Origin of the sequence: Hymenobacter amundsenii, from assembly GCF_002204745.1 — a bacterium.
GTDB lineage: Bacteria > Bacteroidota > Bacteroidia > Cytophagales > Hymenobacteraceae > Hymenobacter > Hymenobacter amundsenii.
On record NZ_NIRR01000026.1, the window covers coordinates 1 to 57105 of the forward strand.

Annotated in this window: 51 protein-coding genes (1 of these 51 only partly in view); 30 read left to right on the forward strand and 21 right to left on the reverse strand. The window is 60.2% G+C overall.

Annotated elements, in window-relative coordinates:
* Positions 1-287: 287 nt before the first annotated feature.
* Positions 288-1190 (forward strand): site-specific tyrosine recombinase XerD, encoded by a 903-nt coding sequence (gene xerD / locus CDA63_RS14330; protein WP_088465149.1) that lies wholly within the window; start codon positions 288-290, stop codon positions 1188-1190.
* An 11-nt stretch (positions 1191-1201) separates the two neighbouring features.
* On the opposite strand, the gene CDA63_RS14335 is transcribed toward xerD, so the two are convergent.
* Positions 1202-1645: a hypothetical protein gene (locus CDA63_RS14335; RefSeq protein ID WP_088465150.1), complete on the reverse strand. Its 444-nt coding sequence runs from the start codon at positions 1643-1645 to the stop codon at positions 1202-1204.
* Between the two features lie 183 nt (positions 1646-1828).
* Here CDA63_RS14335 and CDA63_RS14340 point away from each other — a divergent pair, with 183 nt between their 5' ends.
* Together CDA63_RS14340 and CDA63_RS14345 are read left to right on the forward strand one after the other, a co-directional pair.
* On the forward strand, positions 1829-4777 hold the full coding sequence (locus CDA63_RS14340) for a DNA translocase FtsK 4TM domain-containing protein (RefSeq protein ID WP_088465151.1): 2949 nt from the start codon (positions 1829-1831) through the stop codon (positions 4775-4777).
* A gap of 131 nt (positions 4778-4908) precedes the next feature.
* Positions 4909-5553 (forward strand): LolA family protein, encoded by a 645-nt coding sequence (locus CDA63_RS14345; protein WP_088465152.1) that lies wholly within the window; start codon positions 4909-4911, stop codon positions 5551-5553.
* A 61-nt stretch (positions 5554-5614) separates the two neighbouring features.
* Here CDA63_RS14345 and CDA63_RS14350 read toward each other — a convergent pair whose 3' ends face one another.
* Positions 5615-6532: a tetratricopeptide repeat protein gene (locus CDA63_RS14350; protein WP_165768306.1), complete on the reverse strand. Its 918-nt coding sequence runs from the start codon at positions 6530-6532 to the stop codon at positions 5615-5617.
* Here CDA63_RS14350 and CDA63_RS14355 point away from each other — a divergent pair.
* From CDA63_RS14355 to CDA63_RS14375, 5 genes are all read left to right on the forward strand, one after another.
* The gene (locus CDA63_RS14355) at positions 6512-7798 is read left to right on the forward strand and encodes a DUF2851 family protein (RefSeq protein ID WP_088465154.1); all 1287 of its coding nucleotides are present in this window, start codon (positions 6512-6514) and stop codon (positions 7796-7798) included. The two genes, CDA63_RS14350 and CDA63_RS14355, sit on opposite strands and share 21 nt — an antisense overlap.
* Before the next feature lie 95 nt (positions 7799-7893).
* Positions 7894-9153 carry a hypothetical protein gene (locus CDA63_RS14360; protein WP_088465155.1) on the forward strand — a complete coding sequence of 420 codons (1260 nt, stop codon included), beginning with the start codon at positions 7894-7896 and terminating at the stop codon, positions 9151-9153.
* 150 nt (positions 9154-9303) lie between these two features.
* On the forward strand, positions 9304-9939 hold the full coding sequence (locus CDA63_RS14365) for a NeuD/PglB/VioB family sugar acetyltransferase (protein ID WP_088465156.1): 636 nt from the start codon (positions 9304-9306) through the stop codon (positions 9937-9939).
* Positions 9940-10023: 84 nt separating this feature from the next.
* Entirely contained in the window at positions 10024-10977 is a 954-nt protein-coding gene (trhO, locus tag CDA63_RS14370) for an oxygen-dependent tRNA uridine(34) hydroxylase TrhO (RefSeq protein WP_088465157.1), read from the forward strand.
* Positions 10978-11065: 88 nt separating this feature from the next.
* Positions 11066-11938 (forward strand): nucleoside phosphorylase, encoded by an 873-nt coding sequence (locus CDA63_RS14375; RefSeq protein ID WP_088465158.1) that lies wholly within the window; start codon positions 11066-11068, stop codon positions 11936-11938.
* A gap of 315 nt (positions 11939-12253) precedes the next feature.
* Here CDA63_RS14375 and CDA63_RS14380 read toward each other — a convergent pair whose 3' ends face one another.
* Together CDA63_RS14380 and CDA63_RS14385 are read right to left on the reverse strand one after the other, a co-directional pair.
* On the reverse strand, positions 12254-12553 hold the full coding sequence (locus CDA63_RS14380; protein WP_088465159.1) for a hypothetical protein: 300 nt from the start codon (positions 12551-12553) through the stop codon (positions 12254-12256).
* 135 nt (positions 12554-12688) lie between these two features.
* The gene (locus CDA63_RS14385) at positions 12689-13720 is read right to left on the reverse strand and encodes an acyl-CoA reductase (RefSeq protein ID WP_317044054.1); all 1032 of its coding nucleotides are present in this window, start codon (positions 13718-13720) and stop codon (positions 12689-12691) included.
* A gap of 175 nt (positions 13721-13895) precedes the next feature.
* On the opposite strand from CDA63_RS14385, the gene CDA63_RS14390 reads away from it, so the two are divergent.
* The gene (locus CDA63_RS14390) at positions 13896-14246 is read left to right on the forward strand and encodes a 4Fe-4S dicluster domain-containing protein (protein WP_088465161.1); all 351 of its coding nucleotides are present in this window, start codon (positions 13896-13898) and stop codon (positions 14244-14246) included.
* A gap of 78 nt (positions 14247-14324) precedes the next feature.
* Here the strand turns inward: CDA63_RS14390 and CDA63_RS14395 are convergent, their stop codons facing one another.
* Both CDA63_RS14395 and CDA63_RS14400 read right to left on the reverse strand, forming a co-directional pair.
* On the reverse strand, positions 14325-15488 hold the full coding sequence (locus CDA63_RS14395; RefSeq protein ID WP_088465162.1) for an N-acetyl sugar amidotransferase: 1164 nt from the start codon (positions 15486-15488) through the stop codon (positions 14325-14327).
* A gap of 77 nt (positions 15489-15565) precedes the next feature.
* Entirely contained in the window at positions 15566-16525 is a 960-nt protein-coding gene (locus CDA63_RS14400; protein ID WP_088465163.1) for a carbon-nitrogen hydrolase family protein, read from the reverse strand.
* Positions 16526-16771: 246 nt separating this feature from the next.
* Here CDA63_RS14400 and CDA63_RS14405 point away from each other — a divergent pair, with 246 nt between their 5' ends.
* Positions 16772-19468 (forward strand): valine--tRNA ligase, encoded by a 2697-nt coding sequence (locus CDA63_RS14405; RefSeq protein ID WP_088465164.1) that lies wholly within the window; start codon positions 16772-16774, stop codon positions 19466-19468.
* A gap of 245 nt (positions 19469-19713) precedes the next feature.
* Here the strand turns inward: CDA63_RS14405 and CDA63_RS14410 are convergent, their stop codons facing one another.
* Entirely contained in the window at positions 19714-20532 is an 819-nt protein-coding gene (locus CDA63_RS14410) for an MBL fold metallo-hydrolase (RefSeq protein ID WP_088465165.1), read from the reverse strand.
* 511 nt (positions 20533-21043) lie between these two features.
* On the opposite strand from CDA63_RS14410, the gene CDA63_RS14415 reads away from it, so the two are divergent.
* Entirely contained in the window at positions 21044-23098 is a 2055-nt protein-coding gene (locus tag CDA63_RS14415) for a S9 family peptidase (RefSeq protein ID WP_088465194.1), read from the forward strand.
* A 336-nt stretch (positions 23099-23434) separates the two neighbouring features.
* The gene (locus CDA63_RS14420; protein WP_088465166.1) at positions 23435-26014 is read left to right on the forward strand and encodes a TonB-dependent receptor domain-containing protein; all 2580 of its coding nucleotides are present in this window, start codon (positions 23435-23437) and stop codon (positions 26012-26014) included.
* A gap of 153 nt (positions 26015-26167) precedes the next feature.
* On the opposite strand, the gene CDA63_RS14425 is transcribed toward CDA63_RS14420, so the two are convergent.
* The 3 genes from CDA63_RS14425 to CDA63_RS14435 all read right to left on the reverse strand — a co-directional run bounded on the left by CDA63_RS14425 (position 26168) and on the right by CDA63_RS14435 (position 29433).
* The gene (locus tag CDA63_RS14425; RefSeq protein WP_088465167.1) at positions 26168-26371 is read right to left on the reverse strand and encodes a hypothetical protein; all 204 of its coding nucleotides are present in this window, start codon (positions 26369-26371) and stop codon (positions 26168-26170) included.
* Between the two features lie 158 nt (positions 26372-26529).
* Entirely contained in the window at positions 26530-27906 is a 1377-nt protein-coding gene (locus CDA63_RS14430; protein ID WP_088465168.1) for a dihydrolipoamide acetyltransferase family protein, read from the reverse strand.
* A gap of 270 nt (positions 27907-28176) precedes the next feature.
* Positions 28177-29433, reverse strand: a complete 1257-nt coding sequence (locus tag CDA63_RS14435; RefSeq protein WP_088465169.1) for a competence/damage-inducible protein A — start codon at positions 29431-29433, stop codon at positions 28177-28179.
* Between the two features lie 101 nt (positions 29434-29534).
* Between CDA63_RS14435 and CDA63_RS14440 the strand changes: the two genes are divergently transcribed.
* Together CDA63_RS14440 and CDA63_RS14445 are read left to right on the forward strand one after the other, a co-directional pair.
* Positions 29535-30338, forward strand: a complete 804-nt coding sequence (locus CDA63_RS14440) for a DUF4197 domain-containing protein (RefSeq protein WP_088465170.1) — start codon at positions 29535-29537, stop codon at positions 30336-30338.
* Between the two features lie 133 nt (positions 30339-30471).
* Entirely contained in the window at positions 30472-31233 is a 762-nt protein-coding gene (locus CDA63_RS14445) for a DUF4197 domain-containing protein (protein WP_088465171.1), read from the forward strand.
* A 162-nt stretch (positions 31234-31395) separates the two neighbouring features.
* Here CDA63_RS14445 and CDA63_RS14450 read toward each other — a convergent pair whose 3' ends face one another.
* From CDA63_RS14450 to CDA63_RS14475, 6 genes are all read right to left on the reverse strand, one after another.
* The gene (locus CDA63_RS14450) at positions 31396-31755 is read right to left on the reverse strand and encodes a hypothetical protein (protein ID WP_088465172.1); all 360 of its coding nucleotides are present in this window, start codon (positions 31753-31755) and stop codon (positions 31396-31398) included.
* Positions 31756-32037: 282 nt separating this feature from the next.
* Positions 32038-32670 carry an ABC transporter ATP-binding protein gene (locus CDA63_RS14455; protein WP_088465173.1) on the reverse strand — a complete coding sequence of 211 codons (633 nt, stop codon included), beginning with the start codon at positions 32668-32670 and terminating at the stop codon, positions 32038-32040.
* A gap of 221 nt (positions 32671-32891) precedes the next feature.
* Positions 32892-33692, reverse strand: coding sequence for an acyl-ACP--UDP-N-acetylglucosamine O-acyltransferase (gene lpxA / locus CDA63_RS14460; RefSeq protein ID WP_088465174.1), 801 nt, complete (start codon positions 33690-33692; stop codon positions 32892-32894).
* A 94-nt stretch (positions 33693-33786) separates the two neighbouring features.
* The gene (locus tag CDA63_RS14465; protein WP_088465175.1) at positions 33787-35178 is read right to left on the reverse strand and encodes a bifunctional UDP-3-O-[3-hydroxymyristoyl] N-acetylglucosamine deacetylase/3-hydroxyacyl-ACP dehydratase; all 1392 of its coding nucleotides are present in this window, start codon (positions 35176-35178) and stop codon (positions 33787-33789) included.
* Positions 35179-35292: 114 nt separating this feature from the next.
* Positions 35293-36333 (reverse strand): UDP-3-O-(3-hydroxymyristoyl)glucosamine N-acyltransferase, encoded by a 1041-nt coding sequence (lpxD, locus tag CDA63_RS14470; protein ID WP_088465176.1) that lies wholly within the window; start codon positions 36331-36333, stop codon positions 35293-35295.
* A gap of 164 nt (positions 36334-36497) precedes the next feature.
* Entirely contained in the window at positions 36498-37727 is a 1230-nt protein-coding gene (locus CDA63_RS14475) for an HD domain-containing protein (protein WP_088465177.1), read from the reverse strand.
* A gap of 316 nt (positions 37728-38043) precedes the next feature.
* Between CDA63_RS14475 and porX the strand changes: the two genes are divergently transcribed.
* A complete protein-coding gene (gene porX, locus CDA63_RS14480; RefSeq protein ID WP_088465178.1) occupies positions 38044-39609 on the forward strand; it encodes a T9SS response regulator signal transducer PorX in 1566 nt (521 codons plus the stop codon).
* Between the two features lie 877 nt (positions 39610-40486).
* On the opposite strand, the gene CDA63_RS20540 is transcribed toward porX, so the two are convergent.
* Positions 40487-40828, reverse strand: a complete 342-nt coding sequence (locus CDA63_RS20540) for a TonB-dependent receptor plug domain-containing protein (protein ID WP_126546881.1) — start codon at positions 40826-40828, stop codon at positions 40487-40489.
* 217 nt (positions 40829-41045) lie between these two features.
* Between CDA63_RS20540 and CDA63_RS21620 the strand changes: the two genes are divergently transcribed.
* From CDA63_RS21620 to CDA63_RS21780, 3 genes are read left to right on the forward strand one after another with little or no spacing between them, the layout of a single operon-like run.
* The gene (locus CDA63_RS21620; protein ID WP_262490664.1) at positions 41046-41171 is read left to right on the forward strand and encodes a hypothetical protein; all 126 of its coding nucleotides are present in this window, start codon (positions 41046-41048) and stop codon (positions 41169-41171) included.
* Between the two features lie 5 nt (positions 41172-41176).
* Positions 41177-41356 (forward strand): hypothetical protein, encoded by a 180-nt coding sequence (locus CDA63_RS21775; protein WP_199797537.1) that lies wholly within the window; start codon positions 41177-41179, stop codon positions 41354-41356.
* A gap of 18 nt (positions 41357-41374) precedes the next feature.
* Positions 41375-41692 (forward strand): cysteine hydrolase, encoded by a 318-nt coding sequence (locus tag CDA63_RS21780; protein ID WP_199797538.1) that lies wholly within the window; start codon positions 41375-41377, stop codon positions 41690-41692.
* Positions 41693-41767: 75 nt separating this feature from the next.
* Here CDA63_RS21780 and CDA63_RS14490 read toward each other — a convergent pair whose 3' ends face one another.
* Positions 41768-43024: a pyridoxal phosphate-dependent aminotransferase gene (locus CDA63_RS14490; protein WP_088465179.1), complete on the reverse strand. Its 1257-nt coding sequence runs from the start codon at positions 43022-43024 to the stop codon at positions 41768-41770.
* Positions 43025-43371: 347 nt separating this feature from the next.
* On the opposite strand from CDA63_RS14490, the gene tsaE reads away from it, so the two are divergent.
* The 3 genes from tsaE to CDA63_RS14505 all read left to right on the forward strand — a co-directional run bounded on the left by tsaE (position 43372) and on the right by CDA63_RS14505 (position 46394).
* Positions 43372-43803: a tRNA (adenosine(37)-N6)-threonylcarbamoyltransferase complex ATPase subunit type 1 TsaE gene (tsaE, locus tag CDA63_RS14495; protein WP_088465180.1), complete on the forward strand. Its 432-nt coding sequence runs from the start codon at positions 43372-43374 to the stop codon at positions 43801-43803.
* Positions 43804-43892: 89 nt separating this feature from the next.
* Entirely contained in the window at positions 43893-45128 is a 1236-nt protein-coding gene (locus CDA63_RS14500; protein WP_088465181.1) for an alanine dehydrogenase, read from the forward strand.
* A 312-nt stretch (positions 45129-45440) separates the two neighbouring features.
* The gene (locus CDA63_RS14505; protein WP_088465182.1) at positions 45441-46394 is read left to right on the forward strand and encodes a hypothetical protein; all 954 of its coding nucleotides are present in this window, start codon (positions 45441-45443) and stop codon (positions 46392-46394) included.
* A gap of 69 nt (positions 46395-46463) precedes the next feature.
* On the opposite strand, the gene CDA63_RS14510 is transcribed toward CDA63_RS14505, so the two are convergent.
* On the reverse strand, positions 46464-46865 hold the full coding sequence (locus CDA63_RS14510) for a sugar 3,4-ketoisomerase (protein WP_088465183.1): 402 nt from the start codon (positions 46863-46865) through the stop codon (positions 46464-46466).
* An 84-nt stretch (positions 46866-46949) separates the two neighbouring features.
* Entirely contained in the window at positions 46950-47861 is a 912-nt protein-coding gene (locus CDA63_RS14515; RefSeq protein WP_088465184.1) for a flavin reductase family protein, read from the reverse strand.
* A gap of 101 nt (positions 47862-47962) precedes the next feature.
* On the opposite strand from CDA63_RS14515, the gene CDA63_RS14520 reads away from it, so the two are divergent.
* A complete protein-coding gene (locus CDA63_RS14520; RefSeq protein WP_088465185.1) occupies positions 47963-48871 on the forward strand; it encodes a M28 family peptidase in 909 nt (302 codons plus the stop codon).
* On the opposite strand, the gene CDA63_RS14525 is transcribed toward CDA63_RS14520, so the two are convergent.
* Positions 48860-49471: a hypothetical protein gene (locus CDA63_RS14525; protein WP_088465186.1), complete on the reverse strand. Its 612-nt coding sequence runs from the start codon at positions 49469-49471 to the stop codon at positions 48860-48862. The two genes, CDA63_RS14520 and CDA63_RS14525, sit on opposite strands and share 12 nt — an antisense overlap.
* 104 nt (positions 49472-49575) lie before the next feature.
* Here CDA63_RS14525 and CDA63_RS14530 point away from each other — a divergent pair, with 104 nt between their 5' ends.
* From CDA63_RS14530 to CDA63_RS14560, 8 genes are all read left to right on the forward strand, one after another.
* Entirely contained in the window at positions 49576-49998 is a 423-nt protein-coding gene (locus CDA63_RS14530) for an IS1/IS1595 family N-terminal zinc-binding domain-containing protein (RefSeq protein ID WP_088465187.1), read from the forward strand.
* A 170-nt stretch (positions 49999-50168) separates the two neighbouring features.
* Positions 50169-51614, forward strand: coding sequence for a hypothetical protein (locus CDA63_RS14535; RefSeq protein WP_242434678.1), 1446 nt, complete (start codon positions 50169-50171; stop codon positions 51612-51614).
* A gap of 180 nt (positions 51615-51794) precedes the next feature.
* Positions 51795-53258, forward strand: a complete 1464-nt coding sequence (locus CDA63_RS14540; RefSeq protein ID WP_242434679.1) for an MFS transporter — start codon at positions 51795-51797, stop codon at positions 53256-53258.
* Between the two features lie 96 nt (positions 53259-53354).
* Positions 53355-53606: a hypothetical protein gene (locus tag CDA63_RS14545; RefSeq protein ID WP_242434680.1), complete on the forward strand. Its 252-nt coding sequence runs from the start codon at positions 53355-53357 to the stop codon at positions 53604-53606.
* A gap of 108 nt (positions 53607-53714) precedes the next feature.
* Positions 53715-55532, forward strand: a complete 1818-nt coding sequence (locus CDA63_RS21400) for an SLC5/6 family protein (RefSeq protein ID WP_242434681.1) — start codon at positions 53715-53717, stop codon at positions 55530-55532.
* On the forward strand, positions 55529-56539 hold the full coding sequence (locus CDA63_RS21405) for a sensor histidine kinase (protein WP_242434682.1): 1011 nt from the start codon (positions 55529-55531) through the stop codon (positions 56537-56539). Before CDA63_RS21400 ends, CDA63_RS21405 begins: the two co-directional genes overlap by 4 nt.
* A 119-nt stretch (positions 56540-56658) precedes the next feature.
* Complete coding sequence (locus tag CDA63_RS14555; RefSeq protein ID WP_088465189.1) at positions 56659-57039, forward strand: response regulator transcription factor; 381 nt, start codon at positions 56659-56661, stop codon at positions 57037-57039.
* A 12-nt stretch (positions 57040-57051) separates the two neighbouring features.
* On the forward strand, positions 57052-57105 hold the 5' portion of the coding sequence (locus tag CDA63_RS14560) for an AMP-binding protein (protein WP_088465190.1). The gene runs 1932 nt beyond the window's last position; only the first 54 of its 1986 coding nucleotides appear in the window; the start codon lies at positions 57052-57054; the stop codon falls past the right edge of the window.

Genomic DNA, 57105 nt, shown 5'->3' on the forward strand with positions numbered 1-57105 from the left:
ATGATCCGCCGGTTAGCGTAAGCATTCCAATATTCATGACTGGATTCTGATTGAATACGCCCGTTATAGGGCCAAAACATCCAGTTATGTAGGCTGAGCAGCAGCAGCGGCGCCCCGATGGTGAGGTTGTAGGTGGCAATCTGGTGGGCGACGGCGGCCAAGAATCTCGCGTGCTGATGTCTGGTTACTATGGCAACGTCAGCACGCGAGATTCTTCGCTCCGCTCAGAATGACGTTCCTTTGCCCAAATCCCCCAGTTTCTCAAGTTCCCCACCAACCCGCCTCCCATGTCCACCTGGTCCGTTGCCATCCGGCAGTTTGAAGGCTATTTGCAGCTCGAAAAATCGTTGTCGGCCAACTCGGTGGAAGCCTACGCCCGCGATGTGGATAAGTTGCGCCAGTACCTGGAGCTGGAAAAGCTGCCCGCCTCGCCCCAGCAGGTAACCACCCGCATCCTGCGCGACTTTTTGGCTTGGCTGGGCGGGTTGGGCCTGGAGGCCACCTCGCAGGCCCGCACGCTCTCGGGCATCAAAGCTTTCTACCGCTTCCTGATTATGGAAGATCTGCTCACGCTCGACCCCACCGACACGCTCGAAGCGCCCAAAACCGGCCGCAAGCTGCCCGATACGCTCAGCTACCCCGAAATTGAGCAGCTGCTGGGCGGCATCGACCTGAGCACGCCCGAGGGCACCCGCAACCGGGCCATTCTGGAAGTGCTGTACAGTTCGGGCCTGCGGGTGAGCGAGCTGACCGGCCTGCGCCTCTCCAACCTCTACGCCGACCAGGGTTTCGTGCGCGTGACGGGCAAGGGCAACAAGGAGCGGCTCGTGCCCATCGGCCGCGACGCGCTGAAGCACCTGGGCTTCTACCTGCAAGGCATCCGGGCCCACCTCGACATCAAGCCCGGCCACGAAGACACCGTGTTTCTCAACAAGCGCGGCGCGGGCCTCTCGCGGGTCATGATCTTTCACATCATTAAGGCCGCGGCCGAAAAAGCCGGCATCCGCAAAAGCATCAGCCCCCACACGTTTCGCCATAGCTTTGCCACGCACCTAATTGAAGGCGGGGCCGATTTGCGGGCCGTGCAGGAAATGCTGGGCCACGAAAGCATCACGACCACCGAAATCTACACCCATCTCGACCGCGACTATCTACGCCAGGTAATCACCGAGTTTCATCCGCGCAGCTAATTGCCGCGTGGCTATTTGATTTGTGGACTGGCGGGTGCCGGCAAAAAGGCGCAACCCAATAGCCATTCGTTGGCTTCGGCCAGCGAATCGAAAATCTGAATCTCAAACTGGGTGAACAGTTGGTGAGCAGGGCTGGCGATGAACGTAGTGGCCAGCGTGCCGGCCCGCACCACATGGGCCACGTAGCGCAGGCCGGCAGTAGCGGCAGCCGGGGCCCACTGCTGGGCCACCCACAGCAGCGAGTCGAACCAGGGCCCGCGCAGATGGGTGTTGTCGTTGAGCAGGCAGCGGCAAGCATGCTGCTGCACGGTTTCGAGGCTGGCCCGCGCCCCTTCCTGGGCCCGGGCACCGTCGATGTAGCCCAGCCAGCTCACCGACAGCTGCTGCCGGGCGGGGTAGTAGCGCAGCCGACAGAACTCGGCACCATCAGAATCAAGCAGCGGGCGTTCGGACATGAGAATAGCGTAATGGGCTTCGGCTTTAACGCGGAAACTGCCCGTCAGGATGTCGGCCCCCCCAGAGCTTCTGCTTTTATGCCACCTGCACCTACGGAACCCGCGCATTCACCGGCTCCATCGTTCCCGGCGTCACCGTTTCACCGCTTTTATGCCTAGATTTGGTTTCTGGCGTACATTCTGATGGCGAAAAATACCTACAAGCAACCTTCTGCTTCCGACAACGGGCGCACCAACGAGCCCCGCCCGGCCACGCCGCGTCCGGCCCGCAACCAGCCCCGGGCCACCCCCGAAGCCTCTCCGAAGGAGGGGCGTCGCAACGAGCCCAAAGCTCCGGCAGCGGCTAAAAAAGCCCGTAACCCCATCAAGATGCCCAGTTGGCAGCTGGGCAGCGTATTCGGGTTTCTGCGCGACCGGCGGTTCCAACTCTTTCTGGGTTTCTTCCTGCTCTTCGGCTCGATTTACCTCACCATCGCTTTCGTTTCGTTCCTATTCACGGGCCACGCCGATCAGAGCGTGACCGAAAGTGTGGGCCGCACCGACCTACGTGCCGCGGGCCAGGAAACGGGTAACTGGCTGGGGCTGGTGGGGGCGCTGCTGGCCGAATGGCTGATTCAGGATGGTTTCGGCATAGCCGCGTTTGCCCTGATTCCAGTGATTTTCTTTCTGGGCTACAAAGTCGTGTTTCGCCGGGCCGGCGTGTCCGTTACCTATGTGCTGGCGTTGTGCCTCTTCGCTACGCTCTGGTTGAGTGTGCTGCTGGGCTACGTGGTGCTCTCGCTGCAAAGCCCCGACATCGACCCCGCCCTGGCCCACAGCCTCGATTTCCTGTGCGGGGGCGTGGGCTACGAAACGGCCTTCTGGCTCGACAGCCTCATCGGCTGGGGCACGGTGCTGCTGCTGGCCTTCCTACTGATTTCGTTCGTGGTCTTCTTCTTCAACGTCACGAGCCTGAACCTGGGTGGGCTGGATGCTGAGACTGTGGACGAAACCCCAGCCCCCGGCAACCGCCCCGCCACCAACGAGCCCGCCCCCTGGGCCATCGATGAGCCCGGCACCGCCGCTAACGATAATCCCCTGGGCATTACTATGCGCGACACCCGCGGCCCCATTGCTGCCCCGGAACCTATCGAGCCCGAAGCAGCTCCGCTGCGCACTGGCGCCGTGGCCTCACCTGCCCTGGCAGCCGCTTCGGTCGCAACCTTGGCAGCCAGCACGGCGGCCACTGCTGCAATGGGAGGACTGGCTGCCGGGGCCGCCGCATTGCCCATGAGCGTGGGACCGGGGGCAGCGCCGGTGCCCGCTATTAAACCTGCCAGCGGCCCCAGTTTCTCCATTGAGGTGCCCGAGCAGGAGCCCGTGCGCCCGCCCGCGCCGCCGCTGGTTTCGAGCGTGCCCACGCCCTTGTCGCTGGCCGATTTGGCCGACGACGATGTGCCGCTGCCGGCTTCGTTGCCGGTTTCTGCTCCGCCAGCACTGGCCAAAACCGGGCTTTCGTTTGAAGTCGAAGATTCAACCACCAAACCCGAGGCCAAGCCCGAACTCGACCCTTCAGCCGGGCCCGATATGGCCGTTATTTCGGAGGAAGACGAGGACGCGGAAGTCATGCCGACCGGCGAGTACGACCCGACTCTGGATTTGCCCCGCTACCAGTACCCGACCCTGGAGCTGCTCAACGACTACGGCCAGGCCAAAGCCCAGGTAACCAAGGAGGAGCTCGAAGCCAACAAAGACCGCATTGTCGAAACGCTGGGCCACTACGGCATCAATATCGCCAGCATCAAGGCCACCATCGGCCCCACCGTCACGCTCTACGAAATTGTGCCCGACGCCGGGGTGCGCATCAGCAAAATCAAGAGCCTGGAAGACGATATTGCCCTAAGCCTCGCGGCGCTGGGTATTCGGATCATCGCGCCTATTCCGGGTAAGGGCACCATCGGCATCGAGGTGCCGAACGCTAAGAAGGAGATGGTGAGCATCCGCTCGGTGTTTAACACCGACAAGTTCATCACCTCCGAAATGGACCTGCCCATCGCCTTTGGGCGCACCATTACCAACGAGGTATTCGTGGTGGACTTGGCCAAGATGCCCCACCTGCTGATGGCTGGCGCCACGGGCCAGGGCAAGTCGGTGGGTTTGAACGTGATTCTGGCTTCGCTGATTTACAAGCGCCATCCCAGCCAGCTCAAGTTCGTGCTCGTCGACCCCAAAAAGGTGGAACTGAGTATTTTCAACAAGATTGAGCGCCACTTCCTGGCCAAGCTGCCCGACACTGAGGAGCCCATCATCACCGATACCAAGAAGGTGGTGAACACGCTTAACTCGCTGTGCATGGAGATGGACAAGCGCTACGACCTGCTCAAGGATGCCGGCTGCCGCAACCTGAAAGAGTACAACCGCAAGTTCGTGGAGCGCCGCCTGAACCCCAAAAAGGGCCACCGTTACATGCCCTTCATTGTGCTAGTGATTGACGAGCTGGCCGACCTGATGATGACGGCGGGCAAGGAGGTGGAAACGCCCATTGCGCGACTGGCCCAGCTGGCCCGCGCCATCGGTATCCACCTGATTGTGGCCACCCAACGCCCTTCAGTGAACGTGATTACCGGTATTATCAAGGCCAACTTCCCCTGCCGGATTTCCTTTAAGGTGACCAGTAAAATCGACTCGCGCACCATCCTCGATGCCGGTGGGGCCGACCAGCTCATCGGCCAGGGCGACATGCTGATTTCCCAGGGCTCCGACATCATCCGCGTGCAGTGCGCGTTTATTGATACGCCCGAAGTAGACCGCCTTTGCGACTTCGTGGGCGGGCAGCAAGGCTACCCCGATGCCTACCACCTGCCCGAAGTGGTGGGCGAGGACGGCGGCGGCAACGGTAACAGCGACGATTTCGACCCCGCCGACCGCGATAACATGTTCGAGGAAGCCGCCCGCGTGATTGTGACGCACCAGCAGGGCAGCACCTCGCTGCTCCAGCGCCGCCTCAAGCTCGGCTACAACCGCGCCGGCCGCCTGATCGACCAGTTGGAGCATGCCGGTATCGTGGGGCCATTTGAGGGCAGCAAGGCCCGGGAGGTATTAATTCCCGACGAATACAGTTTGGAACAGTTGTTGAATACACTGCCCAAGTAGAGAGGTGAGTACGGAGAGGCAGCCGAAGCGAAAAGCTTAAATGAAAAAGCTTCTTGTGTTGTTAAACTGAACAAAGTATCCCATCTCACGTCTCTGTACTCACTTCTTAGCTTACCCCTTTCCCTTTTGCAATGAAAAAGTACCTCGCTCTGCTCGCTTTGTCCGTTTCGGTTACCTCCGTGGCTTCGGCCCAGCAGGACCCCAAGGCGGGCAAGATTCTGGACCAGATGAGCGCGAAATACCAGGCCATGAAGGCCTTTAAAGCTACGTTCACCCAAACCCTCGAAAACGACGCGGCCAAGGTGAAGGAGAATTTGACCGGTGACATCACCGTGAGCGGCCAGAAGTTCCGGCTGAAAATGAGTGGCCAGGAGGTCATCAACAACGGCCAGACCATGTGGACCTACATGAAGTCGGAAAACGAAGTGAACGTGTCCGATTACGAGCCTGATGAGGAAGAAGTGTCTCCTTCCCAGATATATACACTCTACAAAAAAGGCTACAAGTACACCTATGCCGGTGAAGCCAAAGAAGGCGGCCAGACGGTGGATATCATTGAGTTGGCCCCTGAAGACCGCAGCAACCCCGTGTATAAGGTGCGCCTGAAAGTAGACCGCAACGATAAGACGGTAAAAAGCTGGCAGATGTATAAGAAGAACGGCAACCGCTACACTTACCGAATCAGCAAGTTCCAGCCCAACGCCCCAGTCGATGCCACCACCTTCAACTTCGACAAGTCGAAGTACAAAGGGGTAAAGGTGATTGACCTGCGCTAGTCGCGCTACTCAGCTAACCCAACCGGCCCGTCCTTGCTTTAGCAGGGGCGGGCCGGTTTTTTTAGAATGATTCGCCCGTGAGCAAGGCTAATTCTATAGCCGCTCTTGGATGACCAAATTTTGCTGCCCACTGAAAATACTCTTTCGCTTCTGTAGAGCGGCCCGGGATGTGCTGACCTAGCAGAGCCGCTTTTCCAAGTTGGTATAGCGCCCTCGCGCTTTCCTGTTGCGGACCTTGCTCTACAGCGCGTTCATACCAGGTAAGTGCTTGCTTCCAGTTTGGGGGAGATAAGAGCGTAAAATAATTTCCTAGCGCCACGGTAGCCATTACTTCGCCTGCCGTTTGAGCAGCTTCGAGCCACCGCTTGGCGGCGGGCATCCTTACAGGGCCCCCAATGCCACGCATATAGCAGCGTCCAAGGTCATATGTGGCAACGGTATGACCGGCAATGGCTGCTTTTTTATACCAATAGCGGGCCCTTACGTAGTTTTTCTCGGTTCCTGTGCCTTGCTCGTACATAGAGCCAAGTGGGTGCATGGCAACAACGTAACTCAGATTCGCAGCCTCTAGGAATAGCTGGAAAGCTTTGTAGTGACTTTTGTCAACCCCCAATCCATTATCATAAGCGACGGCCAGATTATAGATTGCTAAAGGGTGACGGGCCGCCGCCGCTTTTTGCAGCCAGAAAACAGCTTGGGTATAATCTTTAGCCACGCCCCAACCATCACCATATAGCAAACCCAAAAAGTTCATGGCACTAATATTACCTAACTCAGCTGCCTGATGAAGTAATATTGAAGCCCGCTTGATATATTTAGAAGAGTAGTTGCGCGTCCAGCGCGAGCGATAGAAGACAACCAGAGCCCGGCGGGTATTATCAGCCGCAATAGTATAATCGAATGGAAGTGGCAATTGATAAATGAGTTGAATGAAACCGATAGAATGAGCGTGTAAATTATGCAGGAAGATTTTCTCCACTATATCTGGCAGCATCAGTACTTCGATAAAACGGACCTGACTACCGACGATGGCCAGCTGATAACTGTACTGCGGCCCGGCCACCGCAACCCCGACGCGGGCCCCGATTTTCTCAATGCCCGCCTCCAAGTGGGGGAGGTGGAGTGGAGTGGGGCCGTGGAAATCCATCTGCGGGCCTCCGACTGGCACCGCCACCACCACCAGACCGACCCCAAGTACGACCAGGTAGTGCTGCACGTGGTGCACGCGGCCGATGCCGAAGTGCAACGCACCAATGGCTCCGTTATTCCGGTGCTGGAACTGGCAGCACGGCTGCCGGCTGGGGCGCTGGCGGCCTATGAGCAGTTACAGCGCCAGCCGCCCGAAGCGCTGCTGCCCTGCGCCGCGCTGCTGCCCCAGGTACCGGAACTAACGCGCACCATGATGCTGGGCCGGACGCTGCTGGAACGCATGGAACAGAAGGCCGACCGCGTAACCGAGCTGCACGAACGGCTGGGCCAGGACTGGGAAGCCACCGCCTGGCACGCGCTGGCGGCGGCTTTCGGCTTCCAGAAAAACAATGAGCCGCTGAGCCGCCTGGCCAAAGCACTGCCGCTGGCGCTGCTGCGCCGCTACCGCGCCGATGCCCGACAACTGGCCGCGCTGATGTTCGGGCAGGCTGGTTTCCTGGACGACGAGCCGCTGGACGATTTCAGCCGCGACCTGCGGACGGAATATGAGTTTCTGCGTCACAAGCATAACCTGCACGGTACGGCGCTGGCGGTTCACGAGTGGAATTTTCTGCGGTTACGGCCGGCCAATTTTCCCACCGTGCGCCTGGCCCAGCTCACGGCCCTGCTTCATGCCCGGCCCACGCTCTTCGACGCCCTGCTCACGGCCCATGACGTGCGGGCACTGGAGCAGTTTTTCCGGGCTCCGCTGCCCGAATACTGGCAAACCCATACCCGCCCCGGTCGCCCTGGTAAGGTGGCGCCCCTCGGACGCAGCAGCGTAGACCTGCTGATAACCAACACCGTGGTGCCGCTCCGGGTGGCGCATGCCCGTTCAGTGGGCCAGCCCGAGCAGGTCGAAGCCGCGCTGAGTCTGCTCGACCAGCTGCCGCCGGAGCATAATCGCCTCACCGACACCTACGAGGCCGCCGGGTTCCGCCACGCCTGCGCCGCCGACTCCCAAGCCCTGCTGGCGCTGGAGCGCGGCTATTGTGCGCCCCGCCGGTGCGTGCATTGTGGTATCGGCGCGAGCCTGCTCCGCCCACGCAGGCAGTAAGTGTCGGCTGTGGGGACACGCTGCTGTGGAGCGTATAGGTAACCGCTTCTGCTCCGCAGCTTGTAGCTTGCACTTCTCTTAAATCTGCATCGGCCTTGCTGCTCAAACTTCTCCTTGCCCTATTGCTTAATGCTGGCCTGCTGTGGCTGCTGTGGCGGTGGCTGCTCCGGGTGCGGCAACTGCCTGCGGTGGGCCGGTGGGTGCTCCCTACGCTGCTACTCAAGCTGCTGGCCACGGCGCTTTCGGTGTACACGTTGAGCGAAGATGGGAAGTACTTTCTGGTTTGGTCGCGGCGGCTAACGGAGCAGCTCTGGCAAGCCCCCACCGACTGGGCCCGGATGCTGCTGACCGATGAGTTTCACTGGAGCACCTGGAAGCTGGTATACCACGGGCTTTCGAATACGTTTTTCCTGATTAAGCTGCTCTCGGTGCTCAATCTGGCCAGTATGGGCAACGCTTGGCTGAACGCGCTGTACTTGTCGTTGCTGAGCTTTGTGGGCAGTTGGGAGTTGGTGCGGCAGGTGCGGCAGCGGTGGCCCGAATCGGTGCCGGGCGCGGCGGTGGTAGCCTTTCTGCTCTGGCCCACGGTGGTGTACTGGACTTCGGGCCTGACCAAGGAAAGCCTGTTGGTAGGCAGCGGGGCCCTGGTGCTGGCGTTGGTCCTGAGGCTGGCTTACGGTCCGGCTGGCCGACGGGGGGCACTGGTGGCAGGGCTACTGGCAGCGGCCGTGCTGCACTTCAAAATGCGCTATTTCTTTGCCGTGGTGCTGTTCGGGGTACTGGCCGGGCTCGGCCTGATCCGAGCTTTGCAGCAGCTTGGGTTGGTCCGCAGTCGGTTGGCGCAGCTGGTGGTGGTGGTGGCCCTGCTGGGCGGCGGGGCCTGGGCGGCTGGCCAGGTCAGTCCCGTGTTCCGAGCCAACCGCTTCACCTCGCAACTCCAACGCAACTACTCCAGCCTGCTGGCTAGCTCCCGCAACCGCCCGCATCTAAGCTACCCTAACCTGCAACCCACCACCGAAAGTGTGGTGGCCCACGCCCCGCTGGCGGCAGTGAATACGCTGGTCAGGCCCTGGTTTTGGGAGGGAGGGTCGGTGCTTTACGTGGTGGCCGGCCTCGAAAACTTGTTGCTGCTGGCGGTGTTTGGGGTAGCCTTGGTCGCGCTAGCCCGCGGCTGCTCCGGCCGGCTGCCTTTCGCGCTGGTGCTGGTGTTGCTGCTCTACTGCCTGATACTGGCCGCGCTGCTAGGCCTCACCACCCCCAACCTGGGTACCCTCAGCCGCTACCGCACCACGTTCCTGCCTTTCTTGCTGCTGCTACTGCTGCAGAACGGCTACGTTGCCCGCTGGCTGAAATGAGTTGTCGGTTGCCAATGGTAATACGTCGAACAGACTCACCACCGACAACTAACAACTGACAACCAGCAACTGGACACTGAAAACTGAACCCGTATCTTTGCCTTTCTGAATTGAACTCCTCATGGCCGTTTGCGGCCGTTTTTTGCTAGTATGGAAAATCCCGTAATCATTCTGGGCGCGCAAGCCGTTGGTACCGCCGCCCTCGATGCCTTTCAAAGCAACGACGTAGTTGTATACTGCCTGCTCGACGACGATACTGCCCTCCAGGAAACCGAGCTTAACGACGTACCCGTAATGGGTAACACTGACGATAAAGAGCTGCTCAAGCTGCTGGGCAAGAAGTGCGAGGTGTTCGTGGCCACCGAAGATACGGCCAGCCGCCGCAGCCTCACCAACATGTTGCGCGAGGAGTACGCAGTGGCTCCCGTCAACGCCATTCACCAGCGGGCCAGCGTATCGGCTCACGCCTGGCTGGGCCACGGCAACCTGATCGGGGCCAACGCCGTGGTGGCTGGCACCGCCAAACTCGGCGACGGCTGCATTCTGGGGGCCAATTCGGTAGTGGAAGTAAAAGCGGAAGTCGGCGACTACGCCCAACTTGGGGCCGGGGCCATCCTCAACGCCGGGGTGCAGGTGGGCGAGCTGGCCTTCATTGGGGCCGGGGCCATCGTGGTGGCCGGCGTCAAAATCGGCAGCAAAGCCCGCGTTGGGGCTGGTTCGGTCGTGGTGGCTGATGTGCCCGCTGGCCAAACCGTGTTCGGCAACCCAGCGCAAAAGGTTAATTAGCAATTAGCAGTTAAGAATAGGCAGGTGCTCGTCCGGTAAAGCCGTTAATTCTTAATTGCTAATTCTTAATTCTTAATTAAGAAAATGGATTACCTCGTTCTGCTTTACTACTGTTACACGCCGCTGGAAAACCCCGAGCAATTTCGGGAAGAACACCACCGGCTGTGCCTGCACCTGAACCTGCTGGGCCGCATCATCGTGGCGCCCGAAGGCCTCAACGGCACCGTGTCGGGCCGGCGGGCCGATTGTGCGGAGTATATGCGCCTCGTGAAAGCCGACCCGCGTTTTGCGGCGTTGGAGTTTAAAATCGAGGAGGCTGCGGCCCACACGTTTCAAAAGCTGCACGTGCGCGTGAAGGCCGAAATCGTGCATGTGGGCCTGCCCGCCATCAAGCCCTATGAGCGCACTGGCATCCACCTCTCGCCCGAACAGTTTCGCGACCTCAAAGACCAGCCCGATGTAGTCGTGCTCGACGTGCGCTCCGACTACGAGCATCGCCTCGGCCGCTTCAAAAATGCCGTAACGCTCGACATCGAAAACTTCCGCGAGTTCCCGGAGAAAGTAGCCGAGCTGGCCCAGTACAAAGACAAGAAAATCCTGACCTACTGCACCGGCGGTATCAAGTGTGAAAAGGCCAGCGCCTTTCTGCTTGATCAGGGCTTCGACAACGTGTACCAGCTCCACGGCGGCATCATTAAGTACGGACTCGAAGCTGGGGGCGAAGATTTTGAGGGCCAGTGCTACGTGTTCGACGGCCGCGTAGCCGTCGATGTGAATAGGGTTAACCCGTCGGTTATCAGTGAGTGCCACCACTGCCACACGCCCAGCAGCCGCATGGTGAACTGTGCCAATCCGCAGTGTAACGCTCATCTGCCGCTCTGCGAAACCTGCGCTGGCGAATTGGCCGGGGCCTGCTCGCCTACCTGCCAGCAGCACCCCGCCAAGCGCCCCTACGACGGTACCGGCACCTACCCCCGCCTCAGCAACCACTACCGCCCCGAACAAGGGCTGGTTTCGTACCGCGCGCCCGGCGCGTAGCGGTTGCTAAAGCCTGTTGTCCTTCGCTGGCTCAGACTGATAAGTGTGTTTTTATATCATCTCCTTCCCAACCTCTAAACTCCCACCCATGCCCATTGCCGAATCGGAACTCATCCTCAACAAGGATGGCAGCGTGTACCACCTCAACTTGCTGCCCGACCATATTTCTGATACCATTATCACCGTCGGCGACCCCGAGCGGGTGCCCAGCGTAAGCGAGCATTTCGATTCCATCGAAACCAAAATCCACAAGCGCGAATTCGTGACCCACGTGGGGTACTACAAAGGCAAGCGCATTGCCGCCATCAGCACCGGTATGGGCACCGACAACATCGACATTCTCATGAATGAGCTCGATGCCTTGGTAAACGTTGATTTTATGACCCGCGAAGTGCGGCCTCAGGCCGAGCACCTCAACCTGCGTATTGTGCGGGTGGGTACCAGCGGCTCGTTGCAGGCCGATGTGCCGGTGGGCTCGTTGCTGGCCTCCGAGCACGCCGTGGGCCTCGATTCGCTCATGCAGTTCTATCCGCTCGTTGAAACCGGGCTCGAAATTGAGGTGAGCCAGGGCATTCAGCAGGCGCTGCGGCTGCCCTACCGCCCATATTGCGTGCGTGGCTCCGACCTGCTACGCGAGCAGATCGGCTTCGATATGATTATGGGCAACACGCTCACCTGCCCCGGCTTTTACGGCCCCCAGGGACGGGTTTTGCGTCTCGATCTGCGTTTGCCCAACCTCATCGAGGCCTACCAGCAGTTTCGCCACCAGAGCGCCGAGGGTGAATTCCGCCTCACTAACTTTGAGATGGAAACGGCCGGCTATTATGCCCTGGGCCGGATGCTGGGCCACGAGGTGCTCTCGCTCAACGCCATTGTGGCCAACCGCGCCACTGGCGAATTCGCCACCAACGCCGACCAGATCGTGGGCGACCTCATCGCCAAAACCCTGGACCGCCTCTAGGATCACGGATTAGCCCGGATTTTAACGGATTGCACGGATTTCGTGGACTACTACAGGGCGAAGCTATGCTTCGCCCTTTTTTTGGTTTTGGTAGTGGCGGCAAAGTGCTTTAAGGATGTTCAGCTGATTCAGTCAGCTGCGGAAGTATAGCGGTTGCTAGCGTTACTATGTAGCTAGGGTTCAATCGTGGATAAGTGAGGTGTTGATGGTGGAATATTTATATAAGGGTCTTGAAAAGACAGGTCCCGCCTCACCATCGAACGACGAGGCGGTACTTGTTAAGATGAAATTCTGATGAAGATTTCGTGCGGCGACTTAGCAGAAGTCGAAACCCAGTACCGAGCGGAGCGGGAGGGAGGCGCCAGCCTTCAAGGTCAGGAAGTCGGCATCGGTGGCCCATACCGTGGTCTGCACCCGCTTAGCAGCTCCGTCGGCAGTCTGGAAGTAGATATCTACTTTGCCATGGTAGCCATTGCCGAGCGTAGTAGCCCGCTCAGCTGAGTAGCGCCGCACTTGGCGGTCGGCCAGTGAGGATAGCACGTCTTCGGTAGAGAAGCGGTATTCGCGCAAAGATTCTTTGGCGACTGTTTCGGTGTTTTGTGCAATCGAAAACATGGCGTAGGTATTTATTAGGACTGAGGTAAGGTAGTAGGTTGCTTATCAAAATGCAATTGGCCTGCTATCTATTTTCTGCTCGCTTGTCCGTCAAAAGGCGCAGCTCACCGAAAGCCTGTTATCCTGCCCCTCAGATCATCCCAAATCCGCCAGAAAAGCCATCGTGTCCACCCCGTCGGCATAGTCGGCGAGGCCAGGCTCCTGGGCTTTGCCGAAAGCAAAACTACCGGGGTATTGGCCTCCGGCCGACACAATGCATTGAGTTTGGGCCGCCACATCGGTGAGCTGGTCTACCAGGTCTACCTCGCTGGTGTAGGAGCCGTGGTGCAGCACCGAAATGGGCGACACGAGCTGGGCGCTTTCGGTGAGCAGCAAAAAGCCCGAATCGAGGTGTGGTACGCGGTTGACGAGCATAATGCTCTTGTTGTAGTCGTAGTTGTTCTGGTAGCGGTTGTGCTCCAGCACCCGGTGCCAGGGCTGCAAGGCATCGAGCAGCAGCGGAAAATCGTAGCCTGCGGGAGCGTACACCTTGCTCACGTTGCGGCAGCCCAAACCGTAGTAACGGAAAATATCCTCGCCGAGTAAGCCCAGCTCGTGAGGTGTTTCGCGGCCCGTGAGTACGGCCAGGCTGGTGCGGTTGCGCCGAATGATGTGGGGCCGTTTGCCGAAATAGTACTCGAAGTAGCGGGCCGTGTTGTCGGAGCCGGTGGCAATGAAGGCGTCGGCGGCGTTCAAGCGCTCGGCCAGCTGCAGCTGGTTGGCGAAGCGGGGTTCGAGGCGAACCAGCTCGTCGAGAATCCAGCGCATGAGCAGCGTATCGTCGGAGCTGAGCTTGGCCAGCAGGCGGTGGCCGCTCAGCAGAACGCACAGCGCATCGTGGAAGCCAACCAGCGGAATGTTGCCGGCCATTACCACGCCTACCTGCTGGGCATCGGCGGGCTCGGGGCGGTAGCGGGCGGCCCACTGGCGCAATGGCTGTTCGCGGAGCAGGTAGGCTACGCCTTCGAGGGCTGCCCGCACGTTGGGTGCGTCGAACCAGGGGTTGTTGTTGCGGGCGCGGGCCGTGAGTTCGGCCAGCTCATCGGTCTGGGCGGGGTCGAGCAGGAGGGCATTGAGGCGCTGGCCCAGGGCTACGAAGGCAGCGAGGCGGTCGGCGTGGGTCATCATCTGATAGAGCACTGAAAGAGCGAGAAGGAAAGGCGGCGGCCGAAAACAAAACGTCGGATGCGAAATTACATAACCGTGTACGGGTAATCCCTACTTTTACCCCACCGCATCCTGCCCCCGGCAGATTGCGTACCTTCACCAACCGATTTTCTTACCCCTAACGATTCCCGAGGCTATGGCCATCATGATAACCGACGAGTGCATCAACTGTGGTGCCTGCGAACCGGAATGCCCCAACACCGCTATTTACGAAGGTGGCGCCGCCTGGCGCTGGTCCGACGGCACCAGCCTGCAAGAAGTGCAGATTGACGGCGGCCAGACCGTTTCTGGTGTATCCCCCCAAACCCCGATTTCCGACGAGTACTATTATATCGTGTCGGACAAATGTACCGAGTGCGTGGGCTTCCACGAGGAGCCCCAGTGCGCCGCCGTCTGCCCCGTCGACTGCTGCGTAGACGACCCTGACTACCGCGAATCGCAGGAAAAGCTGACCGCCAAGAAGGAGTGGCTCCACCAGGAGGCTTAAGCGCCGCCTACCGTTTCGACCCTGAAAAAGCAATAGCCACCGATCGGGTGGCTATTGCTTTTTCAGGGTCGGCTGTATTTAATCTCCGCAATTGAAATATTTATCGTAGGCTGATTCGGGGATGAGGCGGAACTGGCTGAGGAACTTGATAGGCCAGCGCAGGCGGCGAATGAGGGCGTAGTTATTGGGGTAAGACCGGAACGTGGTGGGCGGAGTGGCCACGATCTGCTCAAACTCTTCGCGGCTTAGGCCCAAGCGTTTGATGCAGAGGTTAATGACTTTCTCATCTTCAATGGAGTTGATATGGCTGACTCGCTCCAAGGCCTCGGGGCGGGTCATCTGGCCCGAGCGCACTAAGGCCGAATAGTTGAACAGCCGCCGGTCGATGTTGAACTTGGTGCGGTTGAGGTAATAGATGACGCTTTGGTAAAGGTCGTCGAAGTAGTGGGCTCCGGGGTTAACCCAGGCCATTTCCCGCTCCAGCAGTTGGTCCACATCGGCCCGCACGTAATCGATGTGGTAGAGTAGCGTGACGGTTTTGATGCGGCGGATGAAGGCGTAGTAGAACATCTCCCGGATGTCGAGGTGGAAGCCCGGGTCGGCGGGTTTCCAGGGGCGCAACGGCACCGTGCCGAACTGTTTGTGCACGGCCTTCAGGTACTTGCCGTCGAGGTAGTTCCAGCTGAGCGGGGCAATGCCCTCGGTGCGGAACGATTGGCCGATGATGATGCGCTGAATACCCTCCTTGGCCGCCACACCGTAGAGGGCCGTGGCAATGCCCACGTCGGTGCCCTGCTCCATATCGGGCACCGATGCCTTCAAAAAGGCTATTTTAAGGTCCTTGGATTCGCGCCAGTCGGAGGTGATGGTGCGTAGTTCCACGCCCAGCTTGCGGCAGGCTTTGAGCATGTTCTCGCCCGCAATTGGGTTGCCAAAACCGTCGTTGAAATGCACGGCCAGCGGGCGCAGACCTAGCTTCACCACGCAGTACCAGAGCGTAAACGACGAGTCGCGGCCCCCGCTCACGCCCAGCACGCAGTCGTAGCGTTTGCCCCGACCGAGGCGCTTCATATCGGCCGCCATTTCCTGCACGTGCCGCTCGCCGGCCTCGCCCAGCGGACAGGCCCGGTCCATTTTATCGTGGAGGGCGCAGAAGTTGCATTCGCCGCGGGTGTCGAAGTTGATACCGGGCACGGTGGTATCCATGATGCAGCGGTGGCATTGCTGGTAAAGTTCGGGCATCTAGTCGAGGTCAGATAGGCAACGGGTAAAAGCGGGAAAGAGAGGCGCGGTATTGATGCGGGAGAACCAAGTAGTCGTTACCGGCCTGCCGGCAGTTCATCTAACCGGAAGCCCTTACGGGCTAGCATCTGCCCGATTTGGGTGCCCTGCTCGGCGCGCACCGGCCGGGGCAGATCGGCTACTACCAGATGGCCGGCAAACTCGTTGAACGCACCTTGGGCCCGGATGCCGCTGGCATCGACGGCCAGCGAGCAGCCAATGCTCTTCTTGCCCTCGTAGGGTCCGCCCACGATGTAGCCCACCGACGTGGTACCCACCACGCTTATGTTATAGAGCTGGGCCAGGATGGAGTAGGGCTTGATCCACTTCTCGCTGTAGGGGTCGTGCTCCTCCGTAATCGAGAAATCCACGGTCCAGGACGAGGGCGAGAGGATGAACTCGGCGCCCATGCGAGCCAGCGTGTGGCCGATGGCTAAGCCATCGAGGAAGTTATCGGCGCAGATATTAACGCCGATTTTGCCCAGCGGCGTATCTACCACGTTCAGGGTCTGGCCCACGGCGTAGTAGGGGAGTTCGACTTCGAGGAGGTTGATTTTGTGGTACTTGCAGATGATGTCGCCGGCGGGGTTGATGAGGATGGCGGCGTTGTAATTGCGGCCGTCGGGGGCGCGTTCGGTCAGGCCGGCACACACGTAGAGGCCGTGCTGGCGGGCGGCCTGGCATAGACGGTCGGCGTAGGGGCCGGGAATGGGATGGGCTTCGAGCAGGGCGCTGGGGTGGGTCCAGGCGAAGTCGAGGGTTTCGGGCAGCAGCACCACGTCGCATTGCTGGGTGGCGGCGTCGGCTATCATGCGCTCGGCCCGGTCGAGGTTGCGCTCAGGCTCTCCGCCTTCCACCAGCAGCTGGCCCATGCCCACCCGGATACTGCCGGCAAATGCGCCGGCCAGCGCCGCCGCGGGCCGCACTGGTGGGTTGGTAGCCGGAGTAGGGGCCGCCGGTGAGGGCGCGGCGGATTTGCGGAAGGGGAAAAGGGCCATAAGCAGGCAGCAGCTATGGGAAAACAGGCAGGTTAGATGGCCGTTAATCTTACCGAAGTGTAGTAAGGCAATACGAAAAGTTCTGTTCCAGCTTCAAAAATAACTAATGGCCGGCTGGGAACTGGCCAGACCGATCATAAAATCTGAAGAAAACCGGTGATGCTGTTTCCCGTGCCCGTGCCCATTTCGGGCCCCGGCCCGAAATACCTACTTTTGTGCCCGTATCCGCCCCCGAATCCCTCCCCGATGTCCATCGCCAAAACCTATACCCCCGCCGACGTAGAAGCCAAATGGTACCAGCGCTGGCAGGAGCAGGGCTTTTTCAAAGCCAAGGCCAACCCCCGCAAGCAGCCCTACTCAGTCGTGATTCCACCGCCCAACGTGACGGGCGTGCTGCACATGGGCCACATGCTCAACAATACCATCCAGGACGTGCTGGTGCGCCGGGCCCGGATGCAGGGCAAGGAAGCCTGCTGGGTGCCCGGCACCGACCACGCTTCCATCGCCACCGAAGCCAAGGTAGTGGCGCTCCTGAAAGAGCAGGGCATCGAGAAGAAGGACCTGACCCGGGAGCAGTTTCTGGAGCACGCATTTGCCTGGAAGGAAAAGTATGGCGGCATCATTCTCGAGCAGCTCAAGCAGCTCGGCGCCTCCTGCGACTGGGACCGGACCCGCTTCACGATGGAGCCCGCCCTGACCGACGCCGTACTGCGCGTATTCGTGGATTTGCACCAAAAAGGCCTCATCTACCGCGGCGTGCGCATGGTGAATTGGGACCCGCTCGGCCAAACCGCTTTGTCCGACGAGGAGGTAATCCCGAAGGATGTGATGGCCAAGATGTATTATTTGAAGTACGAGCTTTCAGCTGATAGCTTAGAGCTGTTAGCTAATAGCTCTCCGTCGGACGAAGCTAACAGCCAACAGCTATCAGCTATCAGCTTGGTTATAGCTACTTCCCGGCCGGAAACCATCATGGCCGACGTGGCGGTGGCGGTGAACCCCAACGACCCGCGCTACACGCACTTGCACGGGGCCAAGCTGCAGATTCCGCTGCTGGGCCGCGAGATTCCAGTGATTCTGGACGAGTACGTGAGCATCGACTTTGGCACGGGTGCGTTGAAGGTGACGCCGGCCCACGATTTGAACGACTACGAACTGGGCGTGAAGCACAAGCTGCCCGTTATCGACATTCTGAATAACGACGGCACGCTCAACGAAAAAGCGCAGCTCTACGTGGGCCAGGACCGGTTTGCGGCCCGCCGCAACATCGTGAAGGACCTCGACGACGCCGGCTATTTGGTAAAAATAGAGGAGTACGCCAGCATCGTGCAGACCTCGGAGCGCACCAAGGCCGTGATTGAGCCGCGGCTGAGTTTGCAGTGGTTTATGAAAATGGAGCACCTGGCCAAGCCCGCGCTGGCGGTGGTCGAAAACGACACCGTGCAGCTGCACCCGGCCAAGTTCAAGAACACCTACCGGGTCTGGATGGAGAACGTGCGCGACTGGTGCATCTCGCGCCAGCTCTGGTGGGGCCAGCAGATTCCGGCCTACTACCTGCCCGACGGCACCTACGTGGTGGCCCTCACGCCCGACGAGGCGCTGGCCCAGGCCCGCACCCAGACCGGCAACGAGGCGCTGCAACTCACCGATTTGCGCCAGGATGAGGACGTGCTCGACACCTGGTTTTCATCGTGGCTGTGGCCGATTTCGGTGTTCGATGGTTTCCAGGACCCCGACAACGCAGACATCAACTATTTCTACCCCACCAACGACCTCGTAACCGGTCCCGATATCCTGTTTTTCTGGGTGGCCCGCATGATTATGGCCGGGCTCGAATTTCGCAAGGAAGTGCCCTTCCGCCACGTGTACCTAACGGGCATCGTGCGCGACGGCCAGGGCCGCAAAATGAGCAAACAGCTCGGTAACTCGCCCGACCCGCTCGACCTGATTGCCCAGTTTGGGGCCGACGGCGTACGAACCGGCATGCTGTTCTCAGCCCCAGCCGGCAACGATTTGCTGTATGATGAGAAGCTGGTGGAGCAGGGTCGCAACTTCGCCAACAAGCTCTGGAACGCCTTTCGCCTTAGCCAGGGCTGGGAAGTAGACGCTGCCTTGCCCTTCCCCAACGAGAAGGCCGTGGAGTGGTTCGGGGCCCGTTTGCAGGCTGCCATTGCCGAGATGGACGAGCACTTCGAGAAGTTCCGCATCTCGGATGCGCTGATGACGGTGTACAAGCTGGTCTGGGACGACTACTGCTCGGTGTACCTGGAGATGGTAAAGCCCGCCTACCAGGCCCCCATCGACCCCGAAACCCTGCGTCACACCACCGGCTTCCTCGAAACACTGCTGCGCCTGCTGCACCCGTTCATGCCCTTCATCACGGAGGAAATATGGCACGAGCTGAAGGAGCGCGGCCCCAAGGAGTACGCCTGCGTGGCCGCCTGGCCCAAGCCCAAGCCCGTGGCCGATGCGTCCGCGCTGCTCGCCCGCATGGCCCAGGCCCTGGAGGTCGTGGGTGGCGTGCGCACCATCCGCAACCAGAAGGGCCTGGGCCCCAACAAGCCCCTCACGTTGGCCGCCAAAACCGCCGACTCCACGCTGCAGGCCCTGCTAACGGACTACGACGGTATCATCCGCAAGCTGGCGTCGCTCACCGCTATTTCGGTGGTGGCGGCCGCCCCGGCGGCGGCCGTGGGTTTCGTGGCCGGTGGGGCCGAGTTCTTTGTGCCCCTCGAAGGCCAGATTGACCTCGGGGCCGAAAAGGAGCGCCTGACCAAGGAAATCGACTACGCCCGCGGCTTCCGCGATTCGGTGAACAAAAAGCTCAGCAACGAGAAGTTCGTGGCCAACGCCAAACCCGAGTTGGTGGAGCGCGAGCGGCAGAAGCTAGCCGACGCCGAAGCCCAAATTGCCGCTCTGGAGCAGCAGCTAGCGGGCTTGTAGTTGAAGACCGGCTCCTCAGTTGGTGCTTGATAGGTTCGAGCACCGGGAAACAGGCTGGGAAGCTCTCTTCTCCTGACTGAAGTCTGGCCCGCTGTGGTCACCGCAGTCCACCGATTCAGGTAGTTTGCGGTGACCACAGTAGGCCAGATTTTATAGGGAAAATGGGCTGGAAAGTGGCCGCCTGCGGCGCCGCTGCTCAGTACTGACTCAGTAGGCCGCTACGCCGCAACAGCATGCCAGCACGTCTACTTGGCGGCCGGGTACCAGTTGCGCAGCCGGACGTCAATCTTTTTATTGGCCGCATTTACGGTTTGCTTGAAGCTGGCCACGTCGCTCGGGCCGTCCTGGCCGCGGTAGTGGTAGGGGTACACGATGCCGGGCTTAAAGGCCAGCACGCCCTGCGCGGCCTGCTGCACATCCATGGTGTAGGGCAGGTTCATGCATACAAAGGCCACATCGATGTTCTGGAGCGCCCGCATTTCAGCAATGTCCTCGGTGTCGCCGGAGAGGTAAATGTGCTTGTCGCCCAGGTGCAGGATGTAGCCGTTGCCGCGGCCTTTGGGGTGGCGGGAATCGGCCGTTTCGGGCAGGTTGTACATCGGGATGGCCGCTACTTTCAGGCCCAGCGTGTCGAGCTGCCGGCCGTTGCCCAGTACGCGGACCTGCGCCTGGTAGCGGGCCGGCAGCTTGTCGGCCACCGCCTGGGGCACCACAAATAGGGCCTTATCCAGGGGAAGACCCGCCAGTGTCTGCTCGTCGAGGTGGTCGCCGTGGATGTCGGTGATCAGGACCATATCGGGCGCAGCCAGCCCGGCGTACGCCGGCACCCCACCGTAGGGGTCGACGTAAATGGTTTTGCCGTTCCAGCTTAACACCACGCTGCCGTGGGTGATGGGCTGCACCGTCAGCGGGCCTTGCTTGGTGGCAATCTGGTCGGGAGCCGCGCGCAGGGCCGGGCCTGGGGTACTTGGAGTAGCTGTGGCGGTGGTTTGGGTTGGTGGCTGCACGGTGCAGGCCGCCAGGGTGGCCACGAGGAGCGGGGTGAGCAGGAGGGTGGATTTCATCGGGGTGAGTGGGTTGTTTTAAGAGCGGAGGCTGACCGCCACGGCGCGGGCAGGGTGCCCGACCGGAGTGTAAACGCCTAGCTGCGTCGGTTCGTTGGCTGAAGCTGCGCAAATAGTGGTTCCAGCAAGCATACCTGTATTTCAGGCAAAATCTACGGGCTCACAGTCGGTTACTACCTCAATACCGAGTTGTTGTGCCAAATGCAGCAGCAGTGCGTGGCCCCCTTCGCGGCGGCTACCACTAGTAGGGCCTGCGAGCCCAACGAGAGTCGGGTTTGCTAATTGCGCTGGCGGCCCTGCCGGTGCGCCTGATGCCCTTACCGGCCCAACACCTGCTGCACCGGACGATTTGCGCTAGCTATTGCCCCAGGGGCGCAGTTTCTGCCGTCGTCTTCTCGACAAGACGAATAGGTGCAGTGGCCGGGATTTCGCGAATACCGACGGAAAATCGGGTGTAATAGCGGTTCTTTGGGGCCCAGATGCTTTCTGGCTCTTTCCTTTAAAAATGCCCATGCTCCAACCTACGCCACCCGTTGCCGCCGGCCGGCCCAAGCTGCTCGTTTCGCCCTTCGGCACCCGCACCGATGATTATTACTGGCTCCAGGAGCGCGACAACCTCGAGGTGTTAGCTTATCTGGAAGCTGAAAACGCCTATTTCGAGGCCCAAATGGCTCCGGTGCAGGACTTGCAGGCCGCGCTGGTGCGCGAAATCCGGGGCCGGATGCAGGAGCAGGACGAGTCGGTGCCCTACCTCGATAACGGGTACTACTACTATGTGCGCTACGAAACCGGGGCCGAATACCCAATTTACTGCCGTAAGCTGGGCAGCCTGGAGGCCCCCGAACAGGTGCTGCTCGACGCCAACGCGCTGGCTGTGGGCCACGATTATTACCACCTCGGCGGCCTCGAAGTCAGCAACGACAACCAGGTGCTGGCCTACGCCGACGACACAGTAAGCCGCCGCCTCTACACGCTGCGCTTCCGCAACCTGACCACCGGCCAAGAGTATCCCGAAGCCATTGCCAACACCAGCGGCAACGCCGTGTGGGCCACCGATAACCAGACCGTTTTCTACACCAAAAAGGACGAAAACACGCTGCTCGACTACCAGGTGTACCGCCACATGCTGGGCTCTGATCCGGCCACCGACGTGCTGGTGTATGAGGAAACCGACAACACGTTCTACACCGCCGTGACGCGCTCCAAGTCGCGGGAGTATATCCTCATTCAGCTAACCAGCACGATGGCGGCCGAAACCTGGTTTCTGCCCGCCGCCGCCCCTACGCAGCCCCTGCAACTGGTGCAGGCCCGCGAGGACGACCACCTCTACGAAGTGGAGCACTTCGGCCCCGACTTCTACATCCTATCCAACGACGGCGCGCCCAATTTTCGGCTGCTGAAAACGCCCGTGACGGCTCCGGGCAAGGAAAACTGGCAGGAGGTAATCGGGCACCGCGACGACGTATTTCTGGAAAACATGGAGCTGCTGCGCGACTACCTGGTGCTGGGCGAGCGGCACGAGGGGCTACTGAAGCTGCGCGTGCGGCCCTGGCACAACCCAACCCAGGAGCACTACCTGCCGTTTGGCGAGCCCACCTACACGGCCGCCATCGGTATCAACCCCGAGTTCGATACCACCGTGCTGCGCTACGTGTATTCCTCGCTCACGACGCCCACGTCCACCTTCGACTACGACCTGGCCACCCGCCACAGCACCTTGCGCAAGGAGCAGCCGGTGCTGGGCGGCTTCCGCAAGCAAGACTACGCGACGGAGCGCCTCTATGCCCCGGCCGCCGACGGCACCCGCATTCCGCTATCGGTGGTGTACAAAAAGGGCTTTAAGCTCGATGGCTCGGCCCCGCTGCTGCAGTACGCCTACGGCTCCTACGGTCTTTCTATGGATGCCACCTTCAGCGCCGCCCGCCTGAGTTTGCTGGATCGGGGCTTCGTCTACGTTATCTGCCACATCCGGGGTGGGCAGGAGCTGGGCCGGCAGTGGTACGAAAACGGCAAGAAGCTGCGCAAGAAGAACACCTTCACCGATTTTACCGACTGCTCGAAATACCTGATTACCCAGCAGTACACGGCGGCCGACCGCCTGTTTGCCATGGGTGGCTCGGCCGGCGGGCTGCTGATGGGGGCCATCATCAACCTGCACCCCGAGCTGTACCGGGGTGTAGTGGCGGCCGTGCCCTTCGTGGACGTGGTGACGACCATGCTCGACGACACCATTCCGCTCACGACCGGCGAGTACGACGAGTGGGGCAACCCCAACCAGCAGGAGTTTTACGACTACATGCTTTCGTACTCGCCCTACGACAACGTGCAAGCCCAGGCCTACCCCAACATGCTCGTCACGACCGGTCTGCACGACTCGCAGGTGCAGTATTTCGAGCCCGCTAAGTGGGTGGCCAAGCTGCGGGCCCTGAAGACGGACAGCAACCTGCTGTTGCTCCACACCGACCTAGCCGCCGGCCACGGCGGGGCCTCGGGCCGCTTCAAATCCATCCACGACGTGGCCCGGCAGTTTGCCTTTATGCTGCTGCTACTCGGCGTACGGGAGTAGGGGTGTAGCACGGACTTCAGTCCGTGGCCCAACGATTAGAACTGCCGATAGGCCTTACGCAAAAGGGGATGTAGCGCGAACCGCAGGACGGTGAAGCGGGCGCTTGGCTTCGCCGTCCTGCGGTTCGCGCTACATCCCGAAGGCTATTAGGCGGGCTGCGGGCTGAAGTCCGTACCAGAATCCTTCATCCTGCCCACAAATATTCCGGGGCCTTCGTGCCACCCAGGGGAAAAAGTTGCGTCTGTAGCGCACATCCGCTGGCTTTCTCTGGGGGAGCCGGCCAACAGTGGGCGGGTATTTGCCGGGGAGGATTGGGGCGTTTTTTGGTTACTGAGAATGAAGAAGCAAGTACTCCTGCTGCTGCTGGCAGCCCCCACCACCCTGGCTCTGGCCCAAACGCCGAGCGGCAGTGGTCGGCCCACCGGAGCCCCCAATGGCGCTGGCCGACCCGCCGGCCTATCGGCTCCGCAGCCCCAGTCGGGCACCGGCCGCGTAACGGGCACCGTGGTAGATGCCGCCACCAAGCAGCCCGTGCCCTACGCCACAGTGGTGCTGCTGAGCCCCGCCACCGGCAAACCCGTGGATGGCACCTCGGCCGACGACAGCGGGAAATTCTCGATTCCGCGGGTGGCCGCCGGCACCTACACGCTGCAGGTGAGCTTTATCGGCTACAAGAACGTGGACAAGCCCGGCCTCGTGATTACCGACGATGGCAACACCATCAACCTGGGCAGCGTTAGTGTGGAGAGTACGGCCCAGGCCCTGAAGGAAGTGGTAGTGGAAGGCCAGCGCGCCCTGATTGAGGAGAAGGTGGACCGCACGGTGTACAATGCCGAAAAGGACGAAACCACCCGTGGCGGCGACGCCACCGACGTGCTCCGGCGCGTGCCCATGCTCTCGGTCGACCTTGACGGCAACGTGAGCCTGCGCGGCTCCAGCAACATCCGGGTACTCATCAACAACCGCCCATCCACCATCTCGGCCAACAGCATTGCCGACGCGCTCAAGCAGATTCCGGCCGACCAGATCAAGAGCGTGGAAGTGATTACCTCGCCCTCGGCCAAGTACGATGCCGAAGGTTCGGGCGGCATCATTAACATCGTGACCAAGCAAAACAACCTGCACGGCTTCACGCTCGATACCCGTTTAAGTGGCGGGCTGCGCAGCGCCAACCTGGGCCTGAACGCGGCGTACCGCACCGGCAAAATGGGCTTTTCGCTCAGCGGTGGGGGCCGGGCCCAGTACAACACGCCCGGGCGCTTCGAGAACGAGCAGCTCAGCTACCGCCTGCTCAACAACGACCCCACCAACCGCGAAGCCATCAGCCGCTCGTCGCAACAGGCCGATACGCGTCAGAACAACGTATTTGGGCGCTACTCGCTGGGCTGGGACTACGACATCAACAAGTACAACTTCCTGGCCGCCTCGGTCCAGATTGGCCAGCGCAACGGCACCAGCTACCAGGACGACCTGCGTTCGGCAACCACCTTTTTCGGCGACCCCGCCACCGGCACGGCCGATACATTTACCAGCAGCAGCCGCGACGTGAAGGTGCTCGATAACTCGACCACCCTCGATGCCACGCTGAGCTACACGCGCACCTTCCAGAAGCCGCGCCAGGAGTTCAGCGTGCTGGGCCAGTACAGCCGCAACGTGCGCACCAACAACTTCACCAACGCCATCCGCGAGGGGCAGGGCTCGGGCGATTTCCTGCGCAACATCAACGACAGCTACAACGAGGAGTACACGCTGCAGGCCGATTACATCACGCCCATCAAGGAAAACCAAATTCTGGAGTTTGGCGCCAAGGACATCGTGCGGCGCGTGAACAGCGACTATACCACGCTGCTCAATGGCCAGCCCCAGGAAGGCCGGGGCCTGTCCAACATCTTCACCTACGACCAGAATGTGGCCGCTGCCTACGCCGCCTACACGCTCACGCTGCTCAAGAACTACACCCTCAAGCCCGGCCTCCGCTACGAGTACACCTCCATCAACGCCGATTTTAAAAACGAGCAGCGGGTAGACCCCATTCCCTCGTACGCGGTGCTGGTACCCAGCGTGAACCTCTCGCGCAAGCTCACCAACGGCAACCTGGTAAAAGCGGCCTACAACCGCCGAATTCAGCGGCCCTCGCTACAGTTCCTCAACCCCAACCGCCAGGCCTCCAACCCGCTCCTCGTTACTGTCGGCAACCCGACGCTAAAGCCCGAGTACACCAACAACTACGAGCTGGCCTACAATACCTTTGTTAAGCAGACGTCGCTCAACTTCTCGGCCTTCGTGCGCAACACTACCGGCTCCATTCAGTCGGTGCGTACTACCAGCCTCGACACCATTATAACCCGTTTCCGCAATATCGGCACCGAAAACGCCTACGGTGGCAGCCTGAGCGCCAACGTCAACATCAACAAGAAATTCACCCTCAGCGGCGGCACCGATGTATTCTATGCCGTGCTCGACAACAACTCCTCCGACCCCGCCTTCGCGGCCCGCAACACGGGCGTGGTGATGAGTGGCCGTCTAATTGCCAGCTACACGTTCGAAAATGGCTGGGGCTTCCAGAGCTTCGCCTTCTACCGTGGCCGGCAGGTGCAGCTGCAGGGCTACCAGGGCGGTTTCGGCATTTATAGCCTGAGTTTGAAGAAGGATTTCGCCGAGAAGCGGGGTTCGTTCGGCCTCGGCGCCGACAACTTCTTCACCCCCGAGTTCAAAATCCGCAGCCGTATCGAGTCGCCGTTGCTCGATCAGAACAGCGTGAACGTGCTGCGTCGGGCCGGTTTCCGCGTCAACCTCAGCTACCGCCTCGGCAAGCTCACGACCGAGCAGCGGCCCACTCGCCGCCGCCGTGCCATCAGCAACGACGACTTGAAGGAAGGCGGCAGCAGCACTCCCGACGCCGGCGGCCAGCAGTAAAGAGAGAATGGGCTAATCCAGAACGTTGTCATGCTGAGCGCAGCGGAGCGGAGTCGAAGCATCTCTACCGCAATGGTACATCCAACGTCAGGACTAGCGTTGCAGCTAAGATGCTTCGACTCCGCTCAGCATGACATGCTTTTTCTGCCTGCCTTATCTGTCCCGTAGACTGTCGGGCACCGGCCCCCGCGTAATTTGGCTGAGTTTGTTTTGAAGCTGGAACGTGACCTGCTCGCAGTCGGTAAAGCGTTGCTCGGCGCGTTGCAGGGCGGTTTCGGTGTTGCGCAAGCGCTGGTAGAGGAACAGGATAAGGCCGAGCGCAACCAGCAACGCAACCAGGGAAACAACTTTGTTCATGAGTAGGAAGAAAACGAGTGGCGGGAACCAGGAACCAGTCGGTTGGCTGAGACCCCATAAAGCAACAAACAAATCATAAGTACGGCTTCCCGTGCACAGCAAGGCCCCGCCGTAACCACGGCGGGGCCTTGCTGCATATACACTTTGAGCCTCAAGTGCTAAATGCTTGTACTTGGGTCAAACTGCTCTAAGTAGTCAGCCACGCGGCGCACGAACATGCCGCCGAGCGAGCCATCGACCACGCGGTGGTCGTAGCTGTGGCTCAGGAACATGAAGTGGCGCACGCCGATCAGGTCGCCCTGGGGCGTTTCAATTACGGCAGGCTTCTTCTTGATGGCGCCCACGGCCATGATGGCTACCTGAGGCTGCATGATGATGGGCGTGCCCATCACGTTGCCAAACGAGCCAACGTTGGATACGGTGTAGGTGCCGCCTTCCAGGTCTTCGGGCTTGAGCTTGTTGGTGCGGGCGCGGTTGGCCAGATCGTTCAACTTCTTGCTCAGGCCATTCAGGTTGAGCTGGTCGGCGTTGTGAATCACCGGTACAATGAGGTTGCCCGAGGGCAGGGCCACGGCCACGCCAATGTTAATGTCGCGCTTCTTGATGATGTAGTCGCCATCAATGGAAACGTTGATGAGCGGGTAGTCCTGAATGGCGCGGGCAATGGCTTGGATGAAGATGGGCGTGAAGGTCAGGTTCTCGCCTTCACGCTTCTTGTAGGCATCCTTGTGCTTGTTGCGCCAGTTCACGATGTCGGTCACGTCGGCCTCCACGAAGCTTGTCACGTGGGGCGAAATGCGCTTCGAGTCCACCATGCGCTGGGCAATCATCTTGCGCATGCGGTCCATCTCAATCAGCTCCTGCCCACCACTGATGGAAGGCACCGCCTTGGTAGCGGCAGCAGCAGTCTGGGGCTTGGCAGCGGCCGGAGCCGGAGTTGGTGCGGCGGCTGGCGTAGCGGCCGGAGCGGCAGCAACTGGGGCCGCGGCCTGCGGCGTGAGAGGCTGCTTGCCGCCGGCCACGTAGTCGAGAATGTCCTTTTTGGTGACGCGGCCCTCGTTGCCGGTGCCGGGTAGGTATTCGAGGTCGCTCATGCTGATGCCTTCCTCGCGGGCGATGCTCATGACCAGCGGCGAGTAGAAGCGGCCGGTCTGGGGCTCGGCTGAGCCAGCCGGCGCGGCGGCCGGTACGTGGGGCACCTGGGCGGCTTCGGCGGCGTGGTTGGCGCTGCCATTGGCCGAGGCGGCCGGCGTAGCGGGGGCACTCGCCGGAGCCGATGCGCCGGCGTTGGCAGCATTGGTTTCAATCACGGCGATGGGGGCGCCCACAGCCACTACCTGGCCTTCTTCCACCAGAATTTCCTGCAGCACGCCGGCGTGCAGGGCGGGTACTTCGGTGTCTACTTTGTCGGTGGCCACTTCCAGCACCGATTCGTCCTGCTCGATGGCGTCGCCTACTTGCTTAAGCCATTTGAGAACGGTGCCTTCCATGATGGATTCGCCCATCTTGGGCATCGTCATTTCCATTCGTGCCATGCGGTCGGGATATTAATAGAGGTGGGTGGGGTGGGGTTGGTGGTGCAAAGGTAACCAGAACTGGCAATGCAGGGAAGTGGTGTGTACGTGACCTAGTGAATGAGTAGCTGGTAGGAGGCGGTCATGCTGAGCGAAGGCGCAGCCGTAGCCGAAGTATCTATACCGCTTCGTTGCTACCAGTGGGGTTACTATTGCGACAGAGATACTTCGGCTACGGCTGCGCCTTCGCTCAGCACGACAGGGACTTTATTCACCCATTCACCAACTCGCTCATTCGCCGGCTGGTAAATTCAGGCGCAACAGGTTCAGGGCGGTGGTGGTGGTGAACTCCAGGTTCAGCTGGCGGCCCCGGTCGAAACTGATTTGCTTCGTGACGGTGCGGTGGGCGTCGGCGTAGGCCACGCAGATGGTGCCCACGGGCTTGGTCGGCGTGCCGCCGTCGGGGCCGGCAATGCCGCTGGTTGCCAGGGCCACGTCCACGCCCAGGCGGCGGCGCAGGCCCTCGGCCATTTCGGCTACTACGGCCTCACTCACGGCTCCATGAGCAGCCAGCGTTTCGGCCTTTACGCCTAATTCCTGCATTTTTATCTCGTTGGAGTAGGCCACGATGCTGCCCTGGTAGTAGCGCGAGGCCCCGGGGATGCTGGTGAGGCGGTGGGCCAGCAGGCCCCCGGTGCAGCTCTCGGCCGTGCCTACCGTCAGGTCCCGCGCCAGCAGCAGTTGGCCCACGGCTTCCTCCAGCTTGATTTCGCCTTCGGCAAAAATATGGGTGCCAAGCAGGCGGCGCAATTCGGGCAGCAGGGCTTCCATGCGGGCCCGCAGGTGGGGCTGGCCGTCGTCGTGGCCCGTCAGGCGTAGGCGCACGCCCCCCAACGAGGGCAAATAAGCGAGTTTGATATTCGGGGGCAGCGCCGTTTCCCAGTCCTCAATCTGCTGGGCCAGAAACGATTCGCCCAGGCCCACCGTCTGCACCACCAAGTGCTCGATGGCAGGCGTCTGGAAGTGAGCCCGCAGGCGGGGCAGTACCTCATGGGTCATCAGGTACTTCATTTCGTGGGGCACGCCGGGCATGCTCACGAACACCACGCTACCGTCTTCGAACCACATGCCGGGCGCGGTACCCACGGCGTTGTGCAGTACCTGGCAGTTGGCCGGCACCATTGCCTGCTGGCGGTTTACTTCCAGCATGGGCCGGTTGTAGCGGGCAAAAATGCTTTCCACGTGGCGCAGTACGTTTTCGTCGAGCACCAGCCCGGCCCCGAAATAGCGGGCCAGCACGTGCTTGGTAAGGTCGTCCTTGGTGGGGCCCAGGCCGCCGGTCATCAGCACCACCCGGGCCCGCTGCCGGGCCTGGTCGAGGGTAGCCACGATTTCGTCGGCCCGGTCCGATACGCTTGTAATCTGGCGCACCCGCAGCCCCAGCTTGCCCAACTCCTGGCCCATAAAGGCGGAGTTGGTATCGATGACCTGCCCGTAAAGCAGCTCATCGCCAATAGTCATGATTTCAACGTCGGGAATAGCGGACATGGGGGGAGAGGTTAGGAGGAGCGCCGGATTTGACGCAATATTGGGGCGTCGCCCGCTAACAACGCCATAATGGCCCCCGGGTTTTGCTCTTTTTCTCTTCTATGACTCCCCTCCGTACCCTCATTCTGGCCGGCGCCCTCACCCTGGCCACCGCCCCGCTAGCCCTGGCCCAGACTAAAACCCCAGTTAAAAAAACTACTGCCACCACTAAAAAGACCACCGCCACCAAACCGGCAACCCCGGCTAAACCCGCCACCAAACCCGCTGCTTCTGCCCCCGTCATTCCCATTAAACTGTCCCTGAGCAGCGAGGAAGCCGCCGGTGGTCTGCGCGAAGCCCTCAGCCAGGGCGTAGCGCGGGCCGTGGCCCTGGCCGGGCAGACGGACGGCTTCAATGCCAACGCCGACATCCGCATCCCGTTTCCGCCCGAAGCCGAGCTGGTCGCTGCCACGCTACGCAGACTGCGGGCTGGGGCGCTGGTCGATAATTTTGAGGTGGCCCTGAACCGTGCCGCCGAAACCGCCGCCACCCAGGCCAAACCCATCTTCCTGGGCGCCGTGCAAAACCTGACCCTGCAAGATGCCCTCACGTTGGTCACCAGCAAGGAAAACGATGCCGCTACTACGCTGCTCTACGAAAAAACGGCTTCCGAACTGCGCACGGCCTTCCAACCCACCGTGCAGCAGTCGTTGGAGCAAACCGGCGCCACCCGGCTTTACGCCGAAATGGTGGCCCGCTACAACAAAATTCCCCTCGTAACTCCGCTTACGCCCCAATTGGTACCCTACGCCACCGAGAAAACCGTAGACGGCCTCTTCGCCCTTATTGCCGCCGAAGAAGGCCGCATCCGGGCCAACCCCGCTGCCCAGGGCAGCGCGCTACTGAAGCGGGTATTCGGGAAATAACGAAGGGTTAAAAGCGAAAACGGCCGTTAAGTGATGCCCTGATGGGACGCTCAACGGCCGTTTCTAATGGTTGATTTTCTGTTCTGGTCCGGTTTATGCAAAACCGGGAATAGAACCGTTTACACCTGCTCCTATGAATTTCCGCTCTATCCTCGCGTTGCCCTTGCTCGTAGTGGGCCTGCAACTGCCTGCCGCCGCCCAATTTCGTTTTCCCAAGCTGGGCGAAATCTTCAAAACCCTGCCCGCCCCTACCACCACCCGGACCGGCAGTACCGGTAGCACTGGTAGTATTACCCAGGACGAGGCCGCCCGCGGCCTTAAAGAGGCCCTCACCATGGGCATCAGCAAGGGTGCCGACCAAGCCGCCAAGACCGACGGCTTCTACCTCAATCGTCTTATCCGCATTCCGTTTCCGCCCGACGCCCAGCGCGTAGCTACCACGCTCCGCACCATCGGCCTGGGCAGTCAGGTCGATAAATTCGAACTCACGCTGAACCGCGGAGCTGAAGACGCGGCCAAGAGCGCCAAGCCTATCTTCCTGACCGCCATCAAAAGCCTCACCTTCAAAGACGTCTGGGGAATTCTGACGGGCGAGAAGGACGCCGCCACCAATTACCTCAAGCGCACCACTACCGCGCAGCTTACCACTGCCTTCCAGCCCATCATGGAGCGCAGCCTCGGTCAGGTAGGGGCTACTAAGTACTACACCGACCTGACGAGCCGCTACAACCGCATCCCGCTGGTTACGCCCGTCCAGACCGACCTCAACCAGTACGCCACCGGCAAGGCCATCGACGGCCTGTTCACGCTCGTGGCCCAGGAGGAGGCCAACATCCGCGAAAACCCCGTGGCCCGCACCACCGAAATCCTGCGGCGCGTATTTGGTCGGGGTTAGGGGGGAATGGGTGACTCGGTGAATCTGCTCATCCATCTGCCATCCGGCCTATACAAAGCGAAGGACCTTACTGCGCCAGAACGAGCCGTTGTTACGGCCATGTTCGCGCAGTAAGGTCCTTCGCTTTATATAGGCTGAGAGAACTACTTCACTCATTCACGGCTAGTCGTAGTCGGAGTTGCGGCCGCTGTTACGCGACGAGCCCGAGGAGCCGTACTCGTCGCTTTCGTCGTCGGAGAAGTCGTTGTCGTCCAGTTCGTCGAGGGAGGTGAACTTGCTACCGCTTTCGGGGTCGTTGCCGGCTTCGGCCTCGTCGTACTCGTCCTCGCTCATGTTGGCCAGGTCGAGGGCTTCATCGTGGCTGGAGCCGGTGTCGCGCCACATCAGGTAGTCGGAGTATTTGGCAGTGAGCCGTTCCTCGGCCGAACCATGGGTTTTACTGCCGCCGGTTTTGGCATAGTCGTCCAACAGGTCGTCGTCTTTAAAAAGGTCGTCGTCGGCGAAGTCGTCGTGTTGTGTCATGGCCTTGTCAGGGGCGATAAGAGGTGAAAATTGGCAGAGTAGTAAAGGCGCCCCCCAGCCGCAAAGATACGAACGGAAGGCTGGACCAGGTTACGTTGCGGGGCGTATGCCGTTGAACGCAACGCCGCCGGCCCTGGTAATACTCGCTCCTGAAATCGGCCTGTCGCTCGGCGGCCAGGCAGGCTTCTGGCTTTATTACGGCCGCAAGGTAGAGTTGGAGCAGAGCAGGCATGGCTAACGGATTGTGCTAAAACATACACCTCCCCTCTGCAAAAACAGGCGCTAACGGGCCGCTTGGGCTCCGAAATCGGTAATCAGGAGTTGCGTAGCGCAAAAGTCATACTCCTCGGGCACATTGCTCGACACCAGCACCGTGCGCCCGGCCAGCGTGGCCGCCACGTGCTCCCGGTACCAGGCCACGCCCGCCCGGTCGAGGTTGGTAGTGGGCTCGTCGAGTAGCAGCAGTGGCGCGTCGGCGTAGAGGGCCAGGGCCAGCTTGAGGCGCTGTTTCATGCCGCTCGAAAAGTCTCGAATCAGCTTGTTGCGCGACTTCTCGAGGTACATGAGCCCAATCAGCTCGTCGGCCGTGAGGCCCGGCCGCAGGGGCTTGAAGCGGGTGTGAAACTGGATGAGCTCGGTCAGGCTCAGCTCCTCAATTAGCTCCAGGTAGGGTGCGGCGTAGGCCAGCCGCTGCGGCACATCCTCTACGACCACGATTTGGCCGTTTTCCTGATACTCCACCGTGCCCTGCGTAGGTAGTACCTGCCCCGACAGCGTATTAAGCAGCGTGCTTTTCCCCGAGCCGTTAGGCCCTAGAATGGCAGTAGCCGAACCCGCCACGAACGTATGCGTCAGCTCCCGGAATATCCACTCCCGCGCAAACCGCTTGCTGAGCCCGGTAGCCGTGATTTGCATTGGTAGGGTGGGTCTGGGGAACTGGGGAGCTAGAAGGAAAAAAGAACGTCATGCTGAGCATGTGGCGAATTGAGCCAGGGTGCGCAGCCGCAGTCGAAGCATTTCTACCACTTCATTGCAACGGCCAATCAGCCCTTAGGATTACCATTGCGGTAGAGATGCTTCGACTGCGCCTCCGGCTACGCTCAGCATGACGTTACTTGAGCTAACAGCCAAAAAACCTATTCGCCGCCGCCGTTAGGCATGCGGCCGTAGCCTTTTATCACGCCGCGGCCCGAGTTGCGGATGAAGTTGACCACTTCATCGCGCTCGGGGGAGGGAGCCAGTTCCAACTCAATCTGCTCTAGGGCGGCAGCGTTGTTGAGGCCGCTCATGAACAGCAGGCGGTAGAGCTGCTGAATCTCGGATATCTTCTGATCTGAAAAGCCCCGGCGGCGAAGCCCGATGCTGTTGATGCCGGCGTAGCTCAACGGCTCGCGCCCAGCCTTCACGAAGGGCGGCACGTCTTTCCGAATCAGCGAGCCGCCGGAAATCATGGCGTGCTGGCCTACGCGCACGAACTGGTGGATGGCCGATGAGCCGCCAATAATGGCGTAGTCGCCTACTTCCACGTGCCCGGCCACCTGCACGGTGTTGGCCAGAATGCAGTTGTCGCCGATAATGCAGTCGTGGGCAATGTGCACGTAGGCCATCAGCAGGCAGTTGCTGCCAATCACGGTTTTGAGCCGGTCCACGGTGCCGCGGTTCACCGTCACGCACTCCCGAATTACGGTGTTGTCGCCGATTTGGACCGTCGTTCTTTCGCCCGCGAATTTTAAATCCTGGGGTTGAGCCGCAATAACGGCCCCCGGAAAAATCTTGCAGTTTTTGCCAATCCGAGCCCCAGACATAATCGTGACGTTGGGGCCAATCCAGGTGCCTTCCCCGATTTCAACATCCTTGTCGATGGTCGTGAACGGCTCCACTACCACGTTCTGGGCAATATGGGCCTCGGGGTGAATATAGGCGAGCGGCTGGGTCATTCTTCTTTCAATTAAGAACTAAGAATTAAGAATTAAGAACTAATACGAACAGGCCAAAGGGACAAATTCTTAATTCTTGATTCCTGATTCTTAATTATTGTTTCTTAACAATACTGGCCGACATTTCGGCTTCCATCACTACTTTCCCGCTCACGTAGGCTTTCCCGCTCATCTTGGCGATGCCCCGCTTGATGGGGGCAGTCAGCTCGCACTTGAAAATGATGGTGTCGCCGGGCTTCACCATGCGGCGAAAGCGGCAGTTTTCAATGCCCAGGAAGTAGGTCCAGTAGTTTTCGGGGTCGGGTACGGTATTGAGCACCAGAATGCCGCCGGTTTGGGCCATTGCCTCAATCTGAAGCACGCCGGGCATCACGGGGTTGCCTGGGAAGTGGCCGGCGAAGAACTGCTCGTTGAAGGTCACGTTCTTGACGCCCGTGACGGTGGTGGCGTCCAAGTGAATGATCTTGTCGATCAGCAGGAAAGGGTAGCGGTGGGGCAGGGTGGCGGCAATCTGGTTGATGTCCATCACCGGCTCGCGGCTCGGGTCGTAGGTTGGGATGGGGCTGGTGTGGGCCTCCATCATCTTTTTCTTGATGCGCTTGGCGAAGGCCACGTTGGCCGCGTGCCCGGGCCGGGCGGCCAGAATCTGGCCTTTCAGCGGGCGGCCAACCAGGGCCAGGTCGCCTACCAAATCGAGTAATTTGTGGCGGGCGGGCTCGTTCTTGTAGCGCAGGTCTACGTTGTTGAGAATGCCTTCCTTCTTGACGGCCACTTTGGGCTTGCCCAGCATGGTGGCCAGCTCGTCCAGTTCCTCGTCGCTCACCACGCGGTCAACCACCACAATGGCATTGCTCAAATCGCCACCCTTAATGAGGTTGGATTTGTAGAGCGCCTCCAGCTCGTGCAGAAAGCAGAACGTGCGCGAGGAGCCGATTTCGGCGGCAAACTGGGAAATGTCTGTCAGCGAGGCGTGCTGAGAGCCCAGCACCGGCGAATTGTAGTCTACCATCACCGTGAGGCGGTAGGAGTTGAGTGGCAGGGCCGCTATTTCCACCGAGCGGGCGTTATCCACGTATCGGATTTCGGCCGGTATCTCGTAGTAGTTGCGCAGCGCGTTCTGCTCTTCGAGGCCCACTTCCTGCAGGGGCTTGATGAACTCGTAGCTAGAGCCGTCCATGATGGGTGGTTCGGGGCCGTCGAGCTGGATGAGCACATTATCAATCTGCAGGCCCACGAGGGCGGCCAGCGTATGCTCCACGGTGTTCACGCGGGCCCCGTTCTGCTCGATGGTCGTGCCCCGCGAGAGGTCCACTACGTTGTCCACGTCGGCATCCACAATGGGCTGGCCGGGCAAATCGACGCGCTGAAACTTGTAACCGTGGTTGATGGGGGCCGGGCAGAACGTCATCGTGGCCTGCACGCCGGTATGAAGACCGATGCCACTCACGGTGACGGGGGCCTTGATGGTATGTTGCTTGTCGTTCATTGAGTTAAGCTGCAAGCTTCAAGCCGCAAGCTGCAAGCGAAGAATAGGGTGATGAAAAGGAGCCCAAGACTTGCTGCTTGTAGCTTGCGGCTTGAAGCTTTTCTAAACGCAAAGCTAGGGCTTTTCCGGCGGGCGGGCATTCTGTTCCAGTAGGCGCAGGCGGCGCTCCAGGTCGGGCAAGTGGCGGAAAATAGCGTTGGCGCGCAAACTGTCGCGCAGGCCAAAGGCCGGCGAGCCCTGGAGCAGCACGCCCTCCTGCTTAATAGACTTACCCACTCCCGACTGGGCCGTAACGGTGGTGCGGTTGGCCAGCGTGAGGTGGCCGGCCATGCCCACCTGCCCCGCCAGCACACAGAAATCACCGATTTTGGTGGAGCCCGACACGCCTGTTTGTGAGGCAATTACCGTGTGACGGCCGACTTCCACGTTGTGGGCCAGCTGCACGAGGTTATCGATTTTGGCCCCCTCACGAATAATGGTCGAGCCCATCGTGGCGCAGTCGATGGTGGCGTTGGCCCCGATGCTCACGTTGTCTTCGAGCACCACATTGCCGATTTGCGGAATCGTGCGGTAGGAGCCGTCGGGCTGGGGGGCAAACCCGAAGCCATCGGAGCCGATAACGGCCCCGGCGTGCACCGTGCAGCGCTGGCCAATTACGGTTTCGGCGTATATTTTGGCTCCGGGATACAGAATGGTGCCGTCGCCGATTTTCACCCGGTCGCCGATGAACACGTGCGGGAAAATCACCACGTCGGCCCCGATTTCGCAGTTCTCGCCGATGTAGGAGAAGGCCCCGCGGTAATGGTTTTCGCCGATGCTGGCGCTGGCGGCCATATAGGCCGGCTCCTCCACGCCGCGCTTGCCGGTGCGGCTGGCCTGTTGATAAAATTCGAGCAGGGCCGTGAAGCTAGTGTAGGGGTCGTCGACGCGGATCAGGGCGGCCGTCACGGGCTTTTTCAGTTCCAGCGTCCGGCTCACAATCACCACTGTGGCCTCAGTAGTGTAGAGGTGGGGTTCGTATTTGGGATTGGAAAGAAACGAGAGCGAGCCCGCCCGCGCTTCCTCAATCTTGGCCAGCCGGTTGACTTGCTGGCTACTATCGCCCTCCACGGTGCCCTGCAGCACTTCGGCTATCTGACCTACGGTAAATTCCATGGGGGCAAAAGTAGGAAGCAGTTATTAGTTGTCAGTTGTCAGGGGGGAGTTGTCAGGAAGAACATTATTCAGTAGAATGTCATTCAGGCAGAAGAACGTCATTCAGAGCGCAGCGAAGAATGATGTTCTCCGCAACAACTACCCCCGCCAACTCCCCAACCACCTTACAATATCTCTTTGGGGTAGCAGATATAGTGCTTCTCCACGCGCTGGCCCAAGGCCTTGATGTTGGGCAGGTCGGAGGCTTCGGCTACGTTGACGACCTGGCCGCGCTTAGTGAGTACGTCGATGGTGTCGCGGCCCTCGGCGTCGTAGGCGTTGTTGCTGATGCGGCCGGCAATCATGAGTTGGGCTGCGTCGGTGGGCGAGAGGTTGAAACGGGCCGCAATCAGCTCGATGATGCCGAGCTGGAATTCCTCCTCGAACGGCTCGGCCTGGAGCGTGATTTTGAATAAATGCCGGTCGAGCATGCTCTGGGCCAGGTAGCGCAATACCGTGTCGGGATGGTCGGCCCACAGCTTTACGGCGCCCCATACGTCGGTGTCGTCGAGGCGGGTGAAGCGGCGCAGGATGGTATCGTCGGCCTCGAACTGTGCCTGCGTGACGTTGCGCGAGAGGAAGAAGTGCAGGTTGGGCGACGCGGGAACCTCAGTGCCGGACCGCACCAGGTCGCGGGCCCGCTGCATGATGCGGATGACCATCTGCTCGGCGCTGGTCACGGTTTTGTGCAGGTACACCTGCCAGTACATCAGCCGCCGGCTCACCAGGAAATTCTCGATGCTGTACACGGCCTTTTCCTCCAGTACCAGCCGCTCATCTACTACGGTCAGCATTTTAATCAGGCGGTCGGCACCGGGGCGGCCTTCCTGCACGCCGGTATAAAACGAGTCGCGGTTGAGGTAGTCGAGCCGGTCCATATCAAGCTGGCTGCTGACGAGCTGATGGAAAAATGGCCGCGCGTAAGTGCCCTGGAAAATGGTAATGGCCAGGTCCAGCGCCCCATCGAACTCCGCGTTGAGCTTGCGCATGAGGTGCAGGCTCACGGCCTCGTGGTGCACATCGTCGAAAATGCTGCGCTCCAGGGCGTGGGAGAGGGGGCCGTGGCCAATGTCGTGGAGCAGAATGGCCGCCATGGCCGCCTCGCCCTCCTCGGCCGAAATCTTCACGCCCTTGTCCTTGAGCGTGCGCAACGCCAGCGACATGAGGTGCATGGCCCCCAGGGCGTGGTGGAAACGCGTGTGCAGCGCCCCCGGGTACACGAACATCGTCAGGCCCAGCTGCTGAATCCGGCGCAGCCGCTGGAAATACGTGTGCTCAATCAGGTCGAAAAGCAGTTCGGTCGGGATGGTAACGAAGCCGTAAACCGGGTCGTTGAAGATTTTCTTTTTGTTCATGTGGGGTCCGGGGGAAGGGGCCTGGCAGGGCTTTGGGGGCAGCTAAACAAGCCTCGGCCGACAAGCGCCTGCCCGCAAAGCCAACTTTTTTAGGGTACTTTGCGGTTGTATTAGCGCAGAATATCTGCTTTCTATAATTTTCCGACAACCAAAAGCCAGGGATTGGGAGTAAAGCTACTTACGAAACTTCAGTTGCAACCCACCGTCGCCGGGGCGTCTCTTTGACAAACCTGGTACCGGGTAGCAACGCCCGAAGCTCGTTCAACGGACCGTAGGCGGACGCCTGCGGCTACTGACGCTACTCTCAACCCCCTGTATGCAACAATACAACATCCTCTGGGCCGATGATGAAATCGACCTGCTCAAGCCCCACATCCTCTTCCTCAAAGACAAGGGCTACGACGTAACCGGCGTGAATTCGGGCGCCGATGCGGTAGAAGAAATCCAGGAGAAGAACTACGACATCGTGTTCCTCGACGAGAACATGCCCGGCCTGACGGGCCTCGAAACCCTCACTGAAATCAAGGCTCTGCGCCCCACCGTGCCGGTTATCATGATAACCAAGAGCGAAGAGGAGCACATCATGGAATCAGCCATCGGGGCCAAAATTGCCGACTACCTCATCAAGCCCGTCAACCCAAGCCAGATTCTGCTGGCCGTGAAAAAGGTGCTCGACAACAAGCGCCTCGTCAGCGAGGCCACCAACTCCGGCTACCAGCGCGACTTCCGCCAGCTCGGCATGCAGCTCGGCGACCGGCTCAGCCCGAGCGAGTGGGCCGACGTGTACAAGAAGCTGGTGTACTGGGAGCTCGAAATCAATGAAACCGAGGGCAAGAGTATGGCCGAGGTGTTCAACATGCAGAAGGATGAGGCCAATACCTACTTCGGCCGCTTCATTCAGGAAAACTACGAAGACTGGCTGCATGGCGACGAGGACGCCCCGCTCATGTCGCACCAGCTGTTCCAGAAGCGCGTGTTCCCGCTGCTCAAGGAAACCGGCGACACGTCCGTCTACTTCATGCTCATCGACAACCTACGCTACGACCAGTGGAAGGTGCTCGAACCCATCATCGCGGAGTTGTTCACTGTCGATTCGGAGGAAACCTACTACAGCATTCTGCCTACCACCACGGCCTACGCCCGCAATGCCATCTTCTCGGGCATGATGCCGAGCGAAATCCAGAAGAAATACCCCAACCTCTGGGTTTGGGATGACGACGACGAGGGCAAGAACCTGCACGAGGCCGAGTTCATGGAAATCATGTTCCAGAAGGCCAACCAGAAGCATAAGTTCAGCTACCACAAGGTAACCAACCTGCAGGCCGGCAAGGACTTGCTGGGTAAAATGGCCAACCTGCACAACAACTACAAGTGCAACGTCATCGTCTACAATTTCGTGGACATGCTCAGCCACGCCCGCACCGATATGGCCATGATCCGGGAGCTGGCGGCCGACGAATCGGCCTACCGGAGTCTCACCAAATCGTGGTTCCTGCACTCGCCACTCTATGAGATGTTCCAGCAGATTGCCGAGCGCAAGGGCAAGCTCATCATCACCACCGACCACGGCACGATTCGCGTGAAGCGGCCCTACAAAATCGTGGGCGACCGGAACACGAACACCAACCTGCGCTACAAGCACGGCAAAAACCTGGGCTTCGACGATACCAAGGACGTGTACACCGTGCGCAAGCCGGAAAACATCTTCCTGCCCCGCGAAAACGTGAGCACCGCCTACGTATTCACGGTCGGCGACTTCTTCTTCGCCTACCCCAACAACTACAACTACTACGTGAACTACTACAAGGACACGTTCCAGCACGGCGGCATCTCCCTGGAGGAGTGCATCATCCCGTACGTGACCTTGAGCGCGAAAGGGTAGGGTGTTAGTCTAGCTATTTCTAGTTATAGCGGTTTCGTGAACCGTATATCCATTTTGCAGCGACGCATATTTGCGTCGCTACATCGAACAATGACGTTGCGATGATGCGGACGACAAGACTCAAAGGGTATACTGTTCACGAAACATCTATAGTAATCAATCTGATGACCGGGAAATGCTGAAATTACTACCCTTCTTTGGCTTCGTATGTGTTTTTGCCTATTTCAGTTTGTATCCTCTCAGAAGCAATCATGAAAGCGGAGAGCTTAACAGATTATACGCACAATCATTCGATGGGGAAGTTGTGATGATTTCTCAGGCGCGCGGATTTAAAGTGCGACTTAAGAATTCTCCCGATGAATATAACTTAAGTGGAACAGCTAGCAATAATCACTACCTAGCCGATAGCCTTTATTGGGGCGATTGGATATCTAAAAAAACGAATTCAGATACAATTATCCTCAAATCTAAGAGGAGTAGCGCGGTATCTGAATGGAAGATTTGGAGACAATAGATATGTGTCAGGATTAATAAAGAGGGCCGCCATTTCTGGCGGCCCTCTTTGGCGTTCTAAGCCCATTGCCAATGACCTTGGTGCTTATGATGATAGGGAAAGTGAACTTCAGTCTCATCAGCGCCTTGTCGAATCTCATGCAAGGCCACCCGGGTAAGCGCCCGATCATGAACCCACATTTCATGAATGAAAGAGCGTGAGGGCTGATGAAAGTTATTCCAGAAGCTACTGTGCGCCCGGATACGGCCACGTTGGCGGGGCGTCCAAGCCCAGCGTTTTTTAGGTTGTTTCATGCGAGTCGTAGGTTGGTACCTACAGCTCGTGGTTAGTGGTGAGGTGGCGTTTCATAGATGAAAGAACTTTTTAGTGGTCGGTCGGGGTCGGTTTAGTGGTCATTAGAATGACGCCGTTGCGGGCCGCATTACCATATAGCTTCATGCTTTGCGGTGCTCTTATAGTGCGTATTGAATTAGTGTCAATCTGATCTGGGTTAATACTGTTCAGTTGCAGGCTGTCTGCAACCCGACCATCAATAATAAAAAGTGGTCGTTGGCTGGGCTTGGAAGGGCCACAGTAAAGGCGGATGACAGTAGTGGTACTATCAGAATTTCGGGGGGCTGAGATGCTTACTTTGCCGATAGGAGAATTCTGGGCGCTGGCGGCGAAACCAAGTAACAACAGGGGTAGCAACAGATAGCGACTCATAAGAATTGGGGTTAGCGTGATTGTTTCTCCCGCAACTCCCGCAACTCGCCGAGGCCGAGGTCGGTGCGTGCGGCTTTATCGTGGTTGGTGAGGAGTAGGGCAACATACGGCTTTTCGGGGGAAAGCGGACAGTCGTAAGGGTGTGCCGGAGGCGGGTTGGTTTTGAGGCGAGGAAAGGATAACTTACTATGCTTCAAAACGCTAACGCCCTGCAGCTATGAATCCAAACACCACTGCCATTGTCCTGATTGAGTTTCAAAACGACTTCACCAGCCCCGGCGGCTCTCTGCACGAAGCGGTGCGCCCCGTGATGGAACAGACCAATATGCTGCCCACACCATAGAGCTGGTGCAACGAGCCCGCCGCTACGGGGCAACCATCGTGCATTTGCCCATCAGCTTCACCGACAACTACCAGGAGCTGAGCCGCCACCCCTACGGCATCTTGAAGGGCGTAGTCGACAGCAAGTCGTTTCGGCAAGGCTCCTGGGGCGTGGAAATTGTGGAAGCCCTGCACCCCGAACCCTAGGATATCATCATCGAAGGCATGCGGGGCCTCGATGGGTTCGTGAGCACCAACCTCGATTTCGTGCTTCGCCAGCGCGGCATTACCCACTTAGTTCTGGCTGGTTTTCTAACCAATTGCTGCGTCGAATCGACCATGCGCACGGCCTACGAGCTGGGTTACCAAGTGACCACGCTCACCGACTGCACCGCGGCCATGAGCGAGGAAGAACAGCAGCTGGCCTGCGAGAAGAATTTTCCCATGTTCTCGCACCCTACTACCCACACCGAGCTGCTCAGCCACTTAGCCGCCCCCGAAGACGAAGAAGTATTCCAGGAAGGGCGGGGGTATAACCGGTGATGCAATGAGGTGGCCAAGTGGGGCAGTGAGGCGATGGGGACTCGCTCCTTTGAGGCGTAGCGCAGGCCCCACCACTTAACGCAACGCCTCCAAAGCCGCCCGCAGCCGGGGCAGCGCCGCCTCAATGGCTTCGAGCGAGGCCCCGCCCACTGACATCCGGAACCAGGGAGCCGTGCCATCGGTGCCGAAGGCGCTAAAGGGCACTAGCGCCAGCCGGGCCTCGCTGATGAGGTAGGAGGTGAGCTGTTGGGTGGTATCGAGCCGTTGCCCGGCGGGCGTGGTGCGGCCCAGCACGTCGAGCTTGGCCGTGAGGTAAATGGCGCCCATTGGCACCATCGAATCGACGGGTAAGCCGGCGGCTTTCAGATGCTGCAAACCCGCGTGCAGGGTATCAAGGCTTCGCTTGATGTTGTGTTTGAACGTGTTCAGAAATGCATCTACGGCCGCAGCCTGGGGCAGGTATTGGCCCACAGCCACCTGCTCGGCTTTTGGGGCCCAGGCACCCACATGGCCCAAAATGGCCTTCATCTTGTCGATTACCAGGGTTGGCCCGAAGGCGTAACCTACCCGCACGCCAGTGGCCGCCAGGCACTTCGAGATGCCATCAATGTAAATCGTGTAGTCGCGCAGGCCGGGGCGCAGGCTCACCGGGTCGTAGTGCTGGGTTTCGCCGAAGGTGAGGAGCCAGTAAATCTGGTCGTAGAGCAGGTAGAGTGGCTTTTCGGCGGGGCCGCGGCGCAGGTTTTCGGCCAGCACCAGGTCGCAGATGGCTTCCAGGTCGGCGCGGCTGAAGACGGTGCCGGTCGGATTGAGCGGGGAGCATAGGGCCAACATCGTGGCTCCGGCCAAGTGGGGTGCCAGCTCCTGGGCGGTGGGCATGAAGTTGTTTTCGGGACGCGTGAGTACCGTTACGGCTTCGGCCCCCACCAGGTGGCAGTAGTGGTTGTTGTTCCAGCTCGGCACCGGAAACACCACCCGGTCGCCGGCGTCGAGCAGGGCCCGGTAGGCGGCGTAGATCAGGGGGCGCGAACCGCCGGCGACTAGAAAATCGGCCGGCGAATAGCGTAGGCTCAGGCGGTTTTGGGTGAAGGCGGCAGCGGCTTCGCGCAGCGCGGCCATGCCGTTGGCGGGTGGGTAGTTGGTCTGGCCCTGCTGGTAAGCCAACACAATTTCAGCCTCCAACTCGGCCGGAATTGGGAAAATACTCGGGTCGAAGTCGCCAATGGTGAGGTTGCAGATCTGCTCCCCCTTGCGAATCATATCGTTTACCTCATTGCCAATTTTAATGATTTCGGAGCCAATCAGGCCCTCGGCCATTCGCGAAACTTGCATGGTAGTACTGCTGGTTTGGGTCGGCCAAATGTAGGCAATAAGCAGGGAGATGGTGTAGGGTAACGTGGGGATAGGGAGTTGCTATCCGGTAATTCTCTTGGCGCAACTGGTGCAGCCAGGGCTTTGCATCAACCAACTTATCAGTTCTGCTTGGCCTATTCAAAAGCTACGCCTACGGTTGGCGGCCCGCCCTAATATGTATTGCCCGAGTCTGATCCCCAGCCTTAGCCTGGGGCCCGTTCCGCCGGCCCGGGAGCCGGGGGGCAGCAGTAAAACTGCCGCGTAATTAACGGTAGCTGGTCTGGCCGCGCCGGGCTTCGTAAACTTGCGCCTCATTCCGCTTCGCCATGGCCACCTCTTTACTTACCCTCACTATCCCCGATTTGGCGGCGTTGCCCGCCGCCGCCGCCCAGGTGCGGGCTGCCCTCGCGGGCCATACTATCATCTGCTTCGAAGGCGAGATGGGAGCCGGTAAAACTACGTTCATCAAGGCGTTGGGCCGCGAGCTGGGTATAAGCGAGGAAATCAGCAGTCCCACGTTCGCGCTGGTGAATGAGTACCGCACGGCCGCCGACCAGCCCGTGTACCACTTCGATTTTTACCGCCTCGACGACCCCGCCGAAGCCGAAGGCATCGGGGCTTCGGAGTACTTTGATTCTGGCTATCTTTGCCTGATTGAGTGGCCTGGCCGCGTCGAGCCCCTATTGCCCGATCATCGCCTCACCCTCACGCTCACCGTCACCGGCCCCTCTTCGAGGGAATTGAAAATTGAGATTTAGAAAGTAGCGCTTGTCCTTCTCCGCCGTCATCCTGAAAGTGGCAACTCCTGGTTTTTAATCCTCAATTCTTGGTTTTTAATTGAAAAAAGATGCCCCAAGCAGTACCCTCCGGCTTCGAGTCGCTGGCCGCCAGCCGCGCCTACTTCACCCAGGAATCGATGCTGGCCGTGGAAACGCGCAAGCGCAAGCTGTTTATTGGGCTGCCCCGAGAGACTTCCCTGCAGGAAAACCGCATCTGCCTTACGCCCGAGGCCGTGAAGCACTTAGTAGAAGGCGGCCACGAGGTGCTGCTCGAAAGTGGAGCCGGCGAGCCCAGCCGCTACTCCGACCACGAGTATTCGGAGGCCGGTGCCACCATTGCCTACTCGCAGAAAGAGGTGTTCGAGGCCGATATTATTCTGAAAGTGGCCCCCGCCACCTACGAAGAAATGGAATATCTGCGGGCGGGCCAGACGCTGATTTCGGCCCTGCAATTTGGTACGCTCACGGCTGATTACATTACGGCCCTGCTGCGCAAGAAAATCAACGCCATCAGCTTCGAACTCATCAAGGACCCGAGTGGGGCGCGGCCGGTGGTACGGGCTATGTCGGAAATTGCGGGTTCGACGGTGATGCTGGTAGCGGCCGAATACTTAGCTGCCCGCGGTGGCGACGAGGGCAAGGGTATTATCCTGGGCGGTATTACGGGGGTGCCGCCTTCGCAGGTGGTCATACTGGGGGCTGGCACGGTGGCCGAGTATTCGGCGCGGGCCGCCATCGGGCTGGGGGCCGAAGTGAAGGTGTTTGATAACCATCTGTACAAGCTACGCCGCCTTAAGCAGAACCTGGGCCAGCCCCAGCTTTATACCAGCACCCTCGACACGTTTGCCCTTAATCAGCAGTTGCGCCGCGCCGATGTGGTTATCGGGGCCCTCAACCCCGAGGAAGGGCGCATCCCGTTCATGGTGTCGGAGGAGGCGGTTTCGCAGATGTCACCCGGCTCGGTGCTCATCGATGTGAGTATCGACCAGGGCGGCTGTTTTGCTACAAGTGAGGTGACCAGCCACGCTAAGCCCGTTTTCCGCAAGTACGACGTCATTCACTACTGCGTGCCCAACATCGCCTCGCGGGTGCCGCGCACGGCTACCAATGCCCTCAGCAACATCTTCACGCCCATTCTGCAGGAAATCAGCCAGCATGGTGGTGTGAATGAGGTGCTGTTCACCAACGAGCATTTCCGCTCCGGCGTGTATGCCTACAAAGGCTCCCTGACCAACGCCAGCATCGCTCGCCGCTTCAACATGCGCTACAAGGAGTTGGCTTTGATGATTGCCGTGCGCAACTAAGAGCACGGATACCGCAGATGGAGGTAGGCTGGTGCAACATAGTAGCGCAACGGAATCTTAGGCTAAATCACTCCCTATTCTGCCATGTATAAGCCGACTGTCTTCGTTGCCTGCTGCTGGCCGTCATCGGCAAGCCCTCAGCCTGGGGCCAGAAGATGCCACTTGCTACCCATCGGTAGCCGTCAGGAGCGGGGGGAGGCGGTAATGCGGAAATAGGGGGCCAGAGGAGGCGACCAACATGGCGTAACAGCAGTTATTTGGATATTGCGTAAGTCAACCTTGCCCTAGCACGGGGGTCCGCTAGCTACTCTTATGGATATTATTCGCCCGTTATGCACTGCTTGCTTGGTCCTGATTACTGCCTGTCAGCCCACCTCTAATTCGCATGCCCTCCGCCTCCAGTTGCTCGCTGATACGCAGCAGCGCACAAATGACAACATGCTGAAGCAGGGGGAGAATATGCTACTAGGTATAAAGGCTGCGGTAGAAAGGGACCGTAATCAGCCAAAAGACATCGTTGTTCTAGAGCAGGCCGAGAAAATTCTGAAGCAGACGAAGGTTCTGACAAGCAACTTGCGCAACGCCCGGGCAGAGTTGGGGAAACAGTTATCAGCTACGGGGCAGGGGCTGAGTGACCACGTCCCTGTCGCCAATGTCCTCTTGTCTTCTGCTACTGCTACTTCCGCCGATAGCCTGTACCAGCAGTCAATTCGCTTCGGCCGTTTTATCCGCCCGCTTATTGCACCACCAGCGGAAAAGCAACGGCTGTCAGGCCCAAATGCTGCTTCGACACCGTTCGGGCAGCTGTTCACCACTGCCGAAACCTATCGAAAGTTCTATTTCGAGGATGCAACAGCAGTGGAAGCGCTAGCCGTATTAACCCAGCAGGAAGCGGAGGTTTTGCAGCTAAGCAATTCGGCGTTGGGTGACCAGGCGCGGCTACTAGGACGAGGCTACGACGGATTCTATAAGATTTATGCTTACGCCGTAGCGGAGTCGAACACCGTTCGGGTTGGAGAGAAGTACAAAGCTAATTTATTGCTGTTAAGAAGCAGCGGTGCCACGGAGAAGCTCAAGATGGGGGCAAATGGCGTGGCCGTTCCGGTGAGCGAAGATGGCCGGGGGCGGGTGGAATTTAGGGTTGCCCGGCAATTGCCACCCGGTCAGGACTCTATGCGCGCTTTTTGGGAGGGTACCATCAGCCTATATGTTTACGGCCACGACAGTACTTTCCGGCTGCGGGTGCCTTATACGATTCGTAAATAGAGGCTCTGCTGCTAATTATAGTATCGGCTGAATCAGGAGTAGTAAGTCGTGTGCTTCCGCCCACCAAGGCTACCCGCTTACCAGCCGGGCAAACTGCCCGTAGTCGCGGATGTAGTCGGCCTCATCATATTCTATGGAAGCCAGGCACATGAGCACCGCGCCGGGGCCGAAGCGGATTTCGCGCCAGCACAGCGGCGGCACGTACAGGCCCTGCGTGGGCTGGTCGAGGCGGAAAGTATGGCGCTGGCGGTCGGGTGTTTCCACCAGTAGCTCGATGGTGCCATGTACAGCCACAATCAGCTGTTCCAGCGCGTGGTGGGCGTGGTTGCCGGCTACTTTGGTGGTGGGCACGTCGGCAGTCCAATACACCCGCTTGACTGGGAACGGCAGCTGGCCGCCCTCCGCGATAATGAGGTGGCCCAGCGCGTCGGAGCCGGTGGCGGGAAAGTCGAGCAGGTGGGGGAGCGGCATGGGTTACGGCGGGGTGTTGGGGCGGGCGTGGCGTAGGCCGGGTAGCGTGCGAGAAGCAGCTGAAACAGTGAATCGGGTACGGCCTTATTCTGCCGCCAGCAGGAGCGTTTTCCAGGCGTCGAGCAGGCGGCCCTCTTCCAGCAGCTTCTTGCCCAGAATCATCAGCTCCTCGCGCTGGCGGGTGGGCGAACCGTGGTGCTGGCTCAGGGTGTAGCTCACCAGCGGCTCGTGGCGGAAGGCGGCTACCTGCTCGGTTGTGGGAATGGACTGGGCTTCGATGTTGGCCAGCCGGCCCAGGTTGTTGCCAGTCAGCAGGTCGGAGGTACGCAGGAACTCCGGGAGCTGGTCGATGCCGATGCCAAGGTTGCGGTTGGGCTTGGGCACCTCGAACAGGCTGCTGCCCGAGGCCCGGCAGTACCAGTCGCCGCCGAGGCGGGCAATGGCGTCGAGCTTGAACGGGTCGATGCCGGAGCCGCTGGGCAGCACGATGTCTTCGCGGAAATGGGCCATCACGACCCGGCAGATAATCAGGTTGCCGGCCCCGTTGTTCTGGCCCAGCTCAATTACCTGCTCCACCACGCACTCGAAGGCGGCCGGGGCCTCGGCCACCCGGGGCGGCTTCACCTTCTGGCTGGGCAGCTGAGTGAAACCGGCCTTCACGAACTCGTTCACGCCTTTTTCATACTCAGTGCTCGACAGCGACATCTGCTCGACCATGGCGTAGTCGCAGATGTGGATGACGACTTCGGGCACCTCGCGCACATTTTGCAGGGTGTGCTTCTGGGAGTTGTCGCGGACCCGGTTGGCGGGCGAAAACACCAGAATGGGCGGGTTGGAGCCGAAGCAGTTGAAGAAGCTGTAGGGGCTCAGGTTCACGCTGCCATCGGCCGCAATGGTGCTGGCGAAGGCCACGGGGCGCGGGGCAATGGCGCCCACCATAAAAGGGTGCAGCTCGGCGGGCGTAAGCTGGGCGGGGTCGATGGTGCGGAAGGACATGGGGCGAAGGTCGGACTTATCGGCGTAATTTCCCGCCGGGCCGCCGGGGCGTCTGCTCCGAAACCCTAATTGTCAATTACTGCCTTACGCTACTACCACTTATGCTCCGCCTACTATTGTTGCTGCTGCTCGCCGGTCCGGCCGTCGCCCAAGTTCCGGCCGATACAGCCCGGTTGCGCCGCCACTTGGTGGCCCTCACCACCACGCCCGAGCCGCGCAATTACCGCCACCAGGCCAGCCTGAACCAGGCCGCCGACTACATTAAGGCGGAACTGGCCGCCGCCGGGGGGCAACCCACCGAGCAGCCCTACACGGTGCAGGGCCAGACTTACCACAACGTGCTGGCCCACTTCGGCCCCGAAACCGGCCCCCGCTTGGTGGTGGGGGCACACTATGATGTGTGCGGGGAGCAGCCGGGGGCCGACGACAACGGCACCGGCGTGGCTGCACTACTGGAGCTGGCCCGGCTCCTGGGGCAGCAAGCCAACCTACCTTACCGGATAGATCTGGTGGCCTACACGCTGGAGGAACCGCCATTTTTTCGCACCAAAAACATGGGCAGCTACGTGCACGCCCAGGCCCTGCGCGCGGCCGGCGTGCCGGTGCGCGGCATGGTGGCCCTGGAAATGCTGGGCTATTACGACGACCGTAAGGACAGCCAGGACTACCCTTTCGGACCGTTGAAATGGGTGTATGGCAGCCGAGGTAACTACGTGACGGTGGCTCAGAAATTCGGGAACGGCCACTTCGGTCGGCAGTTTGCGCGGCGTTACAAAATGGCCGCCGCGCTGCCCGTGAAGCGCTTCAAGGCCCCCGCCTGGCTGCCCGGCATCGACTTCTCCGACCACCTCAATTACTGGCAGTTCGGCTACTCGGCGGTATTGCTCACCGATACGGCCTTCTACCGCAACAAAAGCTACCACGAGCCCACCGACACCCTGGCCCGCCTGGATATGCGCCGCCTAGGGCTGGCCGTGGACGCGCTGCTGGCCGTAGTGCTACAGGGTTGAGCTTGTAATATCGGCCGGCTGACCCACCCACACCCAGCTGGTCTGCACGAGGAGGTAGCGGTTGCCATCTTCCGCGGTGTGAAAATAATGAGGTCGGGTGAAGGCCCACGCCGGCCAGCCAGTTGGGTAATCGAGGGCATCCAGCCAAGTTTCCCAGGGGTGAGTAGTCCAGGTCAACGTATCGGCGCCGGGCAGCTGGCAGTACTCCGGGGGTAGGGGAGGACCGGCAGGATCAGGCCCCCCAAACGTACCGCCGTATCGCGCCCGCCTCTCGCCGATGCCGGCCACTGCCTGAGAGTTGTGCGCAAAATCAGCTCCCTCCACCAGCCAGATGGCCAGGTAAAAGGGCTCCGGTTGGGCCCGCAATTGCTGCTGCCAGTCGAAGAAAGTAACCAGCAGATGCCCGGCTGCTAATTGCCGTACCCGTTGCGGGGGCTGGCGGTGGTGCCAGTGCCATAGCCCGAGGCCCAGCTTCTCGTAGTCGTAGCCATACCGTTGCAACATTCCCTCCGACAGGGGCGCAGCCGTAAGGCTTTGTTGCATAAGGCGTTTCAGATGGCGGGTGCCACCTCGGAGCTTCTGGCGGGTGAGGTAGCGCATAGCTGACAAAAGTTAAGATAAGCAGTAATGCAGGATAGTTGCTAAACTACTATATCTTTACTAAATAGCTATAGCTTGCAATAAGCCCTTACTTACCCGTTCTCATGTCCCAGCTCCGATGCCCCAAGTGCGAATCGATGGAAGCCACCAAAAGTGGTATTGTGGGGGGGCGGCAGCGTTATAAGTGCCGAAATTGCGGTTACCACTACTCGGTGGCCAAGGCGGGCAAGGAAACCAATCCGTACTACGTCATTAAGGCATTACAACTCTACATTGAAGGCGTGAGCTACCGCGAGATTGAGCGGTTGCTAGGCGTGAGCCACGTGAGCGTGATGAACTGGGTGAAGAAGTACGGCGTGAAGGCCCCACGGCAGCCCGACTACCACCCGACCTATAAAATACTCAACCAGAAGGAGCTGGCCGAGTTTTTCCAGCATCCGGAAAACCTGAAGGGCTCGGGCATGATGATTACCGAACTGGGCGATAAGTATATGCTCATCAAGTGGGAACGGTTTCGGCAGGGGTAGAGCTATAAGGGTTTAGCGGAACTATAGCTTACATGTGAGTTCCGGGCGGGGATTTTTCTATTTGGGTAAGCCGAAGCGCGGCGGCAGCTGCCGTTGTCATTGGAGCTGACCCATTCCCACCCCTTTATTTCTCCCTTCACATCATGATAAACGTCCGTTACCCACTAGTAATGAGTGCGTTGTTGGCTGCTGCCACGGCTTCGGCCCAGGTGCAGTCGCCCCCCGCCGGCAACCCGCCCGCTCCGGCTCCCGCGCCCCAGGCCGCGCCGCCCGCTTCGGAGGCTCCGACCGCTTCGGTACCCTACGGAGCCGGCCTCAAGGTCAACCTCTCGCCCGATGGTTCGAAGTACTTCCGCATCATCAACTGGCACCAGGTCTGGACCCGCTACAACAAGAACAACACCGGCTCGCAGCGCGTCGCCGGCGACCCCGAAAGCAGCACGTTCGATGTGGGCCTGCGCCGCTCCCGGGTCCTGATTTATGCCCAACTCAACCCGCGCTTTCTCATCATCACCCACTTCGGCATCAACAACCAGAATGCTGTGAGTGGGGGCGTGGGCATCGGCGACCCCGGCAAAAAGCCCCAACTGTTCATCCACGAGGCAATGGTGGAGTACAAGGTGTTCAAGTACATGAACATTGGGGCGGGTCTGCACTACCAGAACGGTGTTTCGCGCATGACCCGCGCCAGTACGCTCAACTTCCTGGCCTACGACGCGCCGATTACCAACTGGCCCACCATCGAGAAAATCGACCAGTTCGCCCGCTGGATGGGCATCTATGCCAAAGGCCGGGTGGGCAAGTTCGACTACGCCGTGTCGGTGAACGACCCGTTTGCCACCAACCAGGCCCTAACGCCGGCTGCCCAGCCCCTGAACGTAGCCGACTACAACCCGCGCAACAGCCACAAGGTGTACCAGGGCTACTTCGCCTACGAGTTCCTCGACCAGGAAGCCAACCTGCTGCCCTACCAGACCGGCTCTTACCTGGGCACCAAGCGGGTGTTCAATCTGGGCGCGGGCTTCATGTTCAACAAAGACGCCATGATGTCGCGGACCGGGGCCGTGCCCGTGCCCACCCCGGCCGACCCGTTTACCAGCGTGCCCAACAAGCTCCAGAACCTGGGCATTCTGTCGGCCGACTTGTTCTACGATACGCCTATCAACAAGGACGCCGGCACGGCCCTGACGGCCTATGCGGTGTACTACAACTACAGTTTCGGCACGAACTACGTCCGCAACATTGGCATTCTGAACCCGAGCACTGCCGGCGGTTCGAGCGCCATTCCGGGGGCGGGCACGCTGCGCGGCAATGCTTACCCTGTTGTCGGCACAGGCTCCTCAACCTACCTGCAGGCCGGCTATCTGCTGCCTACAAACACCCTTGGCGAGAAGGCCCGCCTGCAGCCCTACGCCGCCTGGATGCACGGCAACTACGACGGGCTGAAAGCCATCGGGTCTAAAGACGTGAACGTGTACGACCTCGGGGCCAACCTGCTGCTCGACGGCCACAACGCCAAGTTCACGCTCAACTACCGCGCCCGGCCCGACTACTCCAACCCCCAGGATGTCAACTACCGCCCCGAAATCACCCTCCAGACTATGATTTTCTTGTAGGAGCGGCGAGAACGAACGTGCTATTGTGCTGATATATCCCGCGCGACAAGCGGCGACCAAGGACCTGCCAGGAGGGTAATCTTTACATAGAATACCCTCCTGGCAGGTCCTTCACTCATTTACTAATTTCCGTACGCACTGCCCTTTACCATTTCTCTCACCACCAAATTTCCTTACTCTATGGAACCAGATGTACAACGCCCCGGCCCCGTAACGGCTGCTTCGGCAGAGCACGACAACAACCAGGTATCGACCGGTAAAATCTGGCAGGTCATTACCTCGTCCTCGGTCGGGACGGTGATTGAGTGGTACGACTTCTACATCTTCGGGTCGTTGGCCACGATTATTTCCACGCTCTACTTTCCTAAAACGAACCCGCTGGCAGCGCTGCTGGCTACGCTGGCGGCTTTCGCAGTGGGCTTCGTGGTGCGGCCTTTCGGGGCGGTGGTGTTCGGGCGGATCGGGGATATGGTGGGGCGCAAGTACACATTTCTGCTCACGCTGCTGCTGATGGGCGGCTCTACGTTTGCCATCGGGCTGGTGCCCACGTTTGCCACTATTGGCGTAATGGCCCCGGTGCTGCTGTTTCTGCTGCGCGTGGTGCAGGGCCTGGCCCTGGGCGGCGAGTACGGTGGAGCCGCCACCTACGTGGCCGAGCACTCGCCCGATAACCAACGGGGCTACTATACCAGCTTCATCCAGACCACGGCTACCATTGGCCTATTCGTGAGCATTGCGGTGCTCATTGGTACCCGTTTGGCCGTGGGCGATGAGGCGTTCAAAATCTGGGGCTGGCGGATTCCGTTCCTGCTCTCGGGCGTGCTCGTTATTGCTTCCTACTACATCCGCCGCCGGCTTGATGAGTCGCCGCTGTTTGCCAAGGCCAAGGCCGAAGGCACCACCAGCAAGTCGCCGCTACGCGACTCGTTCGTGGAGCCCGAAAACCGCAAGCTGGTGCTGCTGGCGCTGTTCGGAGCTACGATGGGGCAGGGCGTAGTGTGGTACACGGGCCAGTTTTACGCCTACTTCTTTCTACAAACCGTGCTCAAAATTGAGCAGATTCCGGCCAGCATTATCCTGTGCGTGGCCCTGCTGCTGGCCACGCCGTTTTTCATCTACTTCGGCAGCCTCTCCGACCGCATCGGCCGCAAGCGCATCATCATGACGGGCCTGCTGTGCGGGGCCGTGTTCACCATCCCGATTTTCTACGGCCTGAAGGCTTTCTCGGGCCCGATAGTGGAGAAAACCGCTGCTACTGTGGATGCCGCCGGCGTGGCCGTGCCCGCCGTGATGGTCGCCAACGAGCCCAATATGCTGGCCCTGATTGCCCTTATTTTCTGCCTGGTGCTGTTCGTAACGATGGCCTACGGCCCGATTGCCGCCTACCTCGTGGAGCTGTTCCCAACCAAAGTTCGCTATACCTCCCTGTCGGTGCCTTACCACATCGGCAACGGTATTTTCGGCGGCTTGGTGCCCCTGATTTCGACGGCGATGGTGGCTTGGGCTGCCGCCCAGCCCAGCGGCTTCCTGCAGGAGCACAGCATCTACTTCGGCCTCGTGTACCCGGTAGTCGTTGCCCTCATTACGTTCGTTATCGGCTCGCTTTACATGAAAGACATCCGCAACGTGCGCATCATGGATTAGCGCGCACCGCCCGGCTGCTTGCCAAAAAAGTCCGCCGGGCCATTGGTTCGGCGGATTTTGCTTGCTTTGACGGATGAGCCACAATCCCTGCTCCGCTTGGCGCACCAGGAACTACCCCTCAAACCCCACGCCATGCCCGCCATTATGCCCCCGGAACAGCCCGAACAGCGGCGCGGGCAGCGGCTGCTGTTTCTGGCGGTGCTGTTTGCAGTGCTGCTCAACTTCCCGCTGCTCGGCACCTTCAGCCACGATGCCCGTCTGGCCGGTATCCCCGTCCTGTACCTCTATGTGCTCGTGGTTTGGGTTGCGTTGGTAGCCCTGACGGGCTGGTTGGTGAAGGTGAAATAAGGAGGTAATGACATAGGACATTCCTCGTTTTTTCTGGGGACTTATCGGTCTCCCTGAATAATTCAATGCCATCTAGGCCACTATAACAGCACCTCATTACCTCACTGCATGTCTCCGCTGCTCGTCATTGGCTTTTCCTTTGGCTACCTCCTGCTACTGTTCGGGGTGGCCTACGCGGCCGAGCGGCGGGGGGCGGCGCGGCGCAGCCTCGTGAGCAACCCCTACGTGTACGCCCTGAGCATGGCCGTGTACTGCACGGCCTGGACCTACTACGGCTCGGTGGGGCGGGCCGCGCACTTCGGGTTGGAGTTCGTGGGCATCTACCTTGGGCCCACGCTCATGGCCCCACTGGCCTGGCTGGTGCTGCGCAAAATCATCCGCATCTGCCGGGCTCAGCGGCTCACGTCTATTGCCGATTTTATCTCGGCCCGCTACGGCAAGAGCGCGGGACTGGGGGCGCTGGCTACGGTGGTGTGCGTGCTGGGCGTGGTGCCCTACATCGCGCTCCAAATCAAGGCCATTGCGGCTTCGTTTGATATCCTGACCCGTGTGCCCGGCACGCTGGGGCTGCCGGTTGAGGATGCGGCGGCCGTGAGTTCGGCATTCTACACCACCGTGGTGCTGGCCTTTTTTACCATCATTTTCGGGGTGCGCTCGGTGGAGGCTACCGAGCGCCACGAGGGCATGGTGCTGGCTGTGGCCATGGAAAGCCTGCTCAAGCTAGTGGCCTTTCTGGTGGCCGGGCTGTTCGTCACCTACGGGCTGTTCCAGGGTTTCGCCGACGTGTTCGAGCGGGCCGCCGCGGTACCCGACCTGCGACGGCTCTTTACGCTCGAAGGGGTTGGTACCGCGCCGGGGCAGTGGTTTACGCTGCTGCTGCTGAGCATGTCGGCCGTGCTGCTGCTGCCCCGGCAGTTTCAGGTGGCCGTGGTCGAGAACGTGAACGAGGACCATTTGCGCAAGGCCATGTGGCTGTTTCCGCTCTACCTCATCGTCATCAATATTTTCGTGCTGCCGCTGGCCTTCGGGGGGCGGCTGCTCGACCCGGCCGGCCGTCTCGATGCCGATATGTACGTGCTGGCGCTACCCTTGCAAGCCGGGCGGCCCTGGCTGGCGCTGTTCATCTATCTGGGTGGGCTGTCGGCGGCCAGCAGCATGATTATCGTTGAAACCATTGCCCTGAGCGTGATGATGAGCCACCACCTGCTCATGCCGCTGCTCGTGCGCGTGCCCACGGCCCGGGCCGAAGGGCCGCGCTGGTTTGCCCGGCTTGGGCAGCTGGCCCTGCACAGCCGGCGGCTGGCTGTGGTGCTCGTGCTGCTGCTGGCCTTCGCCTACTACGCCGCCGTAGGCCACCTGCTGCCGCTCGTGAACACCGGCCTGATTTCGTTTGCCGCCGTGGCCCAGTTCGTGCCGGTGGTGCTGGGTGGGCTTTACTGGCAGGGTGGCACCCGCGGCGGGGCGGCGGCGGGCCTGCTGGCGGGCTTCCTGATCTGGTTTTACACGCTGGTACTGCCCACGATGGTGGGGCCGGGGCTGGTGCCCGAAACGGTGCTCACGAACGGACCCTGGGGCCTGAGCTGGCTGCGGCCGGGGGCGCTGCTGGGCCTGGAAGGGCTCGATGCGCTGTCGCATGGGTTGTTCTGGAGCTGGCTGCTCAATATCGGGCTCTACGTGGGTGTGTCGCTGCGGCGGGCCCCCTCGGCCCTGGAACAGCGGCAGGCGCAGCTATTCGTGCATGCCTTCCGCCAGCCCGCCGGTTTCGAGGCTAGTCCGGCGGGGTGGCAGGCCGCCGCCGAGCTACCCGATGTGCGGGCGCTTTTGGTAGGCTCCTGGGGAAGAAACGCACCGCGCAGGCATTGCATGCCTTCCACGAGCACTTCCCCGAAGCCCATGCCCCGGCCCCCAGCGCAGCCCTCGGAATGATGGCTTCGACGGATGTCCTAACGGCTCCCTCGTCCACTTCTTCCCCCAGCCAACCGTTGCCCCCCGCCGCCGACCCGCGCCTGCTGGCTTACGCCGAAAAACTACTGGCCGGGGCCGTGGGCCCGGCCTCGGCCCGACTGCTGCTGCGCTCCTCGGTGGGGGTCGAGGATATCAGCTTCGACAACGTAGTGGGTATTCTCAGGGAAAGCCAGCAGCTGCTAGAAGCCAACCGCCAGCTCCAGAAGCAGCAGCGCCAGTTGCAGCGCCTCACCGGGCAGCTCCAGCAGGCCTACGACCAGCTTCAGGAACTCGACCAGCAAAAGGATGAATTCCTGTATACCGTCACCCACGAGCTGCGCACGCCGCTTACCAGCATCCGGGCCCTTGCCGAAATCCTTTCCGATAACCCCGACCTCGAAGAGGATGAGCGCCACCGCTTCCTGCTCACCATCACGAAGGAGTCGGAGCGCCTGGGCCGCCTGATTGCGCTGGTCCTCGACCTCGAAAAGTACGAGTCGGGCACCGTGCGCCTTGCCAAAACAGACCTCGACCTGGCCGATATCATCACCGACGCCCTCGAAGCCATCGGCCCCCAGCTGCGAGCCAAACATATCCAAGTCGACCTCGCGGTGCCGCCCGGCCTGCCGGCGCTGCCCGGCGACCGGGACCGGCTCATGCAGGTGCTCGTGAACCTGCTCTCCAACGCCGCCAAATCGTGCCGGGCCGATGGCTCGGGGCGCGTGGGCGTGGGCGTGGCCGCTACGCCCACCGGCCTGGGTCTATGGGTACAGGACAACGGCCGGGGTATTGCGCCGGAGTTTCATCAGCTTATTTTCGACAAGTTCTACCAGGCCCAGCACCAGACTACCCGTAAGCCCGAAGGCTCGGGCCTGGGCCTGGCCATCACCAAAAAAATAGTGGAACTGCACGCCGGCCGCATCTGGGTCGAAAGCCAACCCAACCAGGGTGCGCGGTTCTCGTTGGAAATTCCGCTCCGCTCATCCTGACTATTACGAGCATCGAGCGGTGCCGAAGAACTACTATAAAAGGCAACTTCAAAAAACACCTTCTTATTGAGGTTCGCGCAAGTGGACGCTGGACGACAGAAGATTTTACGCTACTTCCTATGCCTCATACGCCGCACATTCTCCTGGTCGATGACGAGCCCAACATTGTGATGTCGCTCGATTTTTTGATGCGTAAGGCGGGCTACCAGGTGAGCATTGCCCGCAACGGCACCGAGGCCCTGGAGGCCGTTAGCCAGACACCCTTTGAAGTGGTCATTCTCGATATTATGATGCCCGATGTGGATGGCTACCAGGTGTGCCGCCAGCTGCGCCAGCGCCCCGACCGGGCCGGTACCCGCGTTATTTTCCTGAGCGCCAAAAGCAAGGAAGAGGACGTGGCGGAGGGCTACGCCGCCGGGGCCGACCTCTACCTGACCAAACCCTTCAGCACCCGCCAACTTATGGCGCAGGTGAAGCTGCTGCTGCCCGCCACGTCCTAACCCCGCCCGCCCATGCCAACGCCCAGCTATACCGCCGATTACGCCGCCAGCCGCCACGACCCGGCC

Coding starts and splice junctions, on each gene's coding strand:
- CDA63_RS14410 (WP_088465165.1), bottom strand. CDS start 20,532: ATGAAATCCACCCTCCTGCTCACCCCGCTCCTCGTGGCCACCCTGGCG.
- CDA63_RS14465 (WP_088465175.1), bottom strand. CDS start 35,178: ATGAACGACAAGCAACATACCATCAAGGCCCCCGTCACCGTGAGTGGC.
- CDA63_RS14385 (WP_317044054.1), bottom strand. CDS start 13,720: ATGATGACCCACGCCGACCGCCTCGCTGCCTTCGTAGCCCTGGGCCAG.
- CDA63_RS21620 (WP_262490664.1), top strand. CDS start 41,046: ATGAATCCAAACACCACTGCCATTGTCCTGATTGAGTTTCAAAACGAC.
- CDA63_RS14415 (WP_088465194.1), top strand. CDS start 21,044: ATGCTCCAACCTACGCCACCCGTTGCCGCCGGCCGGCCCAAGCTGCTC.
- CDA63_RS21780 (WP_199797538.1), top strand. CDS start 41,375: ATGCGGGGCCTCGATGGGTTCGTGAGCACCAACCTCGATTTCGTGCTT.
- CDA63_RS21405 (WP_242434682.1), top strand. CDS start 55,529: ATGATGGCTTCGACGGATGTCCTAACGGCTCCCTCGTCCACTTCTTCC.
- CDA63_RS14525 (WP_088465186.1), bottom strand. CDS start 49,471: ATGCGCTACCTCACCCGCCAGAAGCTCCGAGGTGGCACCCGCCATCTG.
- CDA63_RS14515 (WP_088465184.1), bottom strand. CDS start 47,861: ATGTCCTTCCGCACCATCGACCCCGCCCAGCTTACGCCCGCCGAGCTG.
- porX (WP_088465178.1), top strand. CDS start 38,044: ATGCAACAATACAACATCCTCTGGGCCGATGATGAAATCGACCTGCTC.
- lpxD (WP_088465176.1), bottom strand. CDS start 36,333: ATGGAATTTACCGTAGGTCAGATAGCCGAAGTGCTGCAGGGCACCGTG.
- CDA63_RS14400 (WP_088465163.1), bottom strand. CDS start 16,525: ATGGCCCTTTTCCCCTTCCGCAAATCCGCCGCGCCCTCACCGGCGGCC.
- CDA63_RS14555 (WP_088465189.1), top strand. CDS start 56,659: ATGCCTCATACGCCGCACATTCTCCTGGTCGATGACGAGCCCAACATT.
- CDA63_RS14395 (WP_088465162.1), bottom strand. CDS start 15,488: ATGCCCGAACTTTACCAGCAATGCCACCGCTGCATCATGGATACCACC.
- CDA63_RS14455 (WP_088465173.1), bottom strand. CDS start 32,670: ATGCAAATCACGGCTACCGGGCTCAGCAAGCGGTTTGCGCGGGAGTGG.
- CDA63_RS21400 (WP_242434681.1), top strand. CDS start 53,715: ATGTCTCCGCTGCTCGTCATTGGCTTTTCCTTTGGCTACCTCCTGCTA.
- CDA63_RS14520 (WP_088465185.1), top strand. CDS start 47,963: ATGCTCCGCCTACTATTGTTGCTGCTGCTCGCCGGTCCGGCCGTCGCC.
- CDA63_RS14335 (WP_088465150.1), bottom strand. CDS start 1,645: ATGTCCGAACGCCCGCTGCTTGATTCTGATGGTGCCGAGTTCTGTCGG.
- CDA63_RS14405 (WP_088465164.1), top strand. CDS start 16,772: ATGTCCATCGCCAAAACCTATACCCCCGCCGACGTAGAAGCCAAATGG.
- CDA63_RS14490 (WP_088465179.1), bottom strand. CDS start 43,024: ATGCAAGTTTCGCGAATGGCCGAGGGCCTGATTGGCTCCGAAATCATT.
- CDA63_RS14445 (WP_088465171.1), top strand. CDS start 30,472: ATGAATTTCCGCTCTATCCTCGCGTTGCCCTTGCTCGTAGTGGGCCTG.
- CDA63_RS14425 (WP_088465167.1), bottom strand. CDS start 26,371: ATGAACAAAGTTGTTTCCCTGGTTGCGTTGCTGGTTGCGCTCGGCCTT.
- tsaE (WP_088465180.1), top strand. CDS start 43,372: ATGGCCACCTCTTTACTTACCCTCACTATCCCCGATTTGGCGGCGTTG.
- CDA63_RS14500 (WP_088465181.1), top strand. CDS start 43,893: ATGCCCCAAGCAGTACCCTCCGGCTTCGAGTCGCTGGCCGCCAGCCGC.
- CDA63_RS14355 (WP_088465154.1), top strand. CDS start 6,512: ATGCAGGAAGATTTTCTCCACTATATCTGGCAGCATCAGTACTTCGAT.
- trhO (WP_088465157.1), top strand. CDS start 10,024: ATGGATTACCTCGTTCTGCTTTACTACTGTTACACGCCGCTGGAAAAC.
- lpxA (WP_088465174.1), bottom strand. CDS start 33,692: ATGACCCAGCCGCTCGCCTATATTCACCCCGAGGCCCATATTGCCCAG.
- CDA63_RS14420 (WP_088465166.1), top strand. CDS start 23,435: ATGAAGAAGCAAGTACTCCTGCTGCTGCTGGCAGCCCCCACCACCCTG.
- CDA63_RS14475 (WP_088465177.1), bottom strand. CDS start 37,727: ATGAACAAAAAGAAAATCTTCAACGACCCGGTTTACGGCTTCGTTACC.
- xerD (WP_088465149.1), top strand. CDS start 288: ATGTCCACCTGGTCCGTTGCCATCCGGCAGTTTGAAGGCTATTTGCAG.
- CDA63_RS14435 (WP_088465169.1), bottom strand. CDS start 29,433: ATGTCCGCTATTCCCGACGTTGAAATCATGACTATTGGCGATGAGCTG.
- CDA63_RS14510 (WP_088465183.1), bottom strand. CDS start 46,865: ATGCCGCTCCCCCACCTGCTCGACTTTCCCGCCACCGGCTCCGACGCG.
- CDA63_RS14365 (WP_088465156.1), top strand. CDS start 9,304: ATGGAAAATCCCGTAATCATTCTGGGCGCGCAAGCCGTTGGTACCGCC.
- CDA63_RS14440 (WP_088465170.1), top strand. CDS start 29,535: ATGACTCCCCTCCGTACCCTCATTCTGGCCGGCGCCCTCACCCTGGCC.
- CDA63_RS14345 (WP_088465152.1), top strand. CDS start 4,909: ATGAAAAAGTACCTCGCTCTGCTCGCTTTGTCCGTTTCGGTTACCTCC.
- CDA63_RS14340 (WP_088465151.1), top strand. CDS start 1,829: ATGGCGAAAAATACCTACAAGCAACCTTCTGCTTCCGACAACGGGCGC.
- CDA63_RS14380 (WP_088465159.1), bottom strand. CDS start 12,553: ATGTTTTCGATTGCACAAAACACCGAAACAGTCGCCAAAGAATCTTTG.
- CDA63_RS14530 (WP_088465187.1), top strand. CDS start 49,576: ATGTCCCAGCTCCGATGCCCCAAGTGCGAATCGATGGAAGCCACCAAA.
- CDA63_RS14450 (WP_088465172.1), bottom strand. CDS start 31,755: ATGACACAACACGACGACTTCGCCGACGACGACCTTTTTAAAGACGAC.
- CDA63_RS14375 (WP_088465158.1), top strand. CDS start 11,066: ATGCCCATTGCCGAATCGGAACTCATCCTCAACAAGGATGGCAGCGTG.
- CDA63_RS14535 (WP_242434678.1), top strand. CDS start 50,169: ATGAGTGCGTTGTTGGCTGCTGCCACGGCTTCGGCCCAGGTGCAGTCG.
- CDA63_RS14505 (WP_088465182.1), top strand. CDS start 45,441: ATGGATATTATTCGCCCGTTATGCACTGCTTGCTTGGTCCTGATTACT.
- CDA63_RS14540 (WP_242434679.1), top strand. CDS start 51,795: ATGGAACCAGATGTACAACGCCCCGGCCCCGTAACGGCTGCTTCGGCA.
- CDA63_RS20540 (WP_126546881.1), bottom strand. CDS start 40,828: ATGAGTCGCTATCTGTTGCTACCCCTGTTGTTACTTGGTTTCGCCGCC.
- CDA63_RS14430 (WP_088465168.1), bottom strand. CDS start 27,906: ATGGCACGAATGGAAATGACGATGCCCAAGATGGGCGAATCCATCATG.
- CDA63_RS14390 (WP_088465161.1), top strand. CDS start 13,896: ATGGCCATCATGATAACCGACGAGTGCATCAACTGTGGTGCCTGCGAA.